This window comes from Pseudomonas sp. RHF3.3-3 (assembly GCF_048069595.1).
GTDB classification, from domain to species: Bacteria; Pseudomonadota; Gammaproteobacteria; order Pseudomonadales; family Pseudomonadaceae; genus Aquipseudomonas; species Aquipseudomonas fuscovaginae_B.
In genome coordinates this window covers 5720001-5775319 of sequence record NZ_CP182250.1, presented here as the reverse complement: position 1 = coordinate 5775319, position 55319 = coordinate 5720001, and the positions used below count along the sequence as shown (strand labels likewise).

At 62.4% G+C, this 55319-nt stretch carries 51 protein-coding genes, 4 tRNA genes, 2 pseudogenes and 1 riboswitch (2 of these 58 cut by a window edge); of the genes and pseudogenes, 35 read left to right on the top strand and 22 right to left on the bottom strand.

The features are described from left to right. Window positions 1-618, bottom strand: partial view of a hemolysin gene (locus ACMGT0_RS25280; protein ID WP_416770281.1) — the 5' portion only. 600 nt of this gene lie to the left of the window's left edge; 618 of the gene's 1218 nt are visible here — the first part of the coding sequence; it begins with the start codon at window positions 616-618; its stop codon lies off the left edge, out of view. A 345-nt stretch (window positions 619-963) separates the two neighbouring features. Here ACMGT0_RS25280 and ACMGT0_RS25275 point away from each other — a divergent pair, with 345 nt between their 5' ends. The 3 genes from ACMGT0_RS25275 (at window position 964) to ACMGT0_RS25265 (ending at window position 3105) form a co-directional block, all read left to right on the top strand. After that, window positions 964-1308 (top strand): YciI family protein, encoded by a 345-nt coding sequence (locus tag ACMGT0_RS25275; RefSeq protein ID WP_054056515.1) that lies wholly within the window; start codon window positions 964-966, stop codon window positions 1306-1308. 64 nt (window positions 1309-1372) lie between these two features. After that, complete coding sequence (locus ACMGT0_RS25270; protein ID WP_054056514.1) at window positions 1373-1864, top strand: SRPBCC family protein; 492 nt, start codon at window positions 1373-1375, stop codon at window positions 1862-1864. Between the two features lie 5 nt (window positions 1865-1869). Further along, window positions 1870-3105 (top strand): RNA polymerase sigma factor, encoded by a 1236-nt coding sequence (locus tag ACMGT0_RS25265; RefSeq protein WP_054056524.1) that lies wholly within the window; start codon window positions 1870-1872, stop codon window positions 3103-3105. Window positions 3106-3130: 25 nt separating this feature from the next. Here the strand turns inward: ACMGT0_RS25265 and ACMGT0_RS25260 are convergent, their stop codons facing one another. Next, complete coding sequence (locus ACMGT0_RS25260; protein ID WP_054058353.1) at window positions 3131-3985, bottom strand: LysR family transcriptional regulator; 855 nt, start codon at window positions 3983-3985, stop codon at window positions 3131-3133. An 89-nt stretch (window positions 3986-4074) separates the two neighbouring features. Here ACMGT0_RS25260 and ACMGT0_RS25255 point away from each other — a divergent pair, with 89 nt between their 5' ends. After that, window positions 4075-4506: a multidrug/biocide efflux PACE transporter gene (locus ACMGT0_RS25255; RefSeq protein ID WP_416770278.1), complete on the top strand. Its 432-nt coding sequence runs from the start codon at window positions 4075-4077 to the stop codon at window positions 4504-4506. Between the two features lie 5 nt (window positions 4507-4511). On the opposite strand, the gene ACMGT0_RS25250 is transcribed toward ACMGT0_RS25255, so the two are convergent. After that, complete coding sequence (locus ACMGT0_RS25250) at window positions 4512-5420, bottom strand: LysR family transcriptional regulator (protein ID WP_416770276.1); 909 nt, start codon at window positions 5418-5420, stop codon at window positions 4512-4514. A 112-nt stretch (window positions 5421-5532) separates the two neighbouring features. Between ACMGT0_RS25250 and ACMGT0_RS25245 the strand changes: the two genes are divergently transcribed. Further along, window positions 5533-6399, top strand: a complete 867-nt coding sequence (locus ACMGT0_RS25245; protein ID WP_416770274.1) for an NmrA family NAD(P)-binding protein — start codon at window positions 5533-5535, stop codon at window positions 6397-6399. Between the two features lie 67 nt (window positions 6400-6466). Here the strand turns inward: ACMGT0_RS25245 and ACMGT0_RS25240 are convergent, their stop codons facing one another. Further along, complete coding sequence (locus ACMGT0_RS25240; RefSeq protein WP_416770272.1) at window positions 6467-7225, bottom strand: SDR family NAD(P)-dependent oxidoreductase; 759 nt, start codon at window positions 7223-7225, stop codon at window positions 6467-6469. Between the two features lie 122 nt (window positions 7226-7347). Between ACMGT0_RS25240 and ACMGT0_RS25235 the strand changes: the two genes are divergently transcribed. Next, the gene (locus ACMGT0_RS25235; RefSeq protein ID WP_054058358.1) at window positions 7348-8271 is read left to right on the top strand and encodes a LysR family transcriptional regulator; all 924 of its coding nucleotides are present in this window, start codon (window positions 7348-7350) and stop codon (window positions 8269-8271) included. A 34-nt stretch (window positions 8272-8305) separates the two neighbouring features. Here the strand turns inward: ACMGT0_RS25235 and ACMGT0_RS25230 are convergent, their stop codons facing one another. Then, on the bottom strand, window positions 8306-9913 hold the full coding sequence (locus ACMGT0_RS25230; RefSeq protein ID WP_054058359.1) for an inorganic phosphate transporter: 1608 nt from the start codon (window positions 9911-9913) through the stop codon (window positions 8306-8308). A gap of 151 nt (window positions 9914-10064) precedes the next feature. After that, window positions 10065-11087, bottom strand: coding sequence for a transporter (locus ACMGT0_RS25225; protein ID WP_054061595.1), 1023 nt, complete (start codon window positions 11085-11087; stop codon window positions 10065-10067). A gap of 276 nt (window positions 11088-11363) precedes the next feature. On the opposite strand from ACMGT0_RS25225, the gene ACMGT0_RS25220 reads away from it, so the two are divergent. Next, window positions 11364-12986: a methyl-accepting chemotaxis protein gene (locus ACMGT0_RS25220; protein ID WP_416770269.1), complete on the top strand. Its 1623-nt coding sequence runs from the start codon at window positions 11364-11366 to the stop codon at window positions 12984-12986. A 122-nt stretch (window positions 12987-13108) separates the two neighbouring features. After that, on the top strand, window positions 13109-13552 hold the full coding sequence (locus ACMGT0_RS25215; RefSeq protein ID WP_416770267.1) for a hypothetical protein: 444 nt from the start codon (window positions 13109-13111) through the stop codon (window positions 13550-13552). Window positions 13553-13650: 98 nt separating this feature from the next. Here the strand turns inward: ACMGT0_RS25215 and ACMGT0_RS25210 are convergent, their stop codons facing one another. Together ACMGT0_RS25210 and ACMGT0_RS25205 are read right to left on the bottom strand one after the other, a co-directional pair. Next, complete coding sequence (locus ACMGT0_RS25210; protein ID WP_416770265.1) at window positions 13651-13959, bottom strand: PepSY domain-containing protein; 309 nt, start codon at window positions 13957-13959, stop codon at window positions 13651-13653. A 304-nt stretch (window positions 13960-14263) separates the two neighbouring features. Beyond that, window positions 14264-15403: a glycerophosphodiester phosphodiesterase gene (locus tag ACMGT0_RS25205; protein WP_416770263.1), complete on the bottom strand. Its 1140-nt coding sequence runs from the start codon at window positions 15401-15403 to the stop codon at window positions 14264-14266. Window positions 15404-15629: 226 nt separating this feature from the next. On the opposite strand from ACMGT0_RS25205, the gene ACMGT0_RS25200 reads away from it, so the two are divergent. Then, the gene (locus ACMGT0_RS25200) at window positions 15630-15956 is read left to right on the top strand and encodes a DUF2025 family protein (RefSeq protein WP_054057927.1); all 327 of its coding nucleotides are present in this window, start codon (window positions 15630-15632) and stop codon (window positions 15954-15956) included. A gap of 18 nt (window positions 15957-15974) precedes the next feature. Here ACMGT0_RS25200 and ACMGT0_RS25195 read toward each other — a convergent pair whose 3' ends face one another. The 6 genes and pseudogenes from ACMGT0_RS25195 to ACMGT0_RS25170 form a co-directional block, all read right to left on the bottom strand. Beyond that, the gene (locus ACMGT0_RS25195; protein WP_054057928.1) at window positions 15975-16298 is read right to left on the bottom strand and encodes an antibiotic biosynthesis monooxygenase family protein; all 324 of its coding nucleotides are present in this window, start codon (window positions 16296-16298) and stop codon (window positions 15975-15977) included. Beyond that, window positions 16295-17005: a CTP synthase gene (locus tag ACMGT0_RS25190; protein ID WP_273820350.1), complete on the bottom strand. Its 711-nt coding sequence runs from the start codon at window positions 17003-17005 to the stop codon at window positions 16295-16297. The genes ACMGT0_RS25195 and ACMGT0_RS25190 overlap by 4 nt, the downstream gene beginning before the upstream one ends. Window positions 17006-17167: 162 nt before the next feature. Beyond that, window positions 17168-17602 (bottom strand): annotated as a pseudogene (locus ACMGT0_RS25185) (methyl-accepting chemotaxis protein); the annotation flags it as partial. Window positions 17603-17716: 114 nt separating this feature from the next. Further along, a pseudogene (locus tag ACMGT0_RS25180) lies at window positions 17717-18484 on the bottom strand (PAS domain-containing protein); the annotation flags it as partial. A 178-nt stretch (window positions 18485-18662) separates the two neighbouring features. Then, the gene (locus ACMGT0_RS25175; RefSeq protein WP_273820353.1) at window positions 18663-19745 is read right to left on the bottom strand and encodes a diguanylate cyclase; all 1083 of its coding nucleotides are present in this window, start codon (window positions 19743-19745) and stop codon (window positions 18663-18665) included. A gap of 170 nt (window positions 19746-19915) precedes the next feature. Then, window positions 19916-20530, bottom strand: a complete 615-nt coding sequence (locus ACMGT0_RS25170; protein WP_416770261.1) for a TetR/AcrR family transcriptional regulator — start codon at window positions 20528-20530, stop codon at window positions 19916-19918. Between the two features lie 196 nt (window positions 20531-20726). Here ACMGT0_RS25170 and ACMGT0_RS25165 point away from each other — a divergent pair, with 196 nt between their 5' ends. Next, complete coding sequence (locus ACMGT0_RS25165; RefSeq protein ID WP_416770259.1) at window positions 20727-21776, top strand: MBL fold metallo-hydrolase; 1050 nt, start codon at window positions 20727-20729, stop codon at window positions 21774-21776. A 105-nt stretch (window positions 21777-21881) separates the two neighbouring features. Here ACMGT0_RS25165 and ACMGT0_RS25160 read toward each other — a convergent pair whose 3' ends face one another. The 3 genes from ACMGT0_RS25160 to ACMGT0_RS25150 all read right to left on the bottom strand — a co-directional run bounded on the left by ACMGT0_RS25160 (window position 21882) and on the right by ACMGT0_RS25150 (window position 24462). Further along, on the bottom strand, window positions 21882-22211 hold the full coding sequence (locus tag ACMGT0_RS25160; protein WP_054057934.1) for a helix-turn-helix domain-containing protein: 330 nt from the start codon (window positions 22209-22211) through the stop codon (window positions 21882-21884). A 256-nt stretch (window positions 22212-22467) separates the two neighbouring features. Further along, window positions 22468-23715: a ribonucleotide-diphosphate reductase subunit beta gene (locus tag ACMGT0_RS25155; protein WP_416770256.1), complete on the bottom strand. Its 1248-nt coding sequence runs from the start codon at window positions 23713-23715 to the stop codon at window positions 22468-22470. Between the two features lie 483 nt (window positions 23716-24198). Further along, window positions 24199-24462, bottom strand: a complete 264-nt coding sequence (locus tag ACMGT0_RS25150; protein WP_081005978.1) for a DUF2790 domain-containing protein — start codon at window positions 24460-24462, stop codon at window positions 24199-24201. A gap of 403 nt (window positions 24463-24865) precedes the next feature. Here ACMGT0_RS25150 and acs point away from each other — a divergent pair, with 403 nt between their 5' ends. The 14 genes from acs to astE all read left to right on the top strand — a co-directional run bounded on the left by acs (window position 24866) and on the right by astE (window position 40831). Next, the gene (acs, locus tag ACMGT0_RS25145; protein WP_054064777.1) at window positions 24866-26821 is read left to right on the top strand and encodes an acetate--CoA ligase; all 1956 of its coding nucleotides are present in this window, start codon (window positions 24866-24868) and stop codon (window positions 26819-26821) included. Between the two features lie 575 nt (window positions 26822-27396). Beyond that, window positions 27397-28173, top strand: a complete 777-nt coding sequence (locus ACMGT0_RS25140) for an ABC transporter substrate-binding protein (protein WP_017902898.1) — start codon at window positions 27397-27399, stop codon at window positions 28171-28173. 88 nt (window positions 28174-28261) lie between these two features. Continuing rightward, complete coding sequence (locus ACMGT0_RS25135) at window positions 28262-28951, top strand: ABC transporter permease (protein ID WP_054058800.1); 690 nt, start codon at window positions 28262-28264, stop codon at window positions 28949-28951. After that, complete coding sequence (locus ACMGT0_RS25130; protein ID WP_054058799.1) at window positions 28948-29646, top strand: ABC transporter permease; 699 nt, start codon at window positions 28948-28950, stop codon at window positions 29644-29646. Before ACMGT0_RS25135 ends, ACMGT0_RS25130 begins: the two co-directional genes overlap by 4 nt. 1 nt (window position 29647) lies before the next feature. Next, window positions 29648-30760 carry a succinylglutamate desuccinylase/aspartoacylase family protein gene (locus tag ACMGT0_RS25125; RefSeq protein ID WP_273826305.1) on the top strand — a complete coding sequence of 371 codons (1113 nt, stop codon included), beginning with the start codon at window positions 29648-29650 and terminating at the stop codon, window positions 30758-30760. Between the two features lie 28 nt (window positions 30761-30788). Next, window positions 30789-31553 (top strand): ABC transporter ATP-binding protein, encoded by a 765-nt coding sequence (locus ACMGT0_RS25120; RefSeq protein ID WP_416770253.1) that lies wholly within the window; start codon window positions 30789-30791, stop codon window positions 31551-31553. 124 nt (window positions 31554-31677) lie between these two features. Continuing rightward, window positions 31678-32670 carry a transcriptional regulator ArgR gene (gene argR, locus ACMGT0_RS25115; RefSeq protein ID WP_054058796.1) on the top strand — a complete coding sequence of 331 codons (993 nt, stop codon included), beginning with the start codon at window positions 31678-31680 and terminating at the stop codon, window positions 32668-32670. A 326-nt stretch (window positions 32671-32996) separates the two neighbouring features. Beyond that, the gene (locus tag ACMGT0_RS25110; protein ID WP_273826306.1) at window positions 32997-34217 is read left to right on the top strand and encodes an aspartate aminotransferase family protein; all 1221 of its coding nucleotides are present in this window, start codon (window positions 32997-32999) and stop codon (window positions 34215-34217) included. A 139-nt stretch (window positions 34218-34356) separates the two neighbouring features. Then, window positions 34357-35373 (top strand): arginine/ornithine succinyltransferase subunit alpha, encoded by a 1017-nt coding sequence (gene aruF / locus ACMGT0_RS25105; protein WP_054058794.1) that lies wholly within the window; start codon window positions 34357-34359, stop codon window positions 35371-35373. Between the two features lie 72 nt (window positions 35374-35445). Next, window positions 35446-36471, top strand: coding sequence for an arginine N-succinyltransferase (astA, locus tag ACMGT0_RS25100; protein WP_054058793.1), 1026 nt, complete (start codon window positions 35446-35448; stop codon window positions 36469-36471). After that, entirely contained in the window at window positions 36468-37934 is a 1467-nt protein-coding gene (astD, locus tag ACMGT0_RS25095) for a succinylglutamate-semialdehyde dehydrogenase (protein ID WP_192842724.1), read from the top strand. Before astA ends, astD begins: the two co-directional genes overlap by 4 nt. A 169-nt stretch (window positions 37935-38103) precedes the next feature. Further along, window positions 38104-39450, top strand: a complete 1347-nt coding sequence (gene astB / locus ACMGT0_RS25090) for an N-succinylarginine dihydrolase (RefSeq protein WP_416770250.1) — start codon at window positions 38104-38106, stop codon at window positions 39448-39450. A 65-nt stretch (window positions 39451-39515) separates the two neighbouring features. Next, window positions 39516-39806 carry a hypothetical protein gene (locus tag ACMGT0_RS25085; protein WP_026145011.1) on the top strand — a complete coding sequence of 97 codons (291 nt, stop codon included), beginning with the start codon at window positions 39516-39518 and terminating at the stop codon, window positions 39804-39806. 17 nt (window positions 39807-39823) lie between these two features. Further along, entirely contained in the window at window positions 39824-40831 is a 1008-nt protein-coding gene (astE, locus tag ACMGT0_RS25080; protein WP_273826307.1) for a succinylglutamate desuccinylase, read from the top strand. A 7-nt stretch (window positions 40832-40838) separates the two neighbouring features. Here astE and ACMGT0_RS25075 read toward each other — a convergent pair whose 3' ends face one another. Together ACMGT0_RS25075 and ACMGT0_RS25070 are read right to left on the bottom strand one after the other, a co-directional pair. After that, window positions 40839-42287 (bottom strand): M91 family zinc metallopeptidase, encoded by a 1449-nt coding sequence (locus ACMGT0_RS25075; RefSeq protein ID WP_416770247.1) that lies wholly within the window; start codon window positions 42285-42287, stop codon window positions 40839-40841. A gap of 143 nt (window positions 42288-42430) precedes the next feature. Next, window positions 42431-42922: a 6,7-dimethyl-8-ribityllumazine synthase gene (locus tag ACMGT0_RS25070; protein WP_054058788.1), complete on the bottom strand. Its 492-nt coding sequence runs from the start codon at window positions 42920-42922 to the stop codon at window positions 42431-42433. A gap of 133 nt (window positions 42923-43055) precedes the next feature. Continuing rightward, window positions 43056-43225, bottom strand: a riboswitch (FMN riboswitch). A 202-nt stretch (window positions 43226-43427) separates the two neighbouring features. Between ACMGT0_RS25070 and ltaE the strand changes: the two genes are divergently transcribed. The 7 genes from ltaE to ACMGT0_RS25035 all read left to right on the top strand — a co-directional run bounded on the left by ltaE (window position 43428) and on the right by ACMGT0_RS25035 (window position 49549). Then, on the top strand, window positions 43428-44432 hold the full coding sequence (gene ltaE, locus ACMGT0_RS25065; RefSeq protein WP_416770245.1) for a low-specificity L-threonine aldolase: 1005 nt from the start codon (window positions 43428-43430) through the stop codon (window positions 44430-44432). A gap of 147 nt (window positions 44433-44579) precedes the next feature. Beyond that, the gene (gene alaS, locus ACMGT0_RS25060) at window positions 44580-47204 is read left to right on the top strand and encodes an alanine--tRNA ligase (RefSeq protein ID WP_416770243.1); all 2625 of its coding nucleotides are present in this window, start codon (window positions 44580-44582) and stop codon (window positions 47202-47204) included. A gap of 237 nt (window positions 47205-47441) precedes the next feature. After that, window positions 47442-48683 (top strand): aspartate kinase, encoded by a 1242-nt coding sequence (locus tag ACMGT0_RS25055; protein WP_054058786.1) that lies wholly within the window; start codon window positions 47442-47444, stop codon window positions 48681-48683. Between the two features lie 191 nt (window positions 48684-48874). Further along, window positions 48875-49063 carry a carbon storage regulator CsrA gene (gene csrA, locus ACMGT0_RS25050; RefSeq protein WP_054058785.1) on the top strand — a complete coding sequence of 63 codons (189 nt, stop codon included), beginning with the start codon at window positions 48875-48877 and terminating at the stop codon, window positions 49061-49063. 62 nt (window positions 49064-49125) lie between these two features. Continuing rightward, window positions 49126-49216, top strand: a tRNA-Ser gene (locus tag ACMGT0_RS25045). A 107-nt stretch (window positions 49217-49323) separates the two neighbouring features. After that, window positions 49324-49400, top strand: a tRNA-Arg gene (locus ACMGT0_RS25040). Window positions 49401-49472: 72 nt separating this feature from the next. Continuing rightward, a tRNA-Arg gene (locus ACMGT0_RS25035) sits at window positions 49473-49549 on the top strand. 40 nt (window positions 49550-49589) lie between these two features. On the opposite strand, the gene bamE is transcribed toward ACMGT0_RS25035, so the two are convergent. Beyond that, window positions 49590-50069: an outer membrane protein assembly factor BamE domain-containing protein gene (bamE, locus tag ACMGT0_RS25030; RefSeq protein WP_416770241.1), complete on the bottom strand. Its 480-nt coding sequence runs from the start codon at window positions 50067-50069 to the stop codon at window positions 49590-49592. A 319-nt stretch (window positions 50070-50388) separates the two neighbouring features. Between bamE and mgtE the strand changes: the two genes are divergently transcribed. Then, the gene (gene mgtE, locus ACMGT0_RS25025; RefSeq protein ID WP_017902917.1) at window positions 50389-51831 is read left to right on the top strand and encodes a magnesium transporter; all 1443 of its coding nucleotides are present in this window, start codon (window positions 50389-50391) and stop codon (window positions 51829-51831) included. A gap of 122 nt (window positions 51832-51953) precedes the next feature. On the opposite strand, the gene ACMGT0_RS25020 is transcribed toward mgtE, so the two are convergent. Continuing rightward, a complete protein-coding gene (locus ACMGT0_RS25020) occupies window positions 51954-52280 on the bottom strand; it encodes an Arc family DNA-binding protein (protein WP_026145013.1) in 327 nt (108 codons plus the stop codon). A gap of 570 nt (window positions 52281-52850) precedes the next feature. Between ACMGT0_RS25020 and ACMGT0_RS25015 the strand changes: the two genes are divergently transcribed. Further along, window positions 52851-52927 (top strand) — tRNA-Arg (locus tag ACMGT0_RS25015). A gap of 64 nt (window positions 52928-52991) precedes the next feature. On the opposite strand, the gene ACMGT0_RS25010 is transcribed toward ACMGT0_RS25015, so the two are convergent. Continuing rightward, entirely contained in the window at window positions 52992-53477 is a 486-nt protein-coding gene (locus tag ACMGT0_RS25010) for a hypothetical protein (RefSeq protein WP_416770239.1), read from the bottom strand. Between the two features lie 119 nt (window positions 53478-53596). Between ACMGT0_RS25010 and ACMGT0_RS25005 the strand changes: the two genes are divergently transcribed. Continuing rightward, window positions 53597-54484, top strand: coding sequence for an AraC family transcriptional regulator (locus ACMGT0_RS25005; protein WP_416770237.1), 888 nt, complete (start codon window positions 53597-53599; stop codon window positions 54482-54484). Window positions 54485-54675: 191 nt separating this feature from the next. Beyond that, a protein-coding gene (locus tag ACMGT0_RS25000) for a class I SAM-dependent methyltransferase (RefSeq protein ID WP_416770235.1) crosses the window boundary here: on the top strand, window positions 54676-55319 show its beginning. It continues 901 nt past the right edge of the window; 644 of the gene's 1545 nt are visible here — the first part of the coding sequence; it begins with the start codon at window positions 54676-54678; its stop codon lies beyond the right edge, outside the window.

The following is a 55319-nucleotide window of genomic DNA, read 5'->3' as shown; positions in this document are numbered from 1 at the left end:
CGCGGTGACCACGCCACAGGTTCCGAAACCGGGATCGTAGTTGCCGCTGCAGTCCAGGCGCACGATGACGTCTCTTTCCCCTTCGCCCGCGGCCTGACTCTTCAGCAGCAGGAGGATATGGCCGTCCGCCTGCAGGACAAGCCGCTGCCCACGGCCGGTCCACGGCGCCCGGTAGGGCAGCCGGACTTCGCCGTTGTCGCCAAAGGCCAGGTCCCGTTCGCCGGTCGGCGCAAGGCGTGTGCAAAAGGCCTGCTCACCATCGCGGAAGTTGCCGAGTATTACGAAGTTTTCCTGGTCGTCCTGCACCGCATGGATCAGTGCACGGCCCGCTCCGGGTAAAGGTGTAGCAAAATGACGATAATAAAAACCTTCGGGTTCGAAGTCGGCCAGCATTACATCGGTGGGCTCATCGTCATGAACGCCGATAAACAGATGTCGGCCATCGCGTTGTAATAGCGAAGTGCCGACGAAGCCGGGTCCCGCCTCCGAGAAGATCACGATGCCGTCCCGGTGTTCGCTGAACTCCAGATCCAGCGTGCCAGGCCTCTTCGGCAGCTGTGGGCCGCCGGTTGGCGAGGTGAATGGGGTGTCGTTCGAAGTCCGGTTTCTGATGTCCATTTATCATTGAGTCCTTTCAATTCATTAATTGATCGCCCCGCTGTTCTTTTAAAACAGCAGGTGCGGATTCATTTAATGGCTGAACGGGAAGTTTGCCCAGTGCTCAAGTTTTACAGTTGATGAGTAACTGATCTCATATATATGGCCATGCTGATATTCAGGTAGGAAACAGCCTGAATGTGGCGGTGAGAAGATTCTCCGGCAATGGCTGGCGTGCGGTTTTTTCAGGCCTTTGTCGATCTGCTCGTCTTTCGTTCGACTAACAGGTGTCCGTACCAGGTGCAGGGCATTTCGCCAAACCTGGAAAAACAGCCATAGTTGTTCGACCGTCCGTGGAGACTTCCCATGAAATACCTGTGCCTGATCTACAGCAACGAAGAGGTGCTGCACACCCATCCCGACAGCCCCCGGGACCCGGAGTGCCTGGCCTACGCGCAGTCGATCCGCGACAGCGGACGCATGCTCGCGGCCGAGCCGCTGGAGCCGGTGCATACCGCGACCACCGTGCGCATGCGTGGCGGCAAGCTGTCGATCACCGACGGGCCGTTCGCCGAAACCAAGGAGCAATTGGCCGGTTTCTACCTGGTCGAGGCCCGTGACCTGAACGAGGCGTTACAAATTGCCGGGAATATTCCGGCGGCCCGTGTCGGCAGTGTTGAAGTCCGCCCGGTTCGGGAGTTGAATCTCTGAAACGCCGCCGGGATGCCGAGCCCTATGCGGCGATCCATAACAATAAGGAAACAGGAGCCCCGTCATGAGCAGCCTGCCGCTTCAACCGATGCGCGCGGATTACGAGCTATCCATCAGCCGCTTGCTGGAGGCGCCACGCAACGAGGTGTTCCGGGCCTGGACCGAACCCGATCTGCTGGCCCGCTGGTGGGGGCCGCACGGCATGACCACGCCGATCTGCGAGATGCAGTTGTGGGTCGGCGGCCTGTTCCGCACCGTCATGCGGGCACCGGATGGCAGCGAGTATCCCTACCAGGGCGTGTTCCTGGAAATCGCCGCGCCCGAGCGGATCGTCTTCACCGATGCCTTCGCCCCCGGCTGGACGCCGACCGGCAAGCCGTTCATGACGGCGCGGATCACGCTGCAGGAAGCCCCGGGCGGCACCCTTTATACCGCCAGTGCGATGCACTGGAGCGCGGCCGAACGCGACAGCCACGAGCAGATGGGTTTCCATCAGGGCTGGGGCGAAAGCCTCGACCGGCTGGCCTTGCTGCTCGCGCAGGGGCTGCCGGATTGAGCGAAATCACCCAGGGCATCAGGCAGCGGGTCGAGTCGGTCTATCGGCTGGAGTCGCGGCGGATTCTGGCGACGCTGATTCGTCTGCTCGGTGATTTCGACCTGGCGGAAGAGGCTTTGCACGAAGCGTTCTTCGTCGCTGTCGAGCGTTGGCAACGCGACGGCGTACCGGCCAATCCGCGAGCCTGGCTGGTTTCCACCGGGCGCTTCAAGGCCATCGATACCCTGCGTCGGCGGGCGCGTTTTGCCGCCTCCCAGGAGCGTCTGATCGCCCAGGCCGAACAGCTCGAACAGGCCGAATGGGAGGGCGAGGACCTGCAGGATGACCGGCTGCGCCTGATCTTCACCTGCTGCCACCCGGCGCTCTCGGCCGATGCCCAGGTGCCGCTGACATTGCGCGAAGTCTGCGACCTGACCACCGAGGAAATCGCCCGGGCGTTTCTCTCGACGCCCTCGACCATCGCCCAGCGGATCGTCAGGGCCAAGGCGAAGATCCGCGATGCGCAGATTCCCTACCAGGTACCGACCCTGGGCGAACTGCCCGAACGCCTGGATAGCGTGCTGCGGGTGATTTACCTGGTGTTCAATGAAGGTTATTCGGCCTCCCGGGGCGCCAGCGCGACTCGGGACGAACTGACCGGCGAGGCGATCCGCCTGGCGCGGCTGTTGCTGGAGCTGCTGCCGGACCCGGAAGTCATGGGATTGCTGGGGCTGATGCTGTTGCACGAATCACGGCGTCAGGCACGGGTATCGGCCAGTGGCGAACTGGTTCTGCTCGATGTCCAGGATCGCACGCTGTGGAATGCCGAACTGATCGCCGAGGGTTGCAACCTGGTCGAGAGGGCGCTGGCCTCCGGCCGATTCGGCCCTTATGGGCTGCAGGCGGCGATCGCGGCGGTACATGCCGAGGCGGCCAGCGCGGCGGACACCGACTGGGCGCAGATCGTCGGGCTTTATGACCTGCTGCTACGGGCCGTGCCGTCGCCGGTGATCGAGCTGAACCGCGCGGTGGCGGTGGCCATGCGCGATGGGCCGCAGGCAGGGTTGCTGCTGCTGGAGCGGATACTCGGGCGCGGCGAGTTGCAGGATTATCACCTGGCGCATTCGGCGCGGGCGGAGTTCTACCGGCGGCTGGGGCGCCTGGAGGAGGCGCGCGAGGCCTATGGGCGGGCGCTGGAACTGACGCAGCAGGAGCCCGAGCAGCGCTTTATCCGCGGGCGCCTGGCGGCATTGGGGAAGTAGGGTTGCCGGGGCTGTTCGCGGCCGATCACTCCAGCATCTTTTCCAGCAACCAGGTGCCGGCCGGCCCCGGCGGATGCAGGCGCGACCAGAGGGCATCGACCGCCACCGGCCTCGGCCAACCGCGTACCTGCAGTTGCACCAGTGAGCCTGCGGCGAAACGCTCCACCAGCCAGCGCGGCAACGCTGCCCAGCCGACGCCGCGCTGGGCCATCTCCAACAGCATCAGGTAGCTGGATGACGACCAGACCCGCCCCAGGGCACGGTCTTCGTAAGGATTGACGATGCTGGTCAGGCGCAACTCACGGTGCTGGCGCAAGGCGCTCTGATCAACCTTGGCCAGGCTGGCCAGGGGATGGCCGCGATGGACGAACACGGCGAACTCGGTGCGCTCATCCACTGTGGCGCTGCTCAGGTCCGGCGGATAGCTGTCCAGCTTTTCGGCGAAGCCCACCTGGGCCCGGCCCTGTTGCACCAGTTCCACCACGTCGGCGCATTCGGCGATCAGGCACTCCAGCTCCAGGTCCGGATAACGTGCAGCGAACCCGCTGAGGGCGGCTTCGAAGCGATCGGACTGGTAGGTGTCGGAAATCACCACGGTCAGCTTCGGCTCCAGCCCCTGGGCCAACTGGCTGGCGGCCATTTCCAGTCGATTGCTGGCGGCGAGGATGTCCTCGGCCTTGCGCAGCATCACATGACCGGCCGCTGTCAGGCCGGGTTTGCGGGTGCTGCGGTCGAACAGCTCCAGGCCGAGGTCGATCTCCAGGCCGGCTACCGCCGCGCTGATGGTCGACTGGCTTTTGCCCAGCTTGCGCGCGGCGGCGGAAAAGGAGCCAAGGGTGGCGGCCTGGACAAAGGCCTGGAGCACTTCATTGGAGGCCATAAACTATCGTCTTGCTCGATGGTAATTGACTTTTAGTATCTGTGTTGGTGGCGATAATCACAAGCCTCGACATTCCGGGGGAGCCCGCCATGAGTACCAGCAAGTCCCTTACCGAACGCGTTTTCCAGGCCATTGGCTTCGAATTGTTCGCGGTGCTGCTATGCACGCCACTGTTTGCCTGGGTGATGGGCAAGCCGTTGCTGGACATGGGCGTGGTGACGGTTGCCAACTGCCTGCTCGCCCTGGGTTGGAACGTGCTGTTCAATGGCCTGTTCGACCGGCTGCTCGAGCGCCTGGCCCTGGTGCAGAATGGCTGGACCCGGCTGTTGCACGCGGTGTTGTTCGAGGGTGGGCTGATCGTGGTGAGCGTACCGCTGATCGCCTGGTGGCTGGAGTTGAGCCTGCTGTCGGCGCTGTTGCTGGATATCGGCGTGATGCTGTTTTTCCTGCCGTACACCTACGTCTACCACTGGGTCTACGACCTGCTGCGCGAGCGGCTGTTGCAGCGGCGCCTGGCCTGAGCGGTTCAGCGCGAGCTGATCTCGATGATGAAGTCGAGAAAGGCCCGGACCTTGGCCGGTGGCAGGTGCCGCGACGGGTACAGCGCATACAGCGGGAAGCGTTCGTCGGGCCAGTCGGGGAACAGTTCCACCAGCCGGCCCGACGCGAGCATCGGTTGCACGCCGAGGTCGAGCACCTGGGCGATCGCGTAGCCGGCCTCGCAGATGCTGTGCAGGGTGCCGACATCGTTGAGCACCAGCCGTGCGTTGTTGCGTACATCGAGCCGCTGACCGCCACGGTGGAATTCCCAGGGAAACGGCCGGCCGGTTTCCGGGTCGCGGAACGATACGCAGACATGCCGCTCATCCTCCATCTCCAGCGGTGTCAGCGGCCGGCCATGGCGCTTGAGATAGGCCGGCGCGGCACAGGTCAGCACCCGCACGTCGAGCAGCTTGCGCGCCACCAGCGACGAGGATGCCGGGTGGCCGAACCGCACCGCCAGGTCGAAGCCGTCGGCGACCACATCACCCAACTGGTCCCGGGTGTAGAGCTCCAGTTGCAACTGCCGATGGCGGCTCATGAATTCGCCCAGTGCCGGACCGAGTATCAGCCGGGAGAAATAGGGATCGATATTCACCCGCAGGCGCCCGCGTACGCTGCTGGCACTGCCGCTGGCGTTGTGCGCGGCTTCTTCCAGACCGGCCAGCAGCGGTGCGATTTCCTCATAGAGGCGACGGCCTTCGTCGGTCAGTTTGACCGAACGGGTGGTGCGGTCGAACAGACGGATGCCCAGGCGCTTCTCCAGTCGCGCGATCGCCCGGCTGACGCCGGAGGGGGTCATGTCGAGGCTGTCGGCGGCCTTGGCGAAGCTGCCGCTGTCGACCACGGCACTGAGGACGCCCATGCCGCTGGCCAGGCTGGAATCGAAGCTCATTGATGATTTCCTGTCACTGATCCAATGACATCCATGCTATCGGAGAATGACTGTGCGCTGCGGATAATTCTTTCCACCGCGACAGACGTCGCTTCTCGCTGGAGGAAATTCTATGTATGCAGTCATGGGCACTACCGGTCAGGTCGGCGGCGCCATCGCCCGTCATTTGCTGGCGGCCGGGCAGCCGGTGCGGGCGCTGGTACGCAACGCGGCCAAGGGGCAGCCGTGGGCCGCGCAGGGTTGCCAGGTGGCAGTGGCCGAGGTCGATGATGTGCGGGCGATGGCCCAGGCGTTCAGTGCCGCTGAAGGTGTGTTCGTGATGCTGCCGCCGACTTTTGACCCGACCCCTGGCTTTCCGGAAGCCCGGCAATGGGTGGAAAACCTGCGTTCGGCGTTGGAGCGGGCGCGCCCGGCGAAGGTGGTGTGCCTGTCGACCGTCGGTGCACAGGCGAGCCGGCCGAATCTGCTCACTCAGTTGCAGATCCTCGAACAGGGCCTTGCCGGCCTGGATCTGCCGGTGACGTTCCTGCGTCCGGGCTGGTTCATGGAGAACGCGCTGTGGGACGTGCCGGCGGCCTTGGAAAGTGGGGTGATCCCCAGCTTCCTGCAACCGCTGGACAAGCCTGTGCCGATGGTCGCCACCGAGGATGTCGGTCGGCTGGCGGCGCAACTGCTGCTGGAGAACTGGAGCGGCCAGCGCATCGTCGAGCTGGAGGCGGCACAGCGGGTGACGCCGAATCAGATCGCCGCCGGCTTTGCCGAACTGCTGGGCAGGCCGGTGCGCATGGAGGTGGTCCCCCGGGAGAGCTGGCAGGCGCTGTTCAGCGCCCAGGGCATGAACAACCCGTTGCCGCGGATGCAGATGCTCGATGGTTTCAACGAGGGGTGGATCGAGTTTGCCGGGGCGTCGCGCAAGGGGCGGGTGGAGTTGCTGACGGTGCTCCGGGAGTTGCTGCAGCGCAGTGGTGTGGTTGGCTGACAGGAGTCGTTCCGAAGGCCCCTTCGCGGGCTTGCCCGCGAAGGGGCCTGCCGGCCCCATGCAGAACCTACAGGAACATCCCGCCCGAAGCCTCGATCCGCTGCCCATTGATCCACTGCCCACCGTCCCCCAGCAGCAGCGCGATCGCCCCGCCGATATCCTCCGGCAGGCCGGCCCGGCCGAGTGCGGTGACGCTGGCGACGAAGGCATTCAGTTGCGGGTTGTCACGCACCGAACCACCGCCGAAATCGGTCTCGATGGCGCCGGGGGCCAGCGAGTTCACGCTGATGCCCCGGGCACCGAGTTCCTTGGCCTGGTAGCGGGTCAGCACCTCCATCGCGCCCTTCATCGCCGCGTAGGTGCCATAACCCGGCAGGCTGAAGCGGGCCAGGCCGCTGGAGATGTTGATGATGCGCCCACCATCGGCCATCAGCGGCAGCAGTCGCTGGGTCAGGAAGAACGGGCCCTTGAAGTGGACATTCAACAACTGGTCGAACTGCTCTTCCTGGACGTCGACGAACAGTCCGTGCAGGCCGACGCCGGCATTGTTCACCAGGAAGTCGAAACGCGGCTGGGCGAAGGTGTCTTCGAGTACCGCGGCCACGCGTTCGGCGAAGGTCCTGAAGCCGGCGACGACACCGACATCCAGCTGCAGCATGGCGGCGCGTGCGCCGAGCCGTTCGACCTCGGCCGCCACGGCCTGGGCCTCGTCCGCCCGGCTGTGGTAGGTGCCGATGATGTCCACGCCGCGGGCGGCGAGTTGCAGCGCGGTATTCCTGCCAAGGCCGCGGCTGGCGCCGGTGATCAGTGCGATCTTGCGAGTCATGTCGTATTCCTTGGGTGATGGGTGAGTGTTGGGGAAAGTTTATTTGTCCGTCTGGCAGGCGATAAACTGAGGGAAAACGGAAACACTGATCGCTCTGTCCGAACAATCGGAGTCGCCCTGCCATGAACAAGCTGGAGTTGCTGCGCACCTTCATCCGCGTCACCGAGCTGTCGAGCTTTACCCAGGCCAGCGAGAGCCTGGGGTTGCCCAGGTCGAGTGTTTCCGAGCACGTCCAAACCCTCGAGGACCTGCTGGGCACGCGCCTGTTGCAGCGCACCACGCGCAAGGTCCAGGCGACCCAGGACGGCCTGGTGCTGTACGAACGCAGCAAGGAACTGCTGTCCCAGGTGGATGAGCTGGAGGGGCTGTTCCGCCAGGATGCGAGCCTGCTCGGCGGGCGTATCCGCTTCGACATGCCCAGTGCCATGGCGCGACGGGTGGTGATGCCGCGTCTGCCGGAGTTCATGGCCCGGCATCCGCGGATCGAAATGGAGATCAGCAGCACCGATCGCCGGGTCGATCTGCTCAGCGAAGGCTTCGACTGCGTGCTGCGGGTCGGTGCGCAACCGGATCAGACGGTGGTGGCGCGGCCTGTGAGTTCGCTGCCGGTGGTCAATTGCGCCAGCCCCGCCTATCTGCAACGGCATGGCATGCCGTCGAGCCCGGAAGATCTCGTCGGCCATCGGCTGATCCACTATGTCGGCGTGCTGGGCTCGCGGTCTTCGGGCTTCGAGTACCTGCACGATGGCAAGCTGATCCAGGTCCCCATGCCCGGCAGCGTCACGGTCAACGGTATCGACTGTTACGAAGGCGCCTGCCTCGGCGGCCTGGGGCTGATCCAGGCGCCGTTGCTGGGGATGGCCCGGCACCTGGAACGCGGCGACCTGATCGAGGTATTGCCCGGGTTTCGGCCGGCGCCGCTGGACGTGTCGCTGCTGTATGCCGGGCAACGGCACCTGCCACGGCGGGTGCGGGTGTTCATGGACTGGTTGGTGCAGGTACTGCATGACGCCTGTGAGGGCGTGAAACGACAAACCCCACCTTGAGGGTGGGGTCTGCGGGTGGAGCCTGAAGGCGGGTTCAGAACAGCTGGGTGAACAGCCAGTACAGGCTGCCCGACAGCAGGATCGCCGCCGGCAGGGTCAGCACCCAGGCCATCGCCAGGTTGCGGATGGTCTTCATCTGCAGGCCGCCGCCATTGGCGACCATGGTCCCGGCCACCCCCGAGGACAGCACATGGGTGGTCGATACCGGCAGGCCGTACATGTCCGCCGCGCCGATGGTCAGCATCGCGACCATTTCCGCCGAGGCGCCCTGGGCGTAGGTCAGGTGGCTCTTGCCGATCTTCTCGCCGACGGTGACCACGATCCGCTTCCAGCCGACCAGGGTGCCGAGGCCCAGGGCGATGGCCACGGCGATCTTCACCCACAACGGGATGAAGCGGGTGGCGCCGTCGATCTGTTGCTTGAACAGTTGCAGCTTGCCCTGGGTGTCGGCGTCGAAGTTGCCGACCTTGTTCTTGTCCATCAGGCGAATGGCTTCGGAACTCAGGTACATGTCGTTGCGCACGTTGCCCATGGCCTCGGCGGGTACCTTGGCCAGTGAGCCATAGCCTTTCACCTCCTCACCGATCCGGCCGGTCAGGGCGGCCAGGGCCGGCACCAGGTCCGGCTTTACCTGTTGGGTGCGGATGTATTCGGTGAGCACCGGACGCGGATCGGCCGGGGCGGGTTGCGGGACGGCCTTGACCAGGGCGGCCTGGGTCACTTCGGCCACGGCGGCGAACTGCAGGGCCTGTTCGGCCGGCATGGTGCGGTTCAGCGCGTAGGCCATCGGCAGGGTACCGACCAGGATCAGCATGATCAGGCCCATGCCTTTCTGCCCGTCGTTGGAACCATGGGCAAAGGACACGCCGGTGCAGGTCAGGATCAGCAGGCCACGGATCCACCACGGTGGTGGCTCGTTGCCCTTGGGCGCCTTGTACAGCGCGCGGTTTTTCACGAACAGGCGCAGCGCCACCAGCAGCAGGGCGGCCAGGGCGAAACCGATGAGCGGGGAGAACAGCAGTGCGTAGCCGATCTTGGTCACCTGGCTCCAGTCCACGCCGCTGGTGCCGTCGCGGCCGTGCATCAGGGCGTTGGCCACGCCGACGCCGATGATCGAGCCGATCAAGGTATGGGACGACGAGGCCGGCAGGCCCAGCCACCAGGTACCGAGGTTCCACAGGATGGCGGCGATCAGCAGGGCGAAGATCATCGCGAAGCCGGAGGACGAACCCACTTGCAGGATCAGTTCCACCGGCAGCAGGGCAATGATGCCGAAGGCCACCGCACCGCTGGACAGCAGCACGCCGAGGAAGTTGAAGCAGCCGGACCAGACCACGGCGAAGTGCGGCGGCAGCGAGTGGGTGTAGATCACGGTGGCCACGGCGTTGGCGGTGTCGTGGAACCCGTTGACGAATTCGAAGCCCAGGGCGATCAGCAGGGCGACGCCGAGCAGCAGGAAGGGCGTCCAGGTGGTCACCACCGTGCCGAGTTCGTGCATGTCATGCACGAGGCTGTAGGCGGTGAACAACAGGCCGACGGCCAGCAGCGCGAAGAAGAGGACGGCGGTGAAGACGTGGGGTTTGCTTTCCAGCTGCGGCCTGCCGTCGCTGGCGGAGGCAGCAGTCAATGAAGGGGTAGCCATGCCTGAAATCCTGTTTGGGAACGGGTATCAGTCATGATCATTGCTAAATGTTACAGAGAGGCTGCCACAGATCAGTATCTGTGGATTTTACCGGGCCGATGGTCTGACAGGCTGCCGCCAGGATGAGCGGGTACACACTGAACCCGGGGGCTCAGTAATCCTGGCGCTTGCGAAACGCCCAGCGTCCGGCCAGCAGGGTGAAGGTCGCCACCAGCGCCACCAGAATCCAGAACCCTTCCGGGTCGCCGGCCAGCGGGATGCCACCGACGTTCATGCCGAAGAAACCGGCGATGATGTTGATCGGCAGCGCCAGCACCGTGACCACCGTCAGAGTGAACAGGCTGCGGTTGGTCTGTTCGTTGACGGTGGCGGCGATCTCTTCCTGCAGCAACTTGATCCGCTCGCCCAGGGCCTCGAGGTCGCTGAGGATCAGCGAGAACTCCTCGGTGGACTTGCGCAGTTCCTTGACGTCCTCCTTCTGCAGCCACTGTGGCGGGCGGTTGAGCAGCCGCAGCAGCGAGCCCGGCTCAAGGGCCAGCAGCCGTTGCAGGCGCACCAGCACCCGGCGCATGGCACCCAGCTCCGCGCGATTGATGGTCAGGCGCTGGGCGAGCAACTGGTCCTCGATCTGGTCGACGCTGAGGGTGGTCTTGCGCACGATCTGGGTCAGCACTTCACCCTGGTCGCGCAGCAGGTGCACCAGCAATTCCAGCGGCGAACGGAAGTGTTCGCCGGCCTTGACCGAGGAGCGCAGCTTGTCGACCGAGTGCAGGGGCTGCAGGCGGGCGCTGATCAGCAGCTTGCTGCGTGCGCAGACCCAGAGTGTCGAGACATCCGAGGAGGTCATGCTGCCAAGGTTGAACACCACGTCGTTGACCACCGCCAGCAGGGCGTTGTCGACATGTTCGATGCGGGTCGAGCGTGAGCCTTCGTGCAGGGCTTCGAAGAACTCGTCGGGCAGCGACAGATGGGTGGTCATCCAGCGTTCGCAGGCCGCGTGGGCGAGGTTCAGGTGCAGCCAGAGAAACGCTTCGTCGTCCTCGGGATTCTGCAGGTAGCGCAGGGCGGTGGCGGAGTCGATTTCCTCGCCGCGCTCGCCGGCGCGAAAGCGAAAACCGTAAAGCAGGCCGAACAGGTCCGGATCGCGGTGACTTTGGTCAAGGCTGTGGTTCATGGAGGCTCGCTGAAATGAAGCGCCCGAAACATTTTTTTACAGGTTCGCTTGAGCCGCATCATCTCAGGGCGTTTTGACATTTTTGTTACGGATTGACGTGCACAATCGCGGCCCATGACCGGTGGTCGGCTCGACTCAAGCGCCGTGCCGGTGCGCCGATGGCGAAGGTGTAGGCTGCGGCGTTTTGGGCCACAAGCCACGATGTCGCTGACAGGGATGTTTTGACTGTTCGCACTCCTGATCGGAGTGCCCAATCCCTGTCCAGAGATACCCACGATGTTGCAGAAATCCTTGAGAGCCCAGATTCTCGCGCTACTGAGCGGCAGCCTGTTGGCGATGCTGTTGATCGCACTGACCTGCTTCCACTTCCTGTCCAACGGCATACGCGACTATCGGGAGCTGATCGGGGGGCCGTTGCTCGCGTCGCAACTGGTGGACGAGGCCAACCTGCGGTTCAAGGAGCAGGTGCAGGAATGGAAGAACGTCCTCTTGCGTGGCAAGCAGCCTCAGGACCTCAACCAGTACTGGCGCCAGTTCGAGGATCGCCAGCGTGACGTGCAGGATATTCTCGGCCGCCTGGCGGCGCAGCCGGCTATCGACAGCAGCCTGAAGGCCCAGGTCGAAAGGCTGCGCGAGGAGCACCGCCAGCTCGGTGTCGCCTACCAGAAGGGCCGTGATGCCTACGTTGCCAGTGGCGCCGAGCCGAGTGCCGGCGATCAGGCGGTCAAGGGCGTGGACCGTGCCACCAGCGAGCAGATGAGCGTGCTGGTCAGCCAGTTGCGCAAGGCCGGCGATGCACAGTCGGCCGCCATCAGCGAGGCCGCCGGGCGCACGGTCTGGAGCGGTATCGTGGTGATGCTGGTGTCGGGTCTGCTGATCGCGCTGCTGAGCCTGTGGCTGGTCAATCGCAACCTGGTCGAACCGATTCGCCGCCTGATCGACTATGTGGCGCAACTGAGCCATGGCCAGTTCGCCGAGCGCGTGGCCGCCGACCGCCAGGATGAGCTGGGGCGTCTGGCCGTTGCCGCCAATACCCTGCGGGACTTTCTCGCCGATACGTTCAATCGCCTCAAGCTCAGCACCGCCAACCTGGACAGTGCCAGTGGCGAACTGAACGCGATTGCCGGCCTGATGGCTACGGGTACCCATGAGCAGTTCGAACGGACCGACCAGGTGGCGACGGCGATGACCGAGATGTCCGCCACGGCCCAGGAAGTCGCCCGGCACGCCGCCGCTGCGGCCGGCGCCGCCGACGAAGCCGACCGTTCGGCCCAGCAGGGCGAACTGGTGATGCAGTCGACCATCCAGACCATCACTCGCATGCGCACGGAAATCTCCACGACCGCCACGGTCATTCGCCAGCTGGAAAGCGACAGCGGGCGGATCGGCAAGGTGCTTGAAGTGATCCGCGGGATCGCCGAGCAGACCAACCTGCTGGCGCTCAACGCGGCCATCGAAGCGGCACGGGCCGGCGAGGCCGGACGTGGTTTCGCGGTGGTGGCCGATGAAGTTCGCAGCCTGGCCCAACGCACGGCCGCGTCGATCCTGGAAATCAACCAGATCATCCAGTCGGTGCAGACCGGGGCGGTGGACGCGGCCCAGGCCATCGAGGGCGGCCAGGCCCGCAGCGACGAAAGCGTGGAGCAGGTGACCGAGGCCGGCGCGATGCTCGAGCGCATCACCGCGGCCGTCGAGGCCATCCGTGACATGAACCGGCAGATTGCCACGGCCGCCGAGGAACAGACGTCGGTGGCCGAGGATATTTCCCGCAACCTCACCGAGATCACCGCGATTGCCAGCACCAACCTGGACAACGTCAAGCGTACCGAGGCAGCCAGCAGCAATCTGCACGGCCTGTCGGGGCAATTGAACGAAGTCACCGCCAGGCTGGAGGCCTGATTCGCCAGTGAGCGGGGGGGACTGTGTATCGAGACGCTGACCAACGGGATACAGGATAGGTCTCAAGCCGGCCGGCGTTATGTCGATCATGGGGGTATCACCACCTGAATAGGGCGTTTCCCATGGTTAGCATCACCTCGGTCACTATCACCCCAAGCCTGTCCACCAGCACGTCCACCAAGGCGGCGAGCAGCGACGACACCACGACGACCGGTACTGTCGCGGCCAGCACCACGGACACCACCAAGACCGGTGGTACCCAGGCGGCCGCTGGCGGCGGCGCGGCGGGCAGCGGCGACAGCTCCAGTTCGGAGTCCGATACCGTCAAGGCGCTGCGCAAGCAACTGGCCGAGTTGCAGAAGCAGTTGCAGGAACAGGAGCAGCAATTGCAGAAGGCCCAGGCCAGCAACGACAGCGACGAAGCCAAGGCGACTGCCGTGGCCACCGCTTCGGCTCAGGTCGCGACAATTTCCGCCTCGATCCAGACCGTCACCGCGGCCTTGACCCAGGCGCTGCAGGAGTCCGGCAGCAGTACGTCGGGCGGTACCGTCAACACGACCGCCTGAGTGCTTGGACAGCATCTCCCGGGGTTATGGGAGGATGAAAACGAACAAGCCGCACGTTCCGGGTGGAACGCGCGGCTTGTGATTCACGGGGCGGACGATCAGCTGTCGCGCTTCTCCTGCAGGACGGCGGCGCTCTTGGCGTCGAGTTTGACTTCCCACTTCACGCCGTCGGCGGCCTTGAGTTCGACTTCATAGACATAGCCACCACTGGTGACATGGTCCAGTTCGGTGTCGGTGATGGTCGCGCCTGGGTACTTGGCCAGGGCGGCCTGGTTGAGCTTGTCGAAGTCGGCGATCGCACCGGATTTCAGCAGCCCGGGAATGTGGTCCGGACGGACATCGGCCGAAGCGAAGCCGGCAACGAGAGTCAGGGCGGAGGCGGTCAGCAGGGTCGAGAGGGCTTTCATCGGGGGATTCCTTGTCTGGATGATTTCAGTGGGGTCAGCCTAAGTGTTGCAACTTAATTCACCCTTAAATTGACCCCTGTTCTTGCTGACTGACGATTGCGTCGTTTGTTCAATCGCGCGTAGAGCGCGCCTTTCAAGCGCCAGGCGCAGGCGGCGCCACAGTACCAGGCGGTGACCGGCGCCTCGGGCGTCAGGATCACCTGATGGGCGGAGTGGGCATGGGGCGCGGTGGCCCCAGCTCACCGTGGATCAGTGCGTAGTCACGCCCCAGCCAGAGGACGCCGTTCCACTCGCGCTCCTTCATTCAGTAACCGTTGGCCTCGAGGATTTGCGGCACGGTTTTCGGCGAGGCGCGCTTGAAGTACTTGAGCAGTTCGGAGGCGCGGTTGGTGAAGATGCCATCGACACCGGCGTCCATGACCTTCTTGAAGTCCACCGGTTCGTCGACGGTATAGACGTGAACCAGCAGGCCTTTATCGTGGGTCAGCTGGTTCATCCACGGTTTGACCAGGTCGGAGTAGCTCTGGTCGCCGCCATGGGTCAGTTCGGCCGACGGGCCGGTGCCGATGGCGCCGTTGGCCTTGGCGAAGTCCACCCACTTGATGAACTCGGCCTTGTCCTTCGGTTCCTGCTTGGCGTAGTAGGCGGCCTTGGTCTTCTCGCCGGAGTCGGCGAAGCTGACGTTCGACTTGGGTTCGATGCTGCCTTCGCCGACCCACAGCAGGAGAATCTTCGGCGTGTTCGGCATTTCCTTCTGCAGCAACTCCAGGCTGCTCTTCTCGAAGGTCTGCAGGATCACCCGGCCGGCGCCCTGGCCGACCTGTGGCTGCTCCTTGGAGTGGACCTTGTCCGGGCCGAGCAGGCCACGTTCCTGCAGCTTGTTCTTGAGGTCATGCTCGATACCGGGGAACTGCTTGGGTTCCTTGGTCTCGATGTACAGGCCGGGGCGATGCCTGGGGTTGGCCTGGGCGATGTCGATGATCTGGTCGAGGCTGAGAATCTTCAGGCCGACATAGGACGGCCGCGCGCGCTCGGGGTAGGCCTTGTTGAACCAGCTGCCGGCGTCCAGGGTTTGCAGCTCGGCCCAGGTGAACTCGTTGGCCGGGCTGTCCTTGCGTTCGGGGAACTTGCTGGCGACGTCGGTGGTGCGCGACAGGTTGTTGTCATGCAGGGCGAAGATCACTCCGTCCTTGCTGCGCTGCAGGTCCATTTCCAGGTAGTCGGCGCCGAGGTCGCGGGCCAGGGTGTAGGAGGCCGCGGTGGATTCGGGGGCATCGAAGGACGCGCCACGGTGGGCGATCACCGCCGGATGGGGAATCCCGGCCTTGGCCGCGAGCTCGGCCGGGGTGGTGCCGGCTTGTGCCGTGTCCAGCCCCATGGCCAGCAGCAGGCTCATGAGCAGAGCGCTTTTCTTGAAGGTGGCGGCGCTGAAGGTGACAGGCATTGCGAATTCCTTTCGTACGGAGTGAAGGCCCTCTTTTAACAACTGAATGCTTCAAGTGCTATCGCGAAATGGCTGCAAGAGCCGGTTGTGTCGTTTTTTCGACACAATCAGGACGGATTTTGCAGTAGGCTTGAGCGACAGTTTCCCCTGTAGAAGGAAACGCGCTGCCCACCTTGTGTGTAAACCATCGACCCATGGGCCTTCGGGCTCGCCAGTGAGGTTTACCATGCGCATCACTTCCGAACTCATCTGTCAGGCCGCCGACCAGCTCAAGGGTTTCGTCGGCCTGAATCGCAAGACCGGCCAGTACATCGTGCGTTTCAGCGAGGACTCCTTCGGCATGGACGTGGCCGACGACGGGATCATTCCGGCCAGCGAATTCGTCTGGCTACCGGCAGGGCAGGAGGCCATGCGTCTGGCCCGGGAGCGGATCCAGTTGCTGTTGGATCAGAACATCGACCAGCGGATCAACATCACCGAGCCGTTGCGGGTGTACATGCAGCGGGTGGACATGCCCCAGATCGCCGCATTGCGCCGGGTCGTGCCGGGCTGACACGAGCGGGCGGCCGGCTCAGCGATCGAAGCGATAGGCGCGTTCGACCTTGCAGACGCGGGTCTGGCACGTCTCGTACCAGGTCGAGCGGCCGCGCTCGCGGATTTCGCTGTGCTCGGCATGCTGCTTCCAGGCCAGGATCGCCGTCTCATCGCGCCAGTAGGAAACGGTGATGCCCAGGCCGTCATCCCCCCGCGCCGACTCGACACCGAGAAACCCCGGCTGCTCGCGAGCCAGGTCGAGCATGCGCCGGGCCGCTTCGGCATAGCCCTGGTCGCCTGCGGTACGCAGGGAGGTGAAGATCACCGCGTAGTAGGGAGGCTGGGGCGTGCTGGCAATCATGCGTGTTCTCCGGCACAGGCGCTCAGGAAGGCACTGACCAGGGGTGGCGCGATACCTTGCAGGGCGGCCCGCTCCGGCTGGAACAGCGTCGCGACGAAAAACGGATGGTTTGCCAATTCGACGGCCCGCAGTTCCCCCTTGTCGTCGTGGCCGGTGGCTTGCAGGTCGGTGTCGAGCAGCGCCGCTTCGAAGGCCGGGTTGATGCCGTAGCGGCAGTGATAACCCTCGTGGGTTCGCTGGCTGGCATAGGCCCTGGCTATACGCGAGCCTTCGACCAGGCGGATGCCGTCGGTGGCTTCCACCAGGGAGCAGCTCAGCGCCGAGATCACCGCGCGCGGCGAATCCGGCGCTTCCTCACCGTGCTGCGCGTCGTCCCAGCCGAGCACGTGACGGGCATATTCGAGAATCGCGTACTGGAAGCCGGCACAGGTGCCGAGGTAGGGGAGTCGTTGTTCACGAGCATGGCCAATGGCAAGCAAGGCGCCATCGAGGCTGCGATACGGGCTGGCGGGAACGCACCAGATGCCGTCGAAGCCTGCCAGATCGTCCGCGGTCTCGATGCTGTCGGTCGCCACCCAGTGGGCCTGCACCTGCAGACCGGTGGCCTGGGCGGCCAGCTGCAGGGCCACGGGGATGGCCTTGTGGGCCGTCACTTGCGGGTCGTGATCGCCGACCAGGGCAATCTTCAGGGCAGGGCGCAGTTCCATGGGCTTCTCCGGCTTGTCGGTCTCTGCGCCGGACTATAGGTCTGCCTGTTCGCCAGCAAAATAGGCATTCGCTCAAGTGAACAATGCCGTTGTGCAATCAAGTCGCGGGACGACGCGACAGGCACGCCAGGGCATCTGCCGATGTCCTGGCGTGTCGGGTGCTCAGTGCACCCTGTCGTTGGCGAACATGCTGACCGCCTGTACGGCATTGCTCGCCCCGTCGCGGATCTGCAGGATCACCGTACCGGCCTCGTCTGCCAGGCCGACGCCCTTGGATGCCCGGTCGCGGGTGCCGTTCATGCTCTGGATGGCCTGCTGGGTTTCGCTCTGGATCATGCCGATCATGCTGGATATCTCGGCGGTGGAGCCGCTGGTACGTGCCGCGAGCAGACGGACTTCATCGGCCACCACGGCGAAGCCGCGACCCTGCTCGCCGGCCCGGGCCGCTTCGATCGCGGCATTGAGGGCTAGCAGGTTGGTCTGCTCGGCGATCCCGCGAATGGTGTTGACGATGGCGGTAATCTGTTCCGAGCGCTCGCCCAGCTTGGCGATCAGATTGGACGAACCTTCGATGTTCGAGGCAATCTCGCGCATTTCGCTGGCGGCCTGCTGGATCACTTCGGTGCCTTGCTCGGCGACCCTGCGGGTCTCCACCGAGATGTGATAGGCCTGGCTCGCGCTCATGGCGTCCTGGGCATGTTTCTCTTCCCGCCGGGTCACGTCCGAGGCGAACTTGACCACCTTGCACAGTTTGCCGCTGGCGTCGTAGACCGGGTTGTAGGTGGCTTCGAGCCAGACGCTCTGGCCACGCCTGGTCACGCGTTCGAACTGGCCGCTGAAGAATTCGCCCTGGTTCAGGCGGCGCCAGAAGTCCTGGTAGTCGCTGCCGCCGACAGTGGCCGGGGTGCAGAAGATCCGGTGATGCTTGCCCTGGATTTCGGCCAGGCTGTAGCCCATCAGGTCGAGGAAGTTCTGGTTGGCGCAGATCACCGTTCCGTCGGGCTTGAACTCGATGGCGGCCATGGCCCGGTCGATCGCCTGCAGCTTGCCGTTGGCTTCGCTTTCCTGCTGGATCTTGGCGGTGACGTCCATGGCGTACTTGACGATTTTCACCGCCTTGCCGTTCTCGTCACGGATCGGGTTGTAGCTGGCTTCGAGCCAGACGCTCCGGCCATCGGCGGCGACCCGCTCGAAAGTGCCGGACTCGAATTGGCCGGCCTTGAGGCGTGACCACAACTGGCTGTATTCGGCACTGCGAGCATAGGCTGGCGAGCAGAACATGCGATGGGGCTGGCCGAGCACCTGCTCCTGGCGATAGCCCATGGTCTTGAGGAAGTTGTCGTTGGCGCGCAGGACGATGCCGTCGAGATCGAATTCGATGACGGCCATGGAGCGGTCGATGGCCGCGAGCAGGTGGGCCTGTTGGTCGATGGTTTGTTGCAGGTCTTGCAGGGCTTTCTTATGGGCTGCAAAAAACATGGCATGAGAACTCGGAGAGAGGGGAGATCTATCCCTTTCCAGGCCCGGCAGACCCTTGGGGGAAGGGCGCCGGTGGCCAGCGTTCCATGGATGGCACTTTGCCTTATATTCTTATACAAAATAGATTGGTCTTGTACAAGAATCCGCCGTGTGGTTCTTTGCAGTAGCCGAATGGCGCTCAGGCGGAGCTTGCCAGGTACTCGTCCGAGGATTCGGTATTTTCACCGTCGGTGCTGTTGACCTTGTTGCGCCCGGTATTCTTGGCGATGTACAGGGCCTTGTCGGCCTCGTTGAGCCAGGCACCGGCGTCCTTGAAACTAGCCCGGAAGGGCGCCAGGCCGATGCTCAGGGTGACCCGCAGCTCCGGTATTTCCTCGCTGCGCAAGTTGCTGAAGACCTGGCGCAGCCGCTCCATGATCTCGCTGGCCTGTTCCAGCGACAGGCCCGGCAGGATCACGCAGAACTCGTCACCGCCATAACGCCCGGCCAGGTCGTGTTCACGCAGGTTGGCCTTCAGGTCGCGGCTCAACTGGCGCAGTACGCTGTCGCCGATCAGATGGCCGTAACTGTCGTTGATGGTCTTGAAGTGGTCGATGTCGATCAATGCGATCGCCGCCTGGCAGTGCGTTTGCCGGCACTTGTGGAACTTGATCTGCAGCAGGTCCTTCCAACTGCCGTGATTGAGCAGCCCGGTCAGGCTGTCGGTACGGCTCAGGGCGCTCAGTGCACGCTTGTGGTCGGCGAGCTTGATCGCCACCTGGAAGCTGCCCATGCCGATGACCACCGGGTACAGGATCAACACCGGCAGGCAGGCATAGATCTGGATCTGGGTGGTCACCCCGTTGAACGCCGGAGTAAAGATCAGCCAGGAGACGAGGATCCCCAGCAACTGCGCGAGCAAGCCCCTGAGCATCAGCCGCGGGCCGCCAGCGGCGACGTTGTGCATGGTCATCAGCGCGAGCATGTTGACCGTGACGAGGGGATTGAACTGGATGGTCGCCGCCCAGAAACCACCCATCAACGAGTCGATCAGGATGTTGCGTCGTTCCGCCCGGTACGGATAGTGGGCGTGTCGGGCGATACGATAGGCCACATGCGGCCAGATCACGGCGTTGAATGCCAGCAGGGCCCAGATCCAGATTGGCATCGACAAGGGGGCGAGTGCGGCGATGATGCTGAAGCAGCCGACGCCTACGCCTATCATGCGGGGCAAGTAGATGCGTCTGGCAAATGATTGCCCTTTGCCTCGATGGATTTCCATAGGTCTCTGCGTCACTTATTTCTTTGTCGGAACACAGGCAATGTGTTCGGCACGGAAGCGCTATTCGTCTGATAAGCAGGATGAATATTGTCGGGGATTCCGTAAAGAATAATCAGTGTCCTTCCAAGCCATTTCTAGGGTTTGGCAGGTGATTTGGCGGGGCGTGTCGGCTATTTGACGATTTCGTAGCCGGAAAGGAACAAATCCAGCGCCGATTCTATGACGCGTGTCTGTGTCGCGGTATCCAGCGGTGGCTGGCCGAGGGAAATCTGCGGCCAGAAGGCGAAGGCCTTGAGCAGGCCGTAGATCTGGTGAGTGGCGAATTCGGGGTCGACCGCCTTGAGTTTGCCGTCGGCCTGGGCGTCGCGGATCCACTGCTTGAAACCTTCCTCCTGGCTGGCCAGTCGCGAGACCATGTCCTGCGCGCGCTCGGGCGCATGAATGGTGGCTGCGATCGCCACCCGTGCCAGATCGAGAAAGTTGCTATCGTTGAACAGCCGCATCTTGCGCATCAGCATGTCGCGCAGTTGCTCGCGCAGGGGGCGCTGCGAGTGATAGGTCATGTCCATCTGCGCGGCACTGCTGGCCCATAGGCGATGGAGAATTTCGGCGAACAGGTCTTCCTTGCTCTGGAAGTGGTTGTATACCGTACGCTTGGAGACCTCGGCCTTGGCCGCGATCCGGTCCATGCTGGTCACTTCGAAACCGTCGGCGCGAAAGGCCGCGATGGCCGCCTGGATGATGGCTTCGCGTTTACGGTCGGTGAGGCGCAGGGGGACGGTCATGGGCAGGCTTCGGCAGGTCAATAAAAGTTACACTCGGCAGTTTACTTGGCGAGTACTTTGGCGCAAGCTAGAAACTACACTGTGTAGTGTAGTTCTTTTCTGCAACTTCGTCCGATCAAGGTTTGCCTGCGGCGGCCCCTGATCTTTCAGCACCTGAGCGTGGGAACTCCTTCGGGTTCCCGGGAGTCACCCTGTCATGACCATTCGTTCGCGTATTGTCGCTGGATCCTCATCCCGGAAAGAGCAGGGCGCTTTTCGCAACCTGGCGCCGACACCCCACGGCGGCCTGGGCAAGACCTTGGGTATCTTCTGGAAAATGATCTTCCAGAAACCGCGCAATACCCGGCCGGCGGGCAGCGTACCGGTCCAGGCGCTGAGCCGTGAGCAGTTGCTTGCGGCTGCCGACTTCAGCGTATTCCGTCTCGGCCACTCGACCCTGCTGCTCAAGTTGCACGGCAAGTTCTGGCTGACCGATCCGGTGTTCTCCGAACGGGCCTCACCCGTTCAGTGGGCCGGACCGAAGCGTTTCCATCAGCCGCCCATCAGCCTGGAAGAACTGCCGCCGATCGAGGCGGTGATTCTTTCCCACAATCACTACGACCACCTGGACCACAAGGCGGTGTTGGCACTGGCGGCCAAGACCAAACACTTCCTGGCCCCGCTGGGCGTTGGCGACCTGCTGGTCAAATGGGGCATCGCCGCGCAGAAGGTGCAGCAACTGGACTGGTGGGAAGAGACGGTCGTCGAGGGCATCCGCTTTGCCGCTACACCGTCGCAGCACTTCTCCGGAAGGACGCTGTTCGACAACAACCAGACCTTGTGGGCCTCCTGGGTGATGATCGCCGATGACGTGCGGATCTTCTTCAGCGGCGATAGCGGTTACTTCGACGGCTTCAAGCAGATTGGCGAACACTATGGGCCGTTCGACCTGACGCTGATGGAAACCGGTGCCTACAACGTCGACTGGCCTCATGTGCACATGCAGCCGGAGCAGAGCCTGCAGGCGCACCTGGACCTGCGGGGGCGCTGGCTGCTGCCGATCCACAATGGCACCTTCGACCTGTCGTTCCATGCCTGGTACGAACCCTTCGAGCGGATCCTGGCGCTGGCCTGGGACAATAACGTGTCCATCACCACCCCCGCCATTGGCGAAGCCTTCAACCTGATGCAGCCCCATCGCGGGCGCGCCTGGTGGCTGGAGGTGGAACAGGCCCTGGAGAATGAATCCGCCCTGAGTACTCGCTAGGCGATCCAGGAAACGCCCCTGCGTTCACCCGTTTGCGTCGAAAGCCGGCGGGCCCGACCCGGTGCCCGGCTTGCAGGGCAGGCCGGCAGTGCCGACCTGAATCGATTACTCGATCAGTTCGTAGTCCTGTCGTTCGATCGGGTCCGGTGTAGTGCCGCGAATGTTCATTCCACGGCCGGGTGCAAAGCCTGGGAAGAATACCAGGCCTTCGGCCTCGAAGCGAAAGGCCAGGGCCAATCGGGTGACATCCCTGAGGGAATCGCCCTTCTCGAAACGCTGTACGGCGGCCACCGAGACGCCAGACTCCTGGCTCAACTGCTCGCGACTCCAACCCAGCATCGCGCGGGCCTGCCGGCAGTGCAGCGGGGTGAATTGATGCAGGACCATGCGTTCAACGGTAGTACTCATCACATGATTGGCAGCTTGGCTGGACATGGCGCTCTCCAGGATCGATGGGTTGACTTGAAAATACTGTTTTTTTGTACAGTTGTTTTCGAGCTGGAGCAAAGGATTTTTCGGCAATCCGACTATCGGTCGCCGGTCGGCACCGAGTAGGCCTGGGTGTCTGATCGGGAGGCTTTTCGATGATGTTGAGGGCTCATTGGCGGGCAAGCCCGCCAATGGCCCACCTATGAAAAAGCCCTGAACAGGTCAGGGCTTTTGGCATCGCGATCCATGCGTGCGGGACGAATCAATCCCAGCTCAGTGCACCGCCGGTCTGGTACTCGATCACGCGGGTCTCGAAGAAGTTCTTTTCCTTCTTCAGGTCCATGATCTCGCTCATCCACGGGAACGGGTTGGTGGTGCCCGGGTACTCTTCCTTCAGGCCGATCTGCGACAGGCGACGGTTGGCAATGAACTTGAGGTAGTCCTCCATCATCGCCGCGTTCATGCCCAGCACGCCGCGCGGCATGGTGTCACGGGCGTATTCGATTTCCAGCTGGGTGCCCTGCAGGATCATCTGGGTCGCTTCTTCCTTCATCTCGGCATCCCACAGGTGCGGGTTCTCGATCTTGATCTGGTTGATCACGTCGATGCCGAAGTTCAGGTGCATGGACTCGTCGCGCAGGATGTACTGGAACTGCTCGGCGACGCCGGTCATCTTGTTGCGCCGGCCCATGGAGAGGATCTGGGTGAAGCCGCAGTAGAAGAAGATGCCTTCGAGCACGCAGTAGTAGGCGATCAGGTTGCGCAGCAGTTCCTTGTCGGTCTCGACGGTGCCGGTGTTGAACTGCGGGTCGGAGATCGAGCGGGTGTACTTCAGGCCCCAGGTGGCCTTTTTCGCCACCGAGGGGATCTCGTGGTACATGTTGAAGATCTCGCCTTCATCCATGGCCAGCGATTCGATGCAGTACTGGTAGGCGTGGGTATGGATCGCCTCCTCGAAGGCCTGGCGCAGGATGTACTGGCGGCACTCGGGGTTGGTGATCAGGCGGTAGACGGCCAGGACCAGGTTGTTCGCCACCAGGGAGTCGGCGGTGGAGAAGAAGCCCAGGTTGCGCATGACGATACGACGCTCGTCGTCGGTCAGGCCTTCGGGGTTTTTCCAGAGGGCGATGTCGGCGGTCATGTTGACCTCTTGCGGCATCCAGTGGTTGGCGCAGCCGTCGAGGTACTTCTGCCAGGCCCAGTCGTACTTGAAGGGCACGAGCTGGTTGAGGTCGGCACGGCAGTTGATCATGCGCTTCTCGTCGACGGCGACACGGGCCGAGGCGCCTTCGAGTTCGGCCAGGCCTTCGGCGACATCGAGGGCGTCGAGGGCGGCCTTGGCGCGGATGATCGCGGCGGAGTCGCTGGCGGTCACGGCACGGGCTTCGAGGGCGGCGGCACCGCCGGCGCTGTCCAGGCGATCGAGGGTGGCTTCGCTGGCCTGGCCGGTCTTGCTCTCTTTTTCTGCTACTTCGCCGTCTTCTTTGTCGAATTCGTCCCAGCTCAGCATGACGTGTCGTCTCCTGCGTGAGGGCCTGACGCCGGTGTGAAAACACGGATGGGCGGTTTATCACACGGCACGATGGCCACATTGGATATAAGGAATCGTTGCTTGCACCGGCTGTGCAGGCAAACAACGGGAAATTTGTACGGGGCCCCGAGGGGCGGATGGCGCGGGGATGACGCCGGTTCCTGCAGCGATGCCAGCGTGAGAACGCTACCCTGCAAGGGAATATTGCAAGCCCGTTTTACCGGGACATTATAAGGGCTTTTTGCGGTCAGTGGTGTGACGGATTCCGCCCTTGCGTGTGCTTGGGCGGGCACGGCTCGGGTTTGCAGGGCTTTGGCGGCAAAAGAATTTTTTGCCTGGCGGGGGTGTTGGCGACGAGTGGTTCGCTGCGAGAGGCGGCCGGATGATGACCGTTGTGCAAGGACACCCTTGCCGCAGCCGCAAGAATCGCTTCCTGCGGCAAGCGGCTTTCAAAGCGGGCGATCAGCCGTTGGAACAACCATTACCCATTACACGATATTCCATGACATGCCGAACACCCTGGGAGTCTTCATAAACCATGCGTGCCGGTACAACTTCGCAAACTTCCGGAATTTCACTCATGGAGATAACTTTGTGAATATCCGGGTGCATGGAGTAAGTGTATTCCTCTACCGGCAGGTTCCGGCTGGCTACATCGGTCGCCGCCTCGTCGGCCATGGCTGTTGCACAGAGGCTGCTGAGGACTAAAGCGGCAAAAAGTTTCATCGGTTCACCTATTGATGGTCGTGTAGGGGCACGCGGCCCTTGTGGGACCACGTGTGAAGCTCTGGAAGTTTGAATTCGAATTAACGGCCTTCGTGGGGGCTGTCGTCTGGTTAATTCGTTGCCTTAGTTGGCGAAGTTGATTTTAAGAGTGCGCCAGTCGTTCATACAGGTGGGCTTTTGATAAAGACTATTGACAAAACCTGTAACAATCGTCGAAAAAACGTCCTGCCCGAAGATATTTTCCCTGGGCCGAATATCGCCACAGGCCACGTGCTTGAGCCCTGTTGGCGGTATTCACGACGTTTTGTAGGGTTTTGTTACTACCATCGTCGAATGGTCCGGCAGCGTCAGCCCGGCTACAACAGGGCCATAAAACAACAACTATGTCACCGAGGTAAGAAAGATGAGTGCGGCTTCCCTGTACCCCGTTCGCCCTGAGGTTCTGGCCAATACGCTGACCGACGAGGCGACCTACAAGGCGATGTACCAGCAGTCGGTCGTCAACCCTGATGGCTTCTGGCGCGAGCAGGCCAAGCGTCTCGACTGGATCAAGCCTTTCACCACGGTAAAACGGACTTCCTTTGACGATCACCACGTCGATATCAAATGGTTCGCCGACGGCACCCTGAACGTTTCCTATAACTGCCTGGACCGCCATCTGGCCGAGCGCGGCGACCAGGTCGCGATCATCTGGGAAGGCGACGATCCTGCCGACTCGCGCAACATCACCTATCGCGAGCTGCACGAGCAGGTCTGCAAGTTCGCCAACGCCCTGCGTGGCCAGGACGTTCATCGCGGCGACGTGGTGACCATCTACATGCCGATGATTCCCGAAGCCGTGGTGGCCATGCTGGCCTGTGCGCGGATCGGCGCGATCCACTCGGTGGTGTTCGGTGGTTTCTCCCCGGAGGCTCTGGCCGGTCGGATCATCGACTGCCGCTCGAAGGTGGTGATCACCGCCGACGAAGGCGTACGCGCCGGCAAGAAGATCCCGCTCAAGGCCAACGTCGACGATGCCCTGACCAACCCGGAAACCAACAGCATCCAGAAGGTCATCGTGTGCAAGCGCACCGGTGGCGACATCAAGTGGAACCAGCATCGCGACATCTGGTTCGAGGACCTGATGAAAGTGGCGGGCAGCGTCTGCGCGCCCAAGGAGATGGGCGCCGAAGAGGCCCTGTTCATCCTTTATACCTCCGGTTCCACCGGCAAGCCCAAGGGGGTGCAGCACACCAGCGGCGGTTACCTGCTGTATGCGGCCCTGACCCACGAGCGTGTGTTCGACTACCGTCCGGGCGAGATCTACTGGTGCACCGCCGACGTCGGCTGGGTCACCGGCCACAGCTACATTGTCTACGGCCCGCTGGCCAACGGCGCGACCACCGTGCTGTTCGAGGGCGTGCCGAACTATCCGGATATCACCCGGGTGGCGAAGATCGTCGACAAGCACAAGGTCAATATCCTCTACACCGCACCGACGGCGATCCGCGCCATGATGGCCCAGGGTTCGGCCGCAGTCGAAGGCGCCGACGGCAGCAGCCTGCGCCTGCTCGGCTCGGTGGGCGAGCCGATCAACCCGGAAGCCTGGGACTGGTACTACAGGAATGTCGGCAAGTCGCGCTGCCCGATCGTCGATACCTGGTGGCAGACCGAGACCGGCGGCAACATGATGAGCCCGCTGCCGGGGGCCCATGCACTCAAGCCAGGTTCCGCGGCCCGTCCGTTCTTCGGCGTGGTACCGGCGTTGGTGGACAACCTGGGCAACATCATCGAAGGGGCGGCCGAAGGCAACCTGGTGATCCTCGACTCGTGGCCGGGCCAGGCGCGTACCCTGTACGGCGACCATGACCGCTTCGTCGACACCTACTTCAAGACCTTCCGCGGCATGTATTTCACCGGTGACGGTGCGCGCCGCGACGAGGATGGCTACTACTGGATCACCGGCCGTGTCGACGATGTGCTCAACGTCTCCGGCCACCGTATGGGCACCGCCGAAATCGAAAGCGCCATGGTCGCCCATCCGAAAGTCGCCGAAGCGGCCGTGGTGGGGGTGCCGCACGATATCAAGGGGCAGGGCATCTACGTCTATGTCACCCTCAACAGTGGCGAGGAGCCGAGCGAAGCGCTGCGCCTGGAACTGAAGAACTGGGTACGCCGCGAGATCGGACCGATCGCTTCGCCGGATGTCATCCAATGGGCGCCGGGCCTGCCCAAGACCCGTTCGGGGAAAATCATGCGCCGTATCCTGCGCAAGATCGCCACGGCGGAATACGATGGCCTGGGTGATATCTCGACCCTGGCAGACCCGAGCGTGGTGCAGCACCTGATCGACACCCACAAGACCATGAACGTCGCCTAAGGCTGCCCAGGCACAGAAGGCCCCGTCCGGCGATGAGCCGGGCGGGGCTTTTTCATTCTGGAGGAGGGCTATCGGATGGGTGATTGAAAAGAGATAAATATCGGTTTTTGTCGTGGGACGTTTCTTCTTGTTACCCATGCACTGCGAAGTAACCAAATATGTCACCTGTCGCCCGCATTCGGGGCATAGGGAAACGCTTTTGCCCGATTTCGGCTGACGATATCGGTCGAAAAGAGCCTCGTCGCACACCGCGCTTGCCGTAATAGAAGGCTTTGCGAATAATAGGCCCGCAATTTGCAGCGTAGATCGGTTGCCTTTCTTTTGCCCTTGCATGAATTTCAAGGGCTGTCAATGTGCCGGGTCGGCATTCTCGATGCTTCTGTAATTACTTGTCGCATTGAGGAAATATCGACTTCGGGCCTGTCGTTAGAATGCCGATCACTCGCTGGTCGTTGTGCATGGACCGCCGCCCAATCGGCCCTCGCAGGACGCGGCGCCGTAATCCCTGTTCACCCTTCGCATATTGGGCTCGCGCTCACTCTGCCGTTTTTGCCCTTTACCGATGGAGTCCTAAGATGAAGAAACTCGTGCTTCTTGGCGCCCTGGCACTGTCCGTGCTGTCGCTGCCTACATTCGCCGATGAAAAGCCTCTGAAAATTGGTATCGAAGCGGCCTACCCTCCATTCGCCTCGAAGGCCCCGGACGGCAGCATCGTCGGTTTCGACTACGACATCGGCAACGCCCTGTGCGAAGAGATGAAGGTCAAATGTGTCTGGGTCGAGCAGGAGTTCGATGGCCTGATCCCGGCGCTGAAGGTCCGCAAGATCGACGCGATCCTGTCGTCCATGTCGATCACCGACGATCGCAAGAAGTCCGTCGACTTCACCAACAAGTACTACAACACCCCGGCCCGCCTGGTCATGAAGGAAGGCACCGTGGTCAGCGACAGCCTGGTCGAGCTCAAGGGCAAGAAGATCGGCGTGCAGCGTGGCTCGATCCACAATCGTTTCGCCGAGGAAGTGCTCAAGCCGCTGGGTGCCGAAGTCAAGCCGTACGGTTCGCAGAACGAGATCTACCTGGACGTGGAAGCCGGTCGCCTGGACGGCACCGTGGCTGATGCCACCCTGCTGCAGGACGGTTTCCTGAAGACCGACGCCGGCAAGGGTTTCGCTTTCGTGGGGCCGCAGTTCACCGACGTCAAATACTTCGGTGACGGCGTAGGTATCGCCGTGCGCAAGGGTGACAAGGCCGATCTGGACAAGATCAACGCCGCCATCGCCGCGATCCGTGCCAACGGCAAGTACAAGCAGATCCAGGACAAGTACTTCGACTTCGATATTTACGGCAAGTAAATCTCGCCAGCTCGTCCGAAATGGCGCAAGCAACAGGATCCCTGCGGTTTGCGCCATTTTTTCATCCCAATTTTCGAGGACCTGAATCATGTTGAAAGGCTACGGGGCTGTCATCCTCGATGGCGCTTGGCTGACGCTTCAGCTCGCCTTGTCGTCCATGGCCCTGGCCATTGTTCTGGGTTTGATCGGGGTGGCGCTGCGCCTGTCGCCGGTACGCTGGCTGGCCCGGCTCGGTGACCTGTACGCCACCGTGATCCGTGGTATCCCCGACCTGGTGCTGATCCTGCTGATCTTCTACGGCGGCCAGGATCTGATCAACCGAGTCGCGCCGCTGCTCGGTTATGACGACTATATCGATCTCAATCCGCTGGTCGCCGGTATCGGTACGCTGGGTTTCATTTTCGGCGCCTACCTGTCGGAAACCTTCCGCGGTGCCTTCATGGCGATCCCCAAGGGGCAGGCCGAAGCCGGCATGGCCTACGGGATGAGTAGCCTGCAGGTGTTCTTCCGGGTGCTGGTGCCGCAGATGATCCGCCTGGCGATCCCCGGCTTCACCAACAACTGGCTGGTGTTGACCAAGGCGACCGCGCTGATTTCCGTGGTCGGCCTGCAGGACATGATGTTCAAGGCCAAGCAGGCGGCGGATGCCACCCGTGAGCCTTTCACCTTCTTTCTTGCAGTGGCGGCGATGTACCTGGTGATCACCAGTGTCTCGTTGCTGGCACTGCGTCACCTCGAGAAGCGCTACTCGGTAGGCGTAAGGGCGGCTGATCTATGATCTTCGACTACAACGTCGTCTGGGAAGCCATGCCGCTGTACCTCGGCGGCCTGCTGACCACTCTGAAACTGCTGGCCCTGTCGCTGTTTTTCGGCCTGCTGGTGGCGGTACCGCTGGGGCTGATGCGGGTCTCCAAACAGCCGCTGGTCAACGGTGCGGCCTGGCTCTACACCTACGTGATTCGTGGTACGCCGATGCTGGTGCAACTGTTCCTGATCTACTACGGTCTGGCCCAGTTCGAAGTGGTGCGCGAAAGCTTCCTCTGGCCATGGCTGTCGAGCGCGACCTTCTGCGCCTGCCTGGCCTTTGCCATCAACACCAGCGCCTACACCGCCGAAATCATCGCCGGCAGCCTCAAGGCTACGCCCAATGGCGAGATCGAGGCGGCCAAGGCGGTCGGCATGTCCCGCTACAAGATGTATCGGCGCATTCTGCTGCCGTCGGCCCTGCGTCGGGCGCTGCCGCAGTACAGCAACGAAGTGATCATGATGCTGCAGACCACCAGCCTGGCCTCCATCGTGACGCTGATCGACATCACCGGTGCCGCCCGTACCGTCAACGCCCAGTATTACCTGCCGTTCGAGGCCTACATCACCGCGGGTGTGTTCTACCTGTGCCTGACCTTCATCCTGGTGCGCCTGTTCAAGCTGGCCGAGCGCCGCTGGCTGAGCTACCTGGCTCCACGGAAGCATTGAGATGGAACGTATCGATCATTCGCTGCCCTGGGGCAGCCTGGGTACCGAGCGTCGGTTGTCGGTGTTCCGTTTCGGCAGCGGTGAACGCAAGGCCTATATCCAGGCCAGCCTGCATGCCGACGAACTGCCGGGCATGCGTACCGCCTGGGAGTTGAAGAAGCGCCTCGCCGAGCTGGAGGCCCGCGGGGCCCTGAAGGGCGTCGTCGAGCTGGTCCCGGTCGCCAACCCGATTGGGCTTGGCCAGTTGCTGCAAGGCAATCACCAGGGGCGCTTCGAGTACTCCAGCGGCAAGAATTTCAACCGCGATTTCGTCGAGCTGAGCGAGCCGGTCGCGGCGCTGGTCGATGGTCGACTGGGTGACGACCCCCACGCCAACGTGCAGGTGATTCGCCAGGCCATGCGCGATGTGCTGGCCGCGTTGCCGCCGGCTGACAGCCCGTTGCAGGGCATGCAGCGGATTCTGCTCGGCCACGCCTGTGATGCCGACATCGTGCTGGACCTGCATTGCGACTGCGAGGCGGCACTGCACCTGTATGCGCTGCCGCAGCACTGGCCGCAATGGCGCTCGCTGGCCGCGCACCTGAATGTGCGGGTGGCGCTGGTGGCGGAGGACTCCGGCGGCACCTCGTTCGACGAGGCCTGTTCGCTGCCCTGGCTGCGCCTGTCGCGGCGCTTCCCGCAGGCCGCGATTCCCCTGGCGGGGATGTCCACCACCATCGAACTGGGCGGCCAGGCCGATACCGGGCCGGACGCGGCGGTGGCCCATGCCGAAGGCATCCTGGCATTCCTGGCCGAGCAGGGGCTGATCGACGGCGAGTGGCCGGCGGCGCAGCACCAAGCCTGCGAGGCCATGCCGTTCGAAGGCACCGAGTTGCTCTACGCGCCCCATCCCGGTGTCGTCAGCTACCTGTGCCCGGTGGGCAGTTGGGTGGAGCCCGGCGAACCCTTGTTCGAAGTGATCGATCCCTTGTCCGACCGGGTCAGCACCGTCCGTGCCGGCACGGCCGGTGTGCTGTTTGCCGTTGAACGGCTGCGTTACGCCCAACCCTCGATCTGGCTGGCCAAGGTGGCGGGGCGCGAGCCCCTGCGCCACGGGCGCCTGCTCAGCGACTGACCTGACTGTTTTCGTGAGAACCGACCGCATGTACAAGCTTGAAGTCCAAGACCTGCATAAACGCTATGGCAGTCACGAAGTGCTCAAGGGCGTGTCCCTGGCGGCCCAGGCTGGCGATGTGATCAGCATCATCGGCTCCAGTGGCTCCGGCAAGAGTACCTTCCTGCGCTGCATCAACCTGCTGGAGCAGCCGCACGCCGGACGTATCCTGCTCAACAACGAAGAGCTCAAGCTCGTCGCGAACAAGGACGGCGCCATGAAGGCCGCCGATCCCAAGCAGTTGCAGCGCATGCGCTCGCGGCTGTCGATGGTGTTCCAGCACTTCAACCTGTGGTCGCACATGACCGCGCTGGAAAACATCATCGAAGCGCCCGTGCACGTGCTGGGCGTGTCGAAGAAGGAAGCGCTGGAGAAGGCCGAGCACTACCTGAACAAGGTGGGCGTGGCACACCGCAAGGACGCCTATCCGGGGCACATGTCCGGCGGCGAGCAGCAGCGCGTGGCGATTGCCCGGGCGCTGGCGATGGAACCGGAAGTGATGCTGTTCGACGAGCCGACCTCGGCTCTCGACCCGGAACTGGTCGGTGACGTGCTGAAGGTCATGCAGTCCCTGGCCCAGGAAGGCCGGACCATGGTTGTGGTGACCCACGAAATGGGCTTTGCCCGTGAAGTCTCCAACCAGTTGGTGTTCCTGCACAAGGGGCTGGTGGAGGAGCGCGGCGATCCTCGCGAGGTGCTGGTCAATCCGCAATCCGAGCGTCTGCAGCAATTTTTGTCGGGCAGCCTGAAATAGTCGTCGCTTTTTCTGCTGCCACTGTGCACCAAAATAGGTCATTCTGCGCGCCGTGTGCGGCCTGGTCTACTTTGATGAGGTCGTTCCCGGCCTTTAACCCTGTTCTGCTTTCGGATTGCACGCCATGACTGCCCATCGAATTGGTTTCCTGATTTGGCCCGGCACTAAAGCCTTGACGCTGGCGCTGGCCGAGGAGGCCTTGCGTGTCGCCCAGCGCGTGCATCCGGAAGTGATCTACGAGCTGTCGTTCCTGCAGGCCGAGACACCGGCGCAAGGTGCTGCCGCGGCGGCCTGGCAATTGCCGGGGGAGCCCTGGGCTGGACAGCTCGAGGGCTGCCAGAAACTGTTCCTGCTGGCTGACGAACCACCGGCCGCGCTGGCGCCAGCCCTGGCCAGTGCCCTCAAGCAACTGGTGCGTTCCGGTTGCATGATCGGCGGATTGTCCGCCGGGGTCTATCCACTGGCCCAACTGGGACTGCTCGATGGATACCGCGCCGCGGTGCACTGGCGTTGGCAGGACGACTTCGCCGAGCGCTTCCCCAAGGTGATCGCCACCAGCCATCTGTTCGACTGGGATCGTGACCGTCTGACGGCCTGTGGTGGCATGTCGGTGCTGGACCTGCTGTTGGCGGTGCTGGCCCGGGATCACGGTGCCGAGCTGGCCGGTGCGGTGTCCGAGGAGCTGGTGGTCGAGCGCATTCGCGAGGGCGGCGAGCGCCAGCGTATTCCCTTGCAGAATCGCCTGGGTTCCAGCCATCCGAAGCTGACCCAGGCGGTATTGCTGATGGAAGCCAATATCGAAGAGCCGCTGACCACCGACGAAATCGCCCAGCATGTCTGCGTGTCCCGCCGGCAACTGGAGCGGATCTTCAAGCAGTACCTCAATCGCGTCCCCAGCCAGTACTACCTGGAGCTGCGTCTGAACAAGGCCCGGCAGATGCTGATGCAGACCAGCAAGTCGATCATCCAGATCGGCCTGTCCTGCGGTTTCTCCTCGGGGCCGCATTTCTCCAGTGCCTACCGCAACTTCTTCGGCGCCACGCCGCGGGAGGATCGCAATCAGCGGCGCAGCAGCAGCCCGTTCGAGCTGTCCTCCGTCCCCGCCGAGCGCGGCTGAGCCCCGCTATCGGCATCGCTGTGCTGGCGATTGCCCTCCCGCTGACCGGATGGGCCGTCCATCCGGATTCCCGGCATTTTTCTAAAAATCACGTCGCAGGGTTCGTCAGTCGAAAATCTCCTCGTCGCGACTCTGCATGAAAAGCCTCTCACCGTTTAAACTGCGCCTTTGCGAAGCTATTTGTCGCATTGCCGAAAACCCCGGCAAAACCCGGTTTGGCGCTATAAGAAGTTGTCGCTTGGCGGCAAGGCCGGACCGAAATCTGTCCTTACAATCCCCCCATCGCTCGCCAGTTTCAGGCAGGCGTTCCTCTTCAGGAGACTCCGATGTCCGTTGAGCAAGCTCCGGTGCAACGCGCCGATTTCGACCAGGTAATGGTTCCCAACTACGCACCTGCGGCTTTCATTCCCGTGCGTGGTGCCGGTTCCCGAGTGTGGGACCAGTCCGGTCGTGAGCTGATCGATTTTGCCGGTGGGATTGCGGTGAACGTCCTGGGCCACGCGCATCCGGCGCTGGTCGGGGCCCTGACCGAGCAGGCCAACAACCTGTGGCACGTCTCCAACGTGTTCACCAACGAGCCGGCCCTGCGCCTGGCCAGGAAGCTGGTGGACGCGACCTTTGCCGAACGCGTGTTCTTCTGCAACTCCGGCGCCGAAGCCAACGAGGCCGCCTTCAAGCTGGCCCGTCGCGTGGCGTTCGACCGTTTCGGCGAGGAAAAGTACGAGATCATCGCGGCGCTCAACAGCTTCCACGGCCGTACCCTGTTCACCGTGAACGTCGGTGGTCAGTCGAAGTACTCCGATGGCTTCGGCCCGAAGATCACCGGTATCACCCATGTACCGTACAACGACCTGGCGGCACTGAAGGCCGCGGTTTCGGACAAGACCTGTGCCGTGGTCCTGGAACCGATCCAGGGCGAGGGCGGCGTGCTGCCGGCCGAGCTGTCCTATCTGCAGGGTGCCCGCGAGCTGTGCGACCAGCACAACGCGCTGCTGGTGTTCGATGAAGTGCAGAGCGGCATGGGCCGGACCGGCAAGCTGTTCGCCTACATGCAGTACGGCGTGACCCCGGACATCCTCACCAGCGCCAAGAGCCTGGGCGGTGGTTTCCCGATTGCCGCCATGCTCACCACCGAGGCGCTGGCCAAGCACCTGGTGGTCGGCACCCACGGCACCACCTACGGTGGCAACCCGCTGGCATGTGCCGTCGGCAACGCGGTGGTCGATGTGATCAACACACCTGAAGTGCTCAATGGCGTTGCTGCCAAGCACGACGCGTTCAAGACCCGCCTGGAGCAGATCGGCGCCAAGTACGGCCTGTTCACCCAGGTCCGTGGCATGGGCCTGCTGCTCGGCTGCGTACTGGCCGATGCCTGGAAAGGCAAGGCCAAGGATGTGTTCAACGCTGCCGAACAGGAGAATCTGATGATCCTGCAGGCCGGCCCGGACGTGGTGCGCTTTGCGCCAAGCCTGGTAGTCGAGGACGCCGATATCCGCGAAGGCCTGGACCGTTTCGAGCGTGCTGTCGCCAAGCTGACCCAGGCCTGATCGGCCGAGTGCTGGCAATTGCGTCGTCGTGCCGGTCGGCCGGCGACGGACAGATTATTCCTGTGCCGGGCATGCCCGGCATTTTTTTCCCTGCGCCGGCGCTGTCGCCGGCCTGTTCTTCAAGTTAAGGAGTGACACCATGCTGGTGATGCGCCCCGCGCAAATGGCTGACCTGGACGAGGTACGGCGTCTGGCCGCCGACAGCCCCATTGGTGTCACTTCCCTGCCGGATGACGAGGATCGACTGCGCGACAAGATCGCCGCCAGCGAAGCGTCGTTCGCCGCCGAGGTCAGCTTCAACGGCGAGGAAAGCTATTTCTTCGTGCTCGAGGACACCGATACCGGCAAGCTCGCCGGCTGCTCGGCGATCGTTGCCTCGGCCGGCTACTCGGAGCCTTTCTACAGTTTCCGCAACGAGACCTTCGTGCACGCCTCCCGCGAGCTGAAGATCCACAACAAGATCCACGTGCTCTCGCAGTGCCACGACCTGACCGGCAACAGCCTGCTGACCAGCTTCTACGTGGTACCGGAACTGGTGGGCTCGGCCTGGTCCGAACTCAACTCCCGCGGGCGCCTGTTGTTCGTGGCCAGCCATCCGGAGCGTTTTGCCGACTCGGTGGTGACCGAGATCGTCGGCTACAGCGATGAAAATGGCGACTCGCCGTTCTGGGACGCCATCGGTCGCAACTTCTTCGACCTGAACTACGCCGAGGCCGAGCGCCTTTGCGGGCTCAAGAGCCGGACCTTTCTCGCCGAGCTGATGCCGCATTATCCGATCTATGTGCCGCTGCTGCCGGACGCCGCCCAGGAAGCCATGGGCCAGGTGCATCCGCGGGCACAGATCACCTTCGACATCCTGATGCGCGAAGGTTTCGAGACCGATCACTACATCGATATCTTCGACGGCGGTCCGACCCTGCATGCGCGGGTCAGCGGCATCCGTTCGATCGCCCAGAGCCGCGTGGTGCCGGTGAAGGTCGGTGATACCGGCAATCCCGGTCGCCAATACCTGGTCTCCAATGGCCAGCTCCAGGATTACCGTGCGGTGCTGCTGGAGCTCGACTATGCCCCTGGCAAGCCGGTGACCCTGGATCAGGAAGCGGCCGAGGCCCTGGGTGTCGGCGAAGGTGGCAGCGTGCGCCTGGTGGCGGTCTGACGCCGGTATCGAAAGCAGCCTTACAGCGAGTTTCGCGGGAGCCGCCAGGCGGTGCCCGTTTGAGGAGATAGCATGATCGTTCGTCCCGTACGCAGCAGCGATTTACCCGCTCTGATCGACCTGGCCCGCAGCACCGGTACCGGCCTGACCACCTTGCCAGCCAACGAGGCGCGGCTGGCCCACCGTGTCGGCTGGGCGGAGAAAACCTTCCGTGGCGAAGCCGGGCGTGGCGATGCGGACTACCTGTTCGTGCTCGAAGACGACAACGGCCGGGTCGTCGGTATCTCGGCGATCGCCGGGGCCGTCGGCCTGCGCGAGCCCTGGTACAACTTCCGCGTCGGCCTGACCGTCAGCGCCTCCCAGGAGCTGAACATCTACCGCGAGATTCCGACGCTGTTCCTGGCCAATGACCTGACCGGCAACTCCGAGCTGTGTTCGCTGTTCCTGCATGCCGATTATCGCAGCGGCCTCAACGGGCGCATGCTGGCCAAGGCGCGGATGCTGTTCATCGCCGAGTTCCCGCAACTGTTCGGGCAGAAGATCATTGCCGAGATGCGTGGCATGTCCGACGAGGACGGGCGTTCGCCATTCTGGGAAAGCCTGGGGCGGCACTTCTTCAAGATGGAGTTCAGCCAGGCCGACTACCTGACCGGCGTCGGCAACAAGGCGTTCATTGCCGAACTGATGCCGAAATTCCCGCTGTACACCTGCTTCCTTTCCGAAGGCGCGCGGGCGGTGATCGGCAAGGTGCACACCGATACCGAACCGGCCCTGTCGATGCTCAGGAGCGAAGGCTTCAGCTACCAGGGCTACGTCGACATTTTCGACGCCGGCCCGGCGGTGGAGTGCGAGACCGGCAAGATCCGTGCGGTACGCGACAGCCAGGCGCTGGTGCTGGCCATCGGTACGCCAGGTGACGACGCCACGCCGTTCCTGATTCACAACCGCAAGTGCGAAGACTGCCGCATCACGGCCGCTCCCGCCCGGTTGGCGGCGGGCACCCTGGTGGTCGATCCGCTGACCGCCAAACGTCTTCAATTGAGTGCGGGCGATTCGGTCCGCGCCGTAGCGCTATCCGCTTCCCGGGAGTCGAAATAATGAGCACGCTTTACATCGCAGGCCAATGGCACGCTGGCCAGGGCGAGGCCTTCGAATCGCTGAACCCGGTGACCCAGCAGGTGTTGTGGAGCGGCAACGGCGCCAGCGCGGCGCAGGTCGAGCAGGCCGTGCAGGTTGCCCGTGAGGCTTTCCCGGCCTGGGCGCAACGCAGCCTGGATGAACGCATCGTCGTGCTCGAAGCCTTTGCCGCCAGCCTGAAAGGGCATGCTGACGAACTGGCCCGCTGCATCGGCGAGGAAACCGGCAAGCCACTGTGGGAAGCGGCCACCGAAGTGACCAGCATGGTCAACAAGATCGCCATTTCGATCCAGAGCTATCGTGAGCGCACGGGCGAGAAAAGCGGCCCGCTGGGCGATGCCAGCGCGGTGTTGCGCCACAAACCCCACGGCGTGGTGGCGGTGTTCGGCCCGTACAACTTCCCTGGGCATCTGCCCAACGGGCATATCGTCCCGGCGTTGCTGGCCGGTAACAGCGTGTTGTTCAAACCGAGCGAGCTGACCCCGAAGGTGGCCGAGCTGACGGTCAAGTGCTGGATCGAGGCCGGGCTGCCGGCGGGTGTGTTGAACCTGCTGCAGGGGGCCCGCGAGACCGGTATCGCCTTGGCGGGCAACCCGGGGATCGACGGCCTGTTCTTCACCGGTTCCAGCCGTACCGGCAATCACCTGCACCAGCAGTTCGCCGGGCGCCCGGACAAGATCCTCGCCCTGGAAATGGGCGGTAACAACCCGCTGGTGGTGGATCAGGTCGAAGACCTGGATGCGGCGGTCTACACCATCATCCAGTCGGCGTTCATCTCCGCCGGCCAGCGCTGCACCTGTGCCCGTCGCCTGCTGGTACCGGCAGGGGCCTGGGGCGACCAGTTGCTGGCGCGACTGGTCGAGGTCAGCGGCAACATCGAGGTCGGCGCGTTCGACCGGCAGCCGGCGCCTTTCATGGGCTCGGTGATCTCCCTGGCGGCGGCGCGGGCGTTGATGGAGGCCCAGGCGAACCTGTTGGCCAACGGTGCCGTGGCGCTGCTGGCGATGACCCAGCCACAAGCCGGTGCCGCACTGCTGACGCCCGGCATTCTCGATGTGACGGCGGTGAGCGGGCGTCCGGACGAAGAGTTCTTCGGGCCGTTGCTGCAGGTGATTCGCTACAGCGGGTTCGATGCAGCGATCGCCGAAGCGAACAACACCCAGTTCGGCCTGGCGGCGGGCCTGCTGTCCGATTCCGAGGAGCGTTACCGGCAGTTCTGGCTGCAGAGCCGGGCCGGGATCGTCAACTGGAACAAACAGCTGACCGGCGCCGCGAGCAGCGCGCCGTTCGGCGGAGTAGGGGCCTCGGGCAACCATCGCGCCAGTGCCTACTACGCGGCGGACTATTGCGCGTACCCGGTGGCTTCGCTGGAGACGCCGAGCCTGGTGGTGCCGGCGAGCCTGACGCCGGGTGTGAAACTTTGAATCGCGTGGGGCCTGCGGGCCCCGTTCGCGGGCAAGCCCGCTCCCACAGGCCGGGTGTCCGGCCTCGCCCTCGCGAGTGGCCTGGGCTTGCTGGCGATCACCAGACCGCGTTCGCCATCCACCGCATTACCTGATGTCTATAACAACAGATTTTCCTGGAGCCTCGCCGATGAAATCCTTTGAAGTCAATTTTGACGGTCTTGTAGGCCCTACCCACAACTACGGCGGCCTGTCCTATGGCAACGTCGCCTCCCAGAGTAACAGCCAGCAGGCTTCCAACCCGAAGGAAGCGGCCCTGCAAGGCCTGGCGAAGATGAAGGCGTTGATGGAGATGGGCTTCGTCCAGGGCGTGCTTGCACCCCAGGAGCGTCCGGACGTTGCCGCCCTGCGCCGACTCGGTTTCGCCGGCAGCGATGCCCAGGTGATCGAACAGGCCGCGAAGCAGGCCATGCCGCTGCTGGTCGCCAGTTGCTCGGCGTCGAGCATGTGGGTGGCCAACGCCGGTACTGTCAGCCCGAGCGCCGACACGGCCGATGGGCGTGTGCATTTCACCGCGGCCAACCTCAACTGCAAGTACCATCGCAGCATCGAACACCCGACCACCAGCCGTGTGCTGGGGGCGATGTTCGCCGACGACAGATACTTTGCCCATCACGCCGCCTTGCCGGCCGTTGCCCAGTTCGGTGACGAGGGGGCGGCCAACCATACGCGCTTCTGCCGTGAGTACGGCGAAGCCGGCGTCGAGTTCTTCGTGTTCGGCCGCAGTGCGTTCGACACCCGCTACCCGACGCCACAGAAATACCCGGCCCGCCAGACCCTCGAAGCGTCGCAGGCGGTCGCCCGCCTGCACGGCCTGAGCGATGACGGCGTGGTCTATGCCCAGCAGAACCCGGCGGTGATCGACCAGGGGGTATTCCACAACGATGTGATTGCGGTGGGCAACGGCGAGGTGCTGTTCTACCACGAGGACGCGTTCCTCGACACCGACCGGGTGCTCGCCGAGCTGCGGGACAAATTGGCCCGGCGCGGCGGCAACTTCCAGGCGATCTGCGTGCCGCGTGCCCAGGTGACGGTGGAAGATGCGGTGCGCTCCTACCTGTTCAACAGCCAACTGCTCAGCCGCGCCGATGGCAGCATGATGCTGATCGTGCCGGAGGAGTGCCGCAAGAACGAGCGCGTCTGGCAATACTTGCAGGGCCTGACTGCTGCCGGTGGGCGGGTGCGCGAGGTGAAGGTCTTCGACCTCAAGCAGAGCATGCAGAACGGCGGCGGGCCGGCGTGCCTGCGTTTGCGGGTCGCGCTGAAGGAATCCGAGCTGGCGGCGGTCAACCCAGGGGTTATCATGACCGCGCCGTTGTACGACACGCTGACCCAATGGGTCGAAAGGCACTACCGCGACGCCCTGCGCGAAAGCGATCTGGCCGATCCGCAGTTGTTGCTCGAGTGCCGGACGGCGCTGGATGAACTGACGCAAATCCTTAAACTGGGCGCGGTTTATCCATTCCAGATCAATTGAAAGCGTGAGCCTGGCCTTCAGTGCAAGGCCAGGTGCGCGACTTTTCTCCAGATGAGAGCACGAACATGAGCGATACCCCCCTGCAGTTGATTCTCGAAGACACCGATGGCGCTCAACTACAAACTTCCTGCACGCGTTTTGCCGTGATCTGGCAGGGCAAGGAAGTGTGGATCCAGCAGGACGGTCGTGGTCAGTTGCTGATCGGTGTCGATGTCGAAGAAGGCGATACCGAGTATGCCAACCTGCTGCTGCGGCCATTGGCGACTAATCTTGTAAGCCTGCAACTGGAGATGGAACCGGCCGACGTTGGCGACGACGATCACGTGCACGGTCCCGACTGCAATCACGATCACTGATCAAGGAACACCGCGCTATGCTCGCCCTCGGCAAACTGCTTGAACTGACCCTCGCCGGTCGTGAACCGGCGGAGAAGACTCAACTGACGGTCGAAGGCGTGCGGATGCGCTGGCTGAGTGAGGGCGCGCTGGAGGTGCGGCCTCCCCAGGGGCGGGACAACGGGCTGGATCTGCTGCTGTCCGCCGGTATCCACGGTAACGAGACCGCGCCGATCGAACTGCTCGATCGCCTGTTGCACGATATTGCCCGCGGCGACCTCAAGCCTCGGGCACGCATTCTGTTCCTGTTCGGCAACCCGGAGGCGATGCGCCGCGGCGAGCGTTATATCGAGCAGGACATCAACCGGCTGTTCAATGGTCGCCATGAACAGAGCAGCGGCAACGAGGCGTTGCGGGCCTGCGAGCTGGAGCGGTTGGCGGCGAGCTTTTTCAGCGTGGCCGATCGCAGCCGCCTGCACTACGACCTGCATACCGCGATTCGCGGCTCGAAGATCGAGCAGTTCGCGCTCTATCCCTACAAGGAAGGGCGTGCGCACTCGCGTCAGGAGCTGGCGCGACTGCAGGCCAGCGGGATCAGCGCAGTGCTGCTGCAGAACAAGCCTTCTATCGTCTTCAGCAGCTACACCTACGACAAGCTCGGGGCCGAGGCCTTCACCCTGGAGCTGGGCAAGGCCCGGCCGTTCGGGCAGAACCAGGGCGTCGATGTGTCGCGCCTGGAGCTGCGCCTCAAGCAGCTCATCGAGGGCAGCGAGCCGGACACCGAGCAGCGGCTCGACGGCCTGCAACTGTTCAGCGTGGCGCGGGAGGTCATCAAGCACAGCGATGCCTTCCTGCTGCACCTGCCGGCGGATATCGAGAACTTCTCGCCACTGCCCAAGGGTTACCTGCTGGCCGAGGACCTGGCGGGCAGCCGGTGGGTGGTGGAGGAGGACGAGGCGCGGATCATTTTCCCCAACCCGAAGGTGAAGAACGGCCTGCGCGCGGGGATCCTGGTGGTCCCGTCCGGTAGCGAACAGTTGGCCTGACGCCTGCTCAGTCCTCCCGGTACTGTTTACGTGGCGGGATGCCGAATTCCCTACGCAAGCCGTTTTCGCTGAAGGCCTCGGGATTGCTGCTCAGGGGATCGGGGTGGCCGGCGAACGGGAACGAGGCCCCCTGGATGTTCAGCCCGACGGCCTGCAACTCGAGGTTGGGGATTGCATGGCGGGGTCTGTCGCCATCGATGCCATCCGCACTCATCCCGGGAAACATCGTGCCGGTCACGTAGTTATAGGCATGGCACAGCTCGTGATACAGGTGCACGATACTGGTGACCTCGCCCTTGAGAAACGACGGGTCGTAGTAGACCTGGCAACCGTCGCTCGGTGGTGCGGCCTGGCCGTTTTCGATGAACGGGTAGTCCTGCCCCGGGTGATTCGGAACGCACATGCCGTTTTCCTCTTCACTCAGTTCCCTGACCACGACGGGAATTCCGCTTCTTTCCCGGGCCTGGCCCAGGGCGTCGAGCAGTTGGCGGCCATTTTCCGAGCCCAGCAGCAACCTGAGATCGTCGTTGACCCGCTCCTGGAACTGCGCCGAGCCTTCGACGACCACGCCGCAGCTGTCCAGGTCCTTGGCGGCGATGATGACGCCGGGATCTTCAAGACGGCTGGGTGGTGCTGTTTCAGCGGCGGAGTAGGCATTGAACAACCGAACATCCGGCCTGAGGTCGTCGACGATGTCGGTTCCCGTTCCGGTGTAGGCGGTGGTGCGGGCGGCTCCGGAAACGAGGTGGTCGTCACCATCGGAGCCGCTGAGCACGCTGTGGCCGGTGCCGCCCTGTAACAGGTCGTCGCCCTGGCCGCCGTCGAGGAAGCAGGAGCCTTTGCCCCCGATCAAGGTATCCCGCCCCTGGCCGCCGTAGGCGGTGATGGCGCCGCTACCCAGGGCCCTGACCAGATCGTCGCCGACGCCGGCCTCGACATAGCTGGCGCCGCTGCGGGTGAAAACCCGGTCGTTGCCGGCGCCTGCGTTGACCTTGGTGAAGCCGCCGCCAGCCACGACCAGGTCGTTTCCCTCTGCCGAATCGATGAAGACCGTGGTCTTGACCGCGTCGTCCACCCTGATGCGGTCATCGCCTGCCTGCGTGCGCAGGACGATCACCTGGGTGTCCGACGCCAGGTCGAGGTGATAGCGCCGCTCGTTGATGTCGATGATCAGGTGATCGGTCCGGTAGAGATGGATGTGGTCGTCGTCGTTGCCGCTGGTGAAGACCAGATGGTCGGTCGGGCCGCGATAGCTGGGCGGCGCCTGCAATCTGTGGCGTTCGATCAGGACGTTGGTGTCCTGGTGAACCGAGTGCACCTGCAGGCTCCTCTCATCGTCCGGGTATTGCCGCAGAGGGGTGATGGTGGGCGTGTCGGTTTCAGTATTGCCGTCGATCCGGTACTCATGCTCGGGCGCGACGGCCGGGGTCGGGTTCAGGCTGGACAAATCATTCATGGGGCCTCCGTGGGCGTTGGGTCTCGATAGCGCTGAACAAGGCGCAAGGGTCGAGCCCACTTAACCCTGAAAGGGAGGCGGGGAGAGCGTAGATAGTTATGGAGGCATGACCTGCCGGCACCGGCCGGCAGGTCGAGGCGGCTTCAGACCGCCAGTTTCTGTACGGCCGGACGCGGCAGCGCGCGCAGCTTGCTCAGGGTGTCGGCGCAGGTTCTTGCGGCTTCCTGGCCCTTGTGCACGAAGTGATCGAAGAAGAATTTCTGGTGTTCTTCGCCCGCGTGGAAGTGGTGAGGCGTGAGGACCACGGAGAACACTGGAATCTCGGTATCCAGCTGGACCTGCATCAGGCCGTCGATCACCGCCGTGGCGACGAAGTCGTGGCGGTAGATCCCGCCGTCGACCACCAGGCCGGCAGCCACGACGCCGGCATAACGGCCGGACTTGGCCAGCAGCTTGGCATGCAGGGGGATTTCGAAGGCGCCGCCGACCTCGAAGAAGTCGATATCGCTTTCCTGATAACCGAGCTTGGCGATTTCGCTGACGAAGCCGTGGCGGGCCTGATCGACAATGTCCTTGTGCCAGCAAGCCTGGATGAAGGCGATGCGCTGGTTCTGGTGGATAGTGGTGGTTTGCATCTGTTCTGACTCCTGTTTGTATGAAAAACAGGGCGTTATGAATCGAATGGGATTCAAGGGTACGTTCAGGTCGGCCGTACGCTGCGGTCGGGCAGGCGTGCGGCGCTCCCGAGGAACGGCCCTTGGGTGCCAATCCCGTTCTCTCTTCATCCGGACTATGACCGTCGGCCCCGGAATCACACCGGGTCTGCTGACCTTGGAGGCGGACGGCCGTGACCGTCCAACTCGTCAAGCGCTCGCGGGCTAGGCGTGTTGCGCGCCATTACCGCCGGTGGGGAATTGCACCCCGCCCTGAGAACGTTGCCACCAGTCTTTCTGTTGGCGGCGATTTTTTACCATATATTTCCAGGGTGCGCATGGGCGACGTTACGATGATGATCATCGAATGCTTCCCGCACGCCTGAGCATTTGGCACGGTAGTGCTTGATTATCGCGGGCCATGACCGCAGTAATGGCTTTCGAACGGGACGTTCCCGATTTCACCCTTCATGACGAGGCCTGTTTCATGACTGTCATCGATCTTCGCAGTGACACGGTTACCCAACCCAGCGCCGGCATGCGCGCCGCCATGGCGAATGCGCCCCTGGGGGACGATGTGTATGGCGAGGATCCGACGGTCAATCGGCTCGAGAGCGAGCTGGCCGCCCGGCTGGGGTTCGCCCGGGGGCTGTTCGTGCCTTCCGGGACCATGAGCAACCTGCTCGGGCTGATGGCTCACTGCGGCCGGGGCGACGAGTACATCGTCGGTCAGCAATGCCATACCTACAAGTACGAAGGCGGTGGTGCCGCGGTGCTCGGTTCGATCCAGCCGCAGCCGCTGGAGGTGCAGGCCGATGGCTCGCTGGACCTCGAGCAGGTGCGGGCGGCGATCAAGCCCGATGACTTCCACTTTGCCCGCACCCGCCTGCTGGCCCTGGAAAACACCATGCAGGGCAAGGTGCTGCCATTGGCATACCTGGCGGCGGCCCGCAGCCTGACCCGTGAGCAGGGGTTGGCCCTGCACCTGGACGGTGCCCGTCTGTACAACGCGGCGGTCAGGCTGGGGGTCGATGCGCGGGAGATCACCCGGCATTTCGATTCGGTGTCGGTCTGCCTGTCCAAGGGGCTGGGGGCGCCGGTCGGCTCGGTGCTGTGCGGCAGCGAGGAACTGATCGGCAAGGCGCGGCGGCTGCGCAAGATGGTCGGTGGCGGCATGCGTCAGGCCGGCCTGCTGGCGGCGGCGGGGCTGTACGCCCTGGAGCATCAGGTCGAACGCCTGGTCGACGATCACGCCAATGCGCGGCACCTGGCCGACGGGCTGCGTGACGCCGGCTATCGCGTCGAGGCGGTGCAGACCAACATGGTTTACGCTGACCTGGGTACCCGGGCCGAGGCGCTCAAGGCGTTTGCCGCCGAGCGCGGGGTACGCCTGAGCGCCGCGCCGCGCTTGCGGATGGTCACGCACATGGACGTCAATCGTACACAAATCGAGCAGGTGGTCGCGGTATTGGCCGAATTTAACCGCCAATGAGCCTGCAGGCCGTCCAATTGAGGGTTTCTATCGTATAAACACACTGTACCCAGGGCGCAGGGCCGATATAATGCGGCCCTTTGCAAGTCGCAAATCCATTCAGACGTGATGCACTTGCCTCCGGCTGCAGACTCCGTGGAAGAACCTATGAAAAGCGCAGAAATCCGTGAAGCCTTCCTTCGCTTCTTCGAAGAGCAGGGCCACACCCGTGTCGCCTCGAGCTCTTTGATCCCGGGCAACGACCCGACCCTGTTGTTCACCAACGCGGGGATGAACCAGTTCAAGGATTGTTTCCTGGGGCAGGAAAAACGCGCCTACACCCGCGCGGTCAGCAGCCAGAAGTGCGTTCGCGCCGGCGGCAAGCACAACGACCTGGAAAACGTCGGTTATACCGCTCGTCACCACACTTTCTTCGAAATGCTGGGCAACTTCAGCTTCGGCGACTACTTCAAGCGCGACGCCATCACCTTCGCCTGGACCTTCCTGACCTCCGAAAAGTGGCTGAACCTGCCCAAGGAAAAGCTCTGGGTCACGGTCTACGCCAGCGATGATGAAGCCTACGATATCTGGACCCGGGAAGTCGGCGTACCGGCCGAGCGCATGGTCCGTATCGGCGACAACAAGGGCGCGCCCTACGCCTCCGACAACTTCTGGACCATGGGCGACACCGGCCCGTGCGGTCCTTGCACCGAGATCTTCTACGATCACGGCGCCGACATCTGGGGCGGCCCACCCGGCTCGCCGGAAGAGGACGGCGACCGCTACATCGAGATCTGGAACAACGTGTTCATGCAGTTCAACCGCACCGCCGACGGCGTATTGCACCCGTTGCCGGCACCGTCGGTGGACACCGGCATGGGTCTGGAGCGGATCAGCGCGGTGCTGCAGCACGTGCACTCCAACTACGAGATCGACCTGTTCCAGAGCCTGCTGAGCGCTTCGGCGCAGGCCATCGGTTGCGCCAACGACAACCAGGCTTCGCTGAAAGTGGTCGCCGACCACATCCGTTCCTGCGGCTTCCTGATCGCCGATGGCGTGCTGCCGTCCAACGAAGGTCGCGGTTATGTGCTGCGCCGGATCATTCGTCGTGCCTGCCGTCACGGCAACAAGCTGGGCGCCAAGGGCAGCTTCTTCTATCTGATCGTTGCCGCGCTGGTGGCCGAGATGGGCGAGGCCTTCCCCGAGCTGAAATCCCAGCAGGCGCACATCGAGCGTGTGCTCAAGGCTGAAGAGGAACAGTTCGCCAAGACCCTGGAGCAGGGCCTGAAGATCCTCGAACAGGACCTGGCCGAGCTCAAGGGCAACATCGTTCCTGGCGACGTGGTGTTCAAGCTCTACGATACCTACGGTTTCCCGATGGACCTGACCGGTGACATCGCCCGCGAACGCAACCTGACCCTCGACGAGGCCGGTTTCGAGCGCGAGATGGAAGCCCAGCGCGAGCGTGCCCGTTCCGCCAGCTCCTTCGGCATGGACTACAACAGCCTGGTCAAGGTCGACGTGGCCACCGAGTTCACCGGCTACAGCGCCACCAGCGGTGCGGCGAAAGTGGTCGCGCTCTATAAAGAAGGGCAGTCGGTGGACGTCTTGAATGAAGGTGAAGAGGGGGTCGTGGTCCTGGACCGGACGCCGTTCTATGCCGAATCGGGCGGTCAGGTTGGCGATTGCGGCTACCTCAAGGCGGCTGCCGGTCGTTTCGACGTGCGCGATACCACCAAGACCGGTGGCGCTTTCCTGCACCATGGCGTTCTGGCCCAGGGCAGCCTGCTGGTCGGTGCCGAGGTCGAGACCCAGGTCGCCGCCGAGGTGCGTCACGCCACCTCACTGAACCACTCGGCTACCCACCTGCTGCACGCCGCGCTGCGCCAGGTCCTGGGTGAGCACGTACAACAGAAAGGCTCGCTGGTTGACAGCCAGCGCCTGCGCTTCGACTTCAGCCATTTCGAAGCGATCAAGCCGGAACAGATCAAGGCTCTGGAAGATATCGTCAACGCCGAGATCCGCAAGAACTCGGTGGTGGAAACCGAAGAAACCGACATCGACACCGCGAAGAAGAAAGGCGCGATGGCGCTGTTCGGCGAGAAATACGGGGATACCGTTCGCGTGCTGAGCATGGGCGGTGACTTCTCCGTCGAGCTGTGTGGCGGTATCCACGCCAACCGGACCGGCGACATCAGCCTGCTGAAGATCATCAGCGAAGGTGGTGTGGCGTCGGGTGTGCGGCGTATCGAGGCGGTGACCGGTGCTGCGGCGCTGGCCTACCTGAATGCCGCTGAAGAGCAACTCAAGGAAGCCGCGAACCTGATCAAGGGCAATCGCGACAACCTGATCGACAAGCTGTCGGCTGTGCTGGAGCGCAACCGCCTGCTGGAAAAACAACTCGAGCAATTGCAGGCCAAGGCCGCGAGCGCTGCGGGTGACGACCTGTCGGCCCAGGCCCGGGACGTCAAGGGTGTGAAAGTACTGGCCGCACGCCTGGACGGCCAGGATGGCAAGGCCCTGCTGGCACTGGTCGATCAGTTGAAAAACAAACTCGGCCGCGCAGTGATCCTGCTCGGCAGTGTCCATGAGGAAAAGGTCGTGCTGGTTGCTGGCGTGACCAAGGACCTGACCGGCCAACTCAAAGCCGGTGATCTGATGAAACAGGCCGCTGCGGCGGTGGGTGGCAAGGGCGGTGGTCGTCCGGATATGGCGCAGGGCGGCGGTACCTACGCCTCGGCGCTGGACGCCGCACTGGCCCTGACCGTGCCATTTGTCGAGCAGGGCGTTTAAGGCTTCGCGCAAATGCCTATCGTCCAAGGGCTGTACGAAATGTTTTTGGGCGAAAGCCAGGCCAGGCGAAAACCGGCGAGCAAGCGCAGTTGACTGGAGTCAATGAGCATGGCGAACCGGTTTTCAACGCAGCCTGGGCGAGCGCAGATACATTTTCTACAGCGCCTGGTGATAGGCAGCGAGGCTGTGGTTTGAATGATTAATGGGCGCCCCTTTACGGGCTGAGGCGGCTTAGAAATGGCTTTGATCGTACAGAAATTTGGAGGCACCTCAGTCGGCACTGTCGAGAGAATCGAGCAGGTCGCCGACAAGGTTAAGAAATTCCGCGAAGCCGGCGATGACCTGGTGGTTGTGCTGTCTGCGATGAGCGGCGAAACCAATCGCCTGATCGATCTGGCCAAACAAATCAGTGGCGAGAACCAGCCGGTTCCACGCGAACTGGATGTGATCGTTTCCACTGGTGAGCAGGTGACCATCGCGTTGCTGGCCATGGCGCTGATGAAGCGCGGCGTGCCAGCGGTGTCGTATACCGGTAACCAGGTGCGGATCCTGACCGACAGTGCTCACACTAAAGCACGCATCCTGCAGATTGACGATCAGAAGATTCGTGCTGATCTGAAGGAAGGTCGTGTGGTTGTCGTCGCCGGCTTCCAGGGTGTTGACGAGAACGGCAATATCACCACGCTCGGTCGTGGGGGGTCCGACACCACCGGCGTGGCACTGGCCGCGGCCCTGAAGGCTGACGAATGCCAGATCTACACCGACGTCGATGGCGTCTACACCACCGACCCGCGGGTCGTCGCGTCGGCTCAGCGCCTGGACAAGATCACCTTCGAGGAAATGCTGGAAATGGCCAGCCTCGGCTCCAAGGTCCTGCAGATCCGCGCAGTCGAGTTCGCCGGCAAGTACAACGTTCCGCTGCGCGTTCTGCACAGCTTTAAGGAGGGTCCGGGTACCCTCATTACTATTGATGAAGAGGAATCCATGGAACAGCCGATCATTTCCGGCATCGCCTTCAACCGCGATGAAGCCAAGCTGACCATCCGTGGCGTGCCCGATACTCCGGGCGTGGCCTTCAAGATTCTCGGCCCGATCAGTGCCGCCAACATCGAAGTCGACATGATCGTGCAGAATGTCTCGCACGATAACACCACCGACTTCACCTTCACCGTACACCGCAACGACTACCAGTCGGCGCAGAATGTACTGGAGAACACCGCGCGTGAAATCGGCGCCCGGGAAGTGATTGGCGACACCAGGATTGCCAAGGTCTCGATCGTCGGTGTCGGCATGCGCTCCCACGCGGGCGTTGCCAGCCGCATGTTCGAGGCACTGGCCAAGGAAAGCATCAATATCCAGATGATCTCCACTTCCGAAATCAAGGTTTCGGTGGTGATCGAGGAGAAGTACCTGGAGCTGGCCGTACGTGCACTGCACACGGCGTTCGAGCTGGACGCTCCGGCCCGACAGGGCGAGTGATTGCGTTACTCCAAAGGGCGCGGTTGAACCGCGCCCTTTGTATTTTTTGATAAGTGTGGGCAAGCGCTGTTCTTTTGCCCGCTCTCGTCAATACTTAGGGGCGTAGGGCTATGGCTATCTTGGGTGTAGGCCGAAGCCCTTTTTTTTGCAGACTGTGTTGTCCCTGAACTGAAATGCGTGAGGAGATAGGTATGTTGATTCTGACTCGTCGGTGCGCAGAAAGCCTGATCATTGGTGATGGCGAAATCACTGTGACCGTGCTCGGCGTCAAAGGAAATCAAGTGCGTATTGGTGTCAGCGCCCCCAAGGAAGTGGCCGTCCACCGTGAGGAAATCTACCTGCGGATCAAGAAAGAGAAGGACGAAGAACCAAGCCATTAATTTTTCTCGTTTTTTTTGTTTGCAAACGGGGAAAAAGCTGGTTAATATACGCCCCGTGTTGCGGAGAGCTGGCCGAGTGGCCGAAGGCGCTCCCCTGCTAAGGGAGTACACCTCAAAAGGGTGTCGGGGGTTCGAATCCCCCGTTCTCCGCCATTATTTGCTTAGTGCGTTACGATCTGGCTTCTTCTGTAAGTTGTTGAAATTACTAGAAAAAGTGCTTTACAAAAAGATTTGACGACCTATAATGCGCGGCAACAAATGCACTCGTAGCTCAGCTGGATAGAGTACTCGGCTACGAACCGAGCGGTCACAGGTTCGAATCCTGTCGAGTGCACCATTTAAGCGTCATCGGTAGCAATACGGATTACGTGGCTTCAACCAGTTGTGGTCTGGTCTAAAAACACAAAATGCACTCGTAGCTCAGCTGGATAGAGTACTCGGCTACGAACCGAGCGGTCACAGGTTCGAATCCTGTCGAGTGCACCATACACCAAGAAGCCCGCACATGTTGCGGGCTTCTTGCTTTCTAGCGTTTGACGCATCCTCTTTCATCGAACTGCACCAGGCTGCTGCGACCTTTTTTCAGGTTGTAGTAATAGCGCGTGGTGCTGTTATTTGTACTTATCTTGTCCGGCTTGCCCAGGGCGCTTTCCACTTCCTGGCGATTCATGCCGGGGCGCACCTGTTGCTGGATGACAGCCTGGCGTCGTGAGCGTGCATCCAGCAGGTTGCCACATCCATCGTCATGTTCGCCCACTACGATCAGCTCCCGGGGCGTTGGAGAGATTTCCCGGGATGCCGGTTGCTGTCTGGTGGGCAGGGGCTTGCTGCCGGGTGCGTGATTGTCTGCGCGTTGCGTTCGCGGGTGGGTGTCGTGCGGGCAGCCCAATGTGGTGAAGGTGATGTGGCCGCTGGCGTCTTCGCAACGCTGCACCATCGCGGCGCTCGCGCCGGGAGGCTGGTACAGCGCCAGGGGGATCAGCAGGCAGCAGGTTCTTGGTGGCATCGAGGGTCCTCCATGACGGTCGTTGCTAAAGCCTAGTTGCGGGCTTTTACAGCGGGCGTGTGTTTTCTTTTCGGGATGCGTCGTCGAATTCAAAAGCAGCTGAAGAATGTCCGGCTTTTCTCGCAAGCGCTTGTTCTTGCCAAGATTTTTGCCGTTAAAGCGTCTAAGGCAGTGTATGATTGCGCCCGTCAGCCCCGCCGGGGCTTGTGGAAAACCTCCATGGACTTACCCAGTAGTTACTCAGTATTTCGCTTTACCAATCAAGAATTGACTGATTGATCCTTCCGGCGTGTTCCACTGCTGGGAGTGGAGTTCGCCTATGACCGAAATCGAAGTAAAAAAATCTCAAGAAAGCTTGCAGGACCGCCTGGCTCAAGTCGTCGAGCTGCTGCATCGTCAGCGGGTGGTTGAGGACCTGACCCATCGTCAGGAAGGTCATCATCAGGATCGGGTGGAGAACCTGGTCCACCGGCAGAATCTCGTCGAGCTGCAGCGCAAGCTCGATGATCTGCACTCCGCTGACGTCGCTCATATTCTTGAAGCCTTGCCCCTGGATGATCGCCTGACGGTCTGGCAACTGGTCAAGGCCGAGCGCGACGGCGACATTCTGCTCGAAGTATCCGACGCTGTTCGTGAAACGCTGATCGCCGACATGGACGATCACGAACTCCTGGCCGCGGCCAAGGAGATGGATGCCGACGAACTCGCCGACCTGGCGCCCGAACTGCCACGGGACGTCGTGCATGAGCTGATGGAAGCTCTCGACGGTCAGCAGCGTGAGCGCGTTCGCTCCGCGTTGTCCTATGACGAGGAGCAGGTCGGCGCGCTGATGGACTTCGAGATGGTCACCATCCGTGAAGACGTCAGCCTGGAAGTCGTATTGCGTTACCTGCGCCGGCTCAAGGAGCTGCCGGGGCACACCGACAAGCTGTTTGTCGTGGACTATGACGGCGTGCTCAAGGGCGTGCTGCCGATCAAGCGGTTGCTGGTCAATGATCCCGAAAAGCAGGTGGCCGATGTCATGGCCAGTGATCCGGTCAGTTTTCACCCGGATGAGGATGCCTATGACGCGGCGCAGGCCTTCGAGCGTTATGACCTGATTTCGGCACCGGTGGTCGACAAGAACGGCAAGCTGATCGGCCGTTTGACCATTGACGAGATGGTCGACCTGATTCGTGAGGAGAGTGAGAGCGAAGTCCTCAGCATGGCGGGTCTGCGGGAAGAGGAAGACATCTTCGCCTCGGTCTGGAAGTCCTTGCGTAACCGCTGGGCGTGGTTGGCGATCAACCTGATCACCGCCTTCATCGCCTCGCGGGTGATCGGTCTTTTCGAGGGTTCTATCGAGAAGCTGGTGGCGCTGGCTGCGTTGATGCCTATCGTTGCGGGGATTGGTGGCAACTCCGGTAACCAGACCATCACCATGATTGTGCGTGCGATGGCCCTGGACCAGGTCAGTACCGGCAATACCTCGCGGCTGATGCGCAAGGAGTTGGCGGTGGCGCTGCTCAACGGTCTGATCTGGGGGGGCGTGATCGGCGTCGTGGCCTATGTGCTGTATGGCAGTTGGTCGCTGGGGGTGGTCATGACGGCCGCAATGACGCTCAACCTGTTGCTGGCGGCCTTGATGGGGGTGCTTATTCCCATGACGCTGGCGCGTCTGGGGCGCGATCCGGCGATGGGCTCCAGCGTCATGATCACTGCCATGACCGACAGTGGCGGCTTCTTCATCTTCCTCGGGTTGGCCACACTTTTCCTGCTCTGAGTCTCCGGGCGCGGCCTTCTGGTTGCGCCACCTCTCCAGGTTCCCGGGCTTTTCCCGGGATCTTCCCGAATTTGACGCAAAAAAAAGCCAGCACGAGGCTGGCTTGAGCTTTCAGGGATGAATCAGCTGGCGTCTGCGGCCATTTCGGCGTCGTGTGCAATCAGCGACACCAGGGCATTCTGCTGGCGATGGGACAATTGACGGAAGCGTTGCAGCAGCTCGCGCTCATGCAGGGACAGCTCCGGGCTGTCCAGACGCATGCTGAGCTCGTCGCCCAAGGCACCTTCCTGAATAAGACTCTGCTCCAGGCGTGCAATGATCTCGGAATTCATGCTGCGGTGGTGGTTACGAGCCACGTCGGCGATGCGTTCCCGCATTCCATCGGGCAGACGCACGACGAATTTGTCAGCTGTACGGCTGGAATAAATTGCCTGTTTCAATGGGCGCATAGTTTTAAACCGGTTAGTTCAGGGGAGCGGTTCTCGGAATTGGCCGCAGGATGTCAGTAGGACAGCATGCTTTGCCAAATGTTCAACCTGAATTGAGATGAGGCCCGCATCATGCCTCAAATTTGCCAGATCATTGGCGTCAATTCTGTGACAAATATTGAACTGGATAAAGGCGATATGCCAGCACCAATTATCAGAAATGCGCACTGGTTTGAAAGTTTTTGCCGGTGCGGTGCTCTGATCGGCCATCCCAAGCCAGTCTGAAGGCTACGAGCCTTCCTGCCGCATATGCTACGCGGTGATCTGGCCTTTTGCCTCTATTGTTGAAGGATAGTGGCAAATGGCTGATTTTCTAGTGGACGAACGGTCCGAAGCGGGGCAGCCAGGGCCTTTTCCGACCGACGAGCGTGAGAGGGAAGGTGATGTCCCTGCTATCAGTGGCGACAGTGTCTTGTGGCACCCACAGAGGCGACTTACCGTTAAAAAGCCCATGGATGACATGACAAACGCCGGCGTGCCCGTTAACATGCACGCCGTCCGTCGCGTCGCCTGTTCGGGTAGACGCTCGTTGTCTCAGTAGCTCAATTGGATAGAGCATCCCCCTCCTAAGGGGAAGGTTGGCAGTTCGAACCTGCCCTGGGACACCATCAACACAGTCTCGCAGCCTGCACGCCAAGCCTGAATTGCCTGCACGGCGCCTCCCGGTGCGCGCTAGGCAAAGTTTCCCCCTCTCCTGCGCAGATAAATCATTTGTGCGCTCAGTCCCACAACCAGCACTACAGCGATGGCACCCTGGGCTCCCAGCAGTATCGGCGATTTCAGATCGGTGACGAACGGATGTCCGTCTGGCACTCGGCGCAGCGTTTCGGAGACGGTGGGTAGCATCAGGAAAAACGCGGTCAGGCTCAGGAAAATGGTTTCCAGATAATTGCGGGCCCGTCCCAGCCAGTTGATGCTGCCAACGCCATAGCCGGCCAGCAGCAATGCAATCGTGATGACGCCCACGATTTTACTGACGGGTTGATGAGCGACCAGGAAGACAGTGACGCCGCCGATCAGCATCGACGCCAAATAGAGCAGCCCGGGCGTGGAACGAGGGACGATACGGCCGTGGCGGATGAACATGTGGATTGCCAGTGGGATGGCAGGCAGGCTGCCAAGCGTGTGTATCCAGCCGAGGGGGGAGATTCCAGACATTTGATTTTTCCACGTGATTGGACGATGTGCATAAACGGCCAGCGTTGGAGGACTTCGTTTCAGTTGCGTCAGCGCGTTATGATTCCGGGGCAGCTTAATAAAGGCGCGGCCGGCCAGACATGATGAATCCCCGCGAAAACTTGATCATTCATCCGGAAATGCAACTGGAGGGCCTGGCCACGGGCGATCTGCTGTCCCAGGTGCTTGCGCAGATTCGTCTGACCGGGGACCGGGTCTATTCCTGCGTCTTGGCGAGTGGGCAATGCCTCGACCTTGATGAGAAGAGTGCGCACATTTGCGTGCTGCAGAGCGGAGAGTTACAGCTCGAGGAAGGGGGGCAGGCGATCGCGACGCTGGAGCAGGGCGATCTCATTCTGCTTCCTCATGATTCCTCCGGGGTAAGGATCATGGCCAGCAAGGGGCCTGTGGCCGTGGTGATCTGCCGATTCTGGTTCGATGCGAGCAGTTTCCAGGCCATGCTGTTTGCCCTGCCCCGATTGATCCATATCCGCAAAGCCGAAGCTGTGCCCTGGGCTGAAGGCATCCTGCATTTCATGTTGCTCGAAGCCAATGACACTCAACCTGGCGGTGCGCTGATGGTTTCGCGCCTTATCGACCTTACCGTTATCCGCATGTTGCGAACATGGGTCCAACAGAACGCCGCTTCAGGCTGGCTGGGTGGCCTATCGGATGCGCGTATAGCCCGTGCGCTCAGGGCTATTCACGGAAGTCCCGGGCAACAATGGCGCATTGACGCGCTGGCGGAGGTTGCTGGCATGTCGCGCTCCAATTTCTGTGATCGGTTCAGCGCATTGGTTGGGCGCTCGCCGCTGCGTTACCAGAATGAATGGCGGCTCACGTTGGCGAAAACGATGTTGTCGAAACATGACAGCCGAATCGGCGAGATCGGCTTCGCGATTGGCTATGAGTCGGAGGCGGCGTTCAGTCGCGCCTACAAGGCTTTTTTTGGCCGTTCGCCCCGAGAGGATAGCGGCCGGCCGGGTTAGGGGCCAGTGTGTGCTTGTTCGCCGGTTTTCGCCTTGCCTGGCCTTCGCTCGAAAACATTTCTTACAGTCCCTGGTCGCTATGACTGACATCCGTGGGAGCGATACTCTGATCGTTCTGCTTGTGATGTGTAGCGGCTACCTCTTATATAGAAGGAGTTTTCTGTTCTCGACTGCCAGGAAGGAAGCAGGCTATGAGTGAAGCGTGGAACGACGGTTATTTCACCGATGAGGGGTACACCTACAGCTATAGCCGGGAGATCAACCCCGTCTTCCAGCGCTACTGCTTGTTGTTGCGTGGTTTCGCAACCCTGGAGAGCGCAAGTGCCTATCATTGTGAGCTGGGCTTTGGTCAGGGTGTGTCGATCAATATTCATGCGGCGGCCAACCCGGGATGTTATGTCGGTAACGATTTTCATCCGGCACAGGCTGCGCATGCCAATACCTTGGCAGTGGCCAGCGGTAGCAATGCCCGGCTGTATGACGACAGCTTCGAGCAGTTGCTGGCACGCGATGACCTGCCGCAGTTCGACAGTATCAGCCTGCATGGCATCTGGACCTGGGTCAGTCGCGATAATCAGAAGTTGATTGTCGAGTTCGCCCGGCGGTATCTCAAGCCAGGTGGGCTGCTGTATGTCAGCTACAACTGTTTTCCGGGGTGGTCGCCGTCGGCGCCGTTGCGCCAGTTGTTCCGTCTCCACGACCGATTTGCCTCCAATGCCTCGATGCTGCCGGCCGAACGTATAGATGCAGCGCTGCAATTCTCTGAGGCGTTGTTGGCGGCAAATCCCCTGTACGCCGAGGCGGCTCCGAACGTCGTTGCCAAGTTGCAGGGCGT

What these genes read in the sequence shown, in the direction of transcription:
- ACMGT0_RS25275 (WP_054056515.1), top strand. Translation starts at nt 964, where the DNA reads ATGAAATACCTGTGCCTGATCTACAGCAACGAAGAGGTGCTGCACACC.
- ACMGT0_RS25270 (WP_054056514.1), top strand. Translation starts at nt 1,373, where the DNA reads ATGAGCAGCCTGCCGCTTCAACCGATGCGCGCGGATTACGAGCTATCC.
- ACMGT0_RS25260 (WP_054058353.1), bottom strand. Translation starts at nt 3,985, where the DNA reads ATGGCCTCCAATGAAGTGCTCCAGGCCTTTGTCCAGGCCGCCACCCTT.
- ACMGT0_RS25255 (WP_416770278.1), top strand. Translation starts at nt 4,075, where the DNA reads ATGAGTACCAGCAAGTCCCTTACCGAACGCGTTTTCCAGGCCATTGGC.
- ACMGT0_RS25250 (WP_416770276.1), bottom strand. Translation starts at nt 5,420, where the DNA reads ATGAGCTTCGATTCCAGCCTGGCCAGCGGCATGGGCGTCCTCAGTGCC.
- ACMGT0_RS25245 (WP_416770274.1), top strand. Translation starts at nt 5,533, where the DNA reads ATGTATGCAGTCATGGGCACTACCGGTCAGGTCGGCGGCGCCATCGCC.
- ACMGT0_RS25240 (WP_416770272.1), bottom strand. Translation starts at nt 7,225, where the DNA reads ATGACTCGCAAGATCGCACTGATCACCGGCGCCAGCCGCGGCCTTGGC.
- ACMGT0_RS25235 (WP_054058358.1), top strand. Translation starts at nt 7,348, where the DNA reads ATGAACAAGCTGGAGTTGCTGCGCACCTTCATCCGCGTCACCGAGCTG.
- ACMGT0_RS25230 (WP_054058359.1), bottom strand. Translation starts at nt 9,913, where the DNA reads ATGGCTACCCCTTCATTGACTGCTGCCTCCGCCAGCGACGGCAGGCCG.
- ACMGT0_RS25225 (WP_054061595.1), bottom strand. Translation starts at nt 11,087, where the DNA reads ATGAACCACAGCCTTGACCAAAGTCACCGCGATCCGGACCTGTTCGGC.
- ACMGT0_RS25220 (WP_416770269.1), top strand. Translation starts at nt 11,364, where the DNA reads ATGTTGCAGAAATCCTTGAGAGCCCAGATTCTCGCGCTACTGAGCGGC.
- ACMGT0_RS25215 (WP_416770267.1), top strand. Translation starts at nt 13,109, where the DNA reads ATGGTTAGCATCACCTCGGTCACTATCACCCCAAGCCTGTCCACCAGC.
- ACMGT0_RS25210 (WP_416770265.1), bottom strand. Translation starts at nt 13,959, where the DNA reads ATGAAAGCCCTCTCGACCCTGCTGACCGCCTCCGCCCTGACTCTCGTT.
- ACMGT0_RS25205 (WP_416770263.1), bottom strand. Translation starts at nt 15,403, where the DNA reads ATGCCTGTCACCTTCAGCGCCGCCACCTTCAAGAAAAGCGCTCTGCTC.
- ACMGT0_RS25200 (WP_054057927.1), top strand. Translation starts at nt 15,630, where the DNA reads ATGCGCATCACTTCCGAACTCATCTGTCAGGCCGCCGACCAGCTCAAG.
- ACMGT0_RS25195 (WP_054057928.1), bottom strand. Translation starts at nt 16,298, where the DNA reads ATGATTGCCAGCACGCCCCAGCCTCCCTACTACGCGGTGATCTTCACC.
- ACMGT0_RS25190 (WP_273820350.1), bottom strand. Translation starts at nt 17,005, where the DNA reads ATGGAACTGCGCCCTGCCCTGAAGATTGCCCTGGTCGGCGATCACGAC.
- ACMGT0_RS25175 (WP_273820353.1), bottom strand. Translation starts at nt 19,745, where the DNA reads ATGGAAATCCATCGAGGCAAAGGGCAATCATTTGCCAGACGCATCTAC.
- ACMGT0_RS25170 (WP_416770261.1), bottom strand. Translation starts at nt 20,530, where the DNA reads ATGACCGTCCCCCTGCGCCTCACCGACCGTAAACGCGAAGCCATCATC.
- ACMGT0_RS25165 (WP_416770259.1), top strand. Translation starts at nt 20,727, where the DNA reads ATGACCATTCGTTCGCGTATTGTCGCTGGATCCTCATCCCGGAAAGAG.
- ACMGT0_RS25160 (WP_054057934.1), bottom strand. Translation starts at nt 22,211, where the DNA reads ATGTCCAGCCAAGCTGCCAATCATGTGATGAGTACTACCGTTGAACGC.
- ACMGT0_RS25155 (WP_416770256.1), bottom strand. Translation starts at nt 23,715, where the DNA reads ATGCTGAGCTGGGACGAATTCGACAAAGAAGACGGCGAAGTAGCAGAA.
- ACMGT0_RS25150 (WP_081005978.1), bottom strand. Translation starts at nt 24,462, where the DNA reads ATGAAACTTTTTGCCGCTTTAGTCCTCAGCAGCCTCTGTGCAACAGCC.
- acs (WP_054064777.1), top strand. Translation starts at nt 24,866, where the DNA reads ATGAGTGCGGCTTCCCTGTACCCCGTTCGCCCTGAGGTTCTGGCCAAT.
- ACMGT0_RS25140 (WP_017902898.1), top strand. Translation starts at nt 27,397, where the DNA reads ATGAAGAAACTCGTGCTTCTTGGCGCCCTGGCACTGTCCGTGCTGTCG.
- ACMGT0_RS25135 (WP_054058800.1), top strand. Translation starts at nt 28,262, where the DNA reads ATGTTGAAAGGCTACGGGGCTGTCATCCTCGATGGCGCTTGGCTGACG.
- ACMGT0_RS25130 (WP_054058799.1), top strand. Translation starts at nt 28,948, where the DNA reads ATGATCTTCGACTACAACGTCGTCTGGGAAGCCATGCCGCTGTACCTC.
- ACMGT0_RS25125 (WP_273826305.1), top strand. Translation starts at nt 29,648, where the DNA reads ATGGAACGTATCGATCATTCGCTGCCCTGGGGCAGCCTGGGTACCGAG.
- ACMGT0_RS25120 (WP_416770253.1), top strand. Translation starts at nt 30,789, where the DNA reads ATGTACAAGCTTGAAGTCCAAGACCTGCATAAACGCTATGGCAGTCAC.
- argR (WP_054058796.1), top strand. Translation starts at nt 31,678, where the DNA reads ATGACTGCCCATCGAATTGGTTTCCTGATTTGGCCCGGCACTAAAGCC.
- ACMGT0_RS25110 (WP_273826306.1), top strand. Translation starts at nt 32,997, where the DNA reads ATGTCCGTTGAGCAAGCTCCGGTGCAACGCGCCGATTTCGACCAGGTA.
- aruF (WP_054058794.1), top strand. Translation starts at nt 34,357, where the DNA reads ATGCTGGTGATGCGCCCCGCGCAAATGGCTGACCTGGACGAGGTACGG.
- astA (WP_054058793.1), top strand. Translation starts at nt 35,446, where the DNA reads ATGATCGTTCGTCCCGTACGCAGCAGCGATTTACCCGCTCTGATCGAC.
- astB (WP_416770250.1), top strand. Translation starts at nt 38,104, where the DNA reads ATGAAATCCTTTGAAGTCAATTTTGACGGTCTTGTAGGCCCTACCCAC.
- ACMGT0_RS25085 (WP_026145011.1), top strand. Translation starts at nt 39,516, where the DNA reads ATGAGCGATACCCCCCTGCAGTTGATTCTCGAAGACACCGATGGCGCT.
- astE (WP_273826307.1), top strand. Translation starts at nt 39,824, where the DNA reads ATGCTCGCCCTCGGCAAACTGCTTGAACTGACCCTCGCCGGTCGTGAA.
- ACMGT0_RS25075 (WP_416770247.1), bottom strand. Translation starts at nt 42,287, where the DNA reads ATGAATGATTTGTCCAGCCTGAACCCGACCCCGGCCGTCGCGCCCGAG.
- ACMGT0_RS25070 (WP_054058788.1), bottom strand. Translation starts at nt 42,922, where the DNA reads ATGCAAACCACCACTATCCACCAGAACCAGCGCATCGCCTTCATCCAG.
- ltaE (WP_416770245.1), top strand. Translation starts at nt 43,428, where the DNA reads ATGACTGTCATCGATCTTCGCAGTGACACGGTTACCCAACCCAGCGCC.
- alaS (WP_416770243.1), top strand. Translation starts at nt 44,580, where the DNA reads ATGAAAAGCGCAGAAATCCGTGAAGCCTTCCTTCGCTTCTTCGAAGAG.
- ACMGT0_RS25055 (WP_054058786.1), top strand. Translation starts at nt 47,442, where the DNA reads ATGGCTTTGATCGTACAGAAATTTGGAGGCACCTCAGTCGGCACTGTC.
- csrA (WP_054058785.1), top strand. Translation starts at nt 48,875, where the DNA reads ATGTTGATTCTGACTCGTCGGTGCGCAGAAAGCCTGATCATTGGTGAT.
- bamE (WP_416770241.1), bottom strand. Translation starts at nt 50,069, where the DNA reads ATGCCACCAAGAACCTGCTGCCTGCTGATCCCCCTGGCGCTGTACCAG.
- mgtE (WP_017902917.1), top strand. Translation starts at nt 50,389, where the DNA reads ATGACCGAAATCGAAGTAAAAAAATCTCAAGAAAGCTTGCAGGACCGC.
- ACMGT0_RS25020 (WP_026145013.1), bottom strand. Translation starts at nt 52,280, where the DNA reads ATGCGCCCATTGAAACAGGCAATTTATTCCAGCCGTACAGCTGACAAA.
- ACMGT0_RS25010 (WP_416770239.1), bottom strand. Translation starts at nt 53,477, where the DNA reads ATGTCTGGAATCTCCCCCCTCGGCTGGATACACACGCTTGGCAGCCTG.
- ACMGT0_RS25005 (WP_416770237.1), top strand. Translation starts at nt 53,597, where the DNA reads ATGATGAATCCCCGCGAAAACTTGATCATTCATCCGGAAATGCAACTG.